Annotated in this window: 56 protein-coding genes, 1 other RNA gene and 1 other annotated feature (1 of these 58 cut by a window edge); of the genes, 35 read left to right on the top strand and 22 right to left on the bottom strand. The window is 54.5% G+C overall.

The features are described 5' to 3' along the window. On the top strand, positions 1–495 hold the 3' portion of the coding sequence (gene cof, locus GEAM_RS13605) for an HMP-PP phosphatase (protein WP_034792367.1). Its footprint begins 327 nt before the window's first position; the window shows 495 of its 822 coding nt (coding positions 328–822); its start codon lies off the left edge, out of view; it ends in the stop codon at positions 493–495. 175 nt (positions 496–670) lie between these two features. Continuing rightward, entirely contained in the window at positions 671–1,777 is a 1,107-nt protein-coding gene (locus GEAM_RS13600) for an ElyC/SanA/YdcF family protein (RefSeq protein ID WP_034792365.1), read from the top strand. Positions 1,778–1,845: 68 nt separating this feature from the next. Here the strand turns inward: GEAM_RS13600 and GEAM_RS13595 are convergent, their stop codons facing one another. Continuing rightward, a complete protein-coding gene (locus tag GEAM_RS13595) occupies positions 1,846–2,889 on the bottom strand; it encodes a PLP-dependent cysteine synthase family protein (protein WP_034792364.1) in 1,044 nt (347 codons plus the stop codon). Positions 2,890–3,012: 123 nt separating this feature from the next. On the opposite strand from GEAM_RS13595, the gene GEAM_RS13590 reads away from it, so the two are divergent. The 5 genes from GEAM_RS13590 (at position 3,013) to amtB (ending at position 9,218) form a co-directional block, all read left to right on the top strand. Continuing rightward, positions 3,013–3,468 carry an Lrp/AsnC family transcriptional regulator gene (locus GEAM_RS13590; RefSeq protein WP_034792362.1) on the top strand — a complete coding sequence of 152 codons (456 nt, stop codon included), beginning with the start codon at positions 3,013–3,015 and terminating at the stop codon, positions 3,466–3,468. Between the two features lie 124 nt (positions 3,469–3,592). Further along, positions 3,593–5,410 carry a SmdA family multidrug ABC transporter permease/ATP-binding protein gene (locus GEAM_RS13585; protein ID WP_051899523.1) on the top strand — a complete coding sequence of 606 codons (1,818 nt, stop codon included), beginning with the start codon at positions 3,593–3,595 and terminating at the stop codon, positions 5,408–5,410. Next, complete coding sequence (locus GEAM_RS13580) at positions 5,403–7,187, top strand: SmdB family multidrug efflux ABC transporter permease/ATP-binding protein (RefSeq protein WP_034792360.1); 1,785 nt, start codon at positions 5,403–5,405, stop codon at positions 7,185–7,187. The genes GEAM_RS13585 and GEAM_RS13580 overlap by 8 nt, the downstream gene beginning before the upstream one ends. Positions 7,188–7,529: 342 nt before the next feature. Continuing rightward, positions 7,530–7,868: a P-II family nitrogen regulator gene (gene glnK / locus GEAM_RS13570; protein WP_009639071.1), complete on the top strand. Its 339-nt coding sequence runs from the start codon at positions 7,530–7,532 to the stop codon at positions 7,866–7,868. A 60-nt stretch (positions 7,869–7,928) separates the two neighbouring features. After that, positions 7,929–9,218, top strand: a complete 1,290-nt coding sequence (gene amtB / locus GEAM_RS13565; protein WP_034792354.1) for an ammonium transporter AmtB — start codon at positions 7,929–7,931, stop codon at positions 9,216–9,218. A 187-nt stretch (positions 9,219–9,405) separates the two neighbouring features. Here the strand turns inward: amtB and tesB are convergent, their stop codons facing one another. Next, positions 9,406–10,272 carry an acyl-CoA thioesterase II gene (tesB, locus tag GEAM_RS13560; protein ID WP_034792352.1) on the bottom strand — a complete coding sequence of 289 codons (867 nt, stop codon included), beginning with the start codon at positions 10,270–10,272 and terminating at the stop codon, positions 9,406–9,408. 253 nt (positions 10,273–10,525) lie between these two features. On the opposite strand from tesB, the gene GEAM_RS13555 reads away from it, so the two are divergent. Then, positions 10,526–11,113 carry a YbaY family lipoprotein gene (locus GEAM_RS13555; protein WP_034792350.1) on the top strand — a complete coding sequence of 196 codons (588 nt, stop codon included), beginning with the start codon at positions 10,526–10,528 and terminating at the stop codon, positions 11,111–11,113. Between the two features lie 87 nt (positions 11,114–11,200). Here the strand turns inward: GEAM_RS13555 and GEAM_RS13550 are convergent, their stop codons facing one another. After that, positions 11,201–11,509 (bottom strand): MGMT family protein, encoded by a 309-nt coding sequence (locus tag GEAM_RS13550; RefSeq protein ID WP_034792348.1) that lies wholly within the window; start codon positions 11,507–11,509, stop codon positions 11,201–11,203. A 194-nt stretch (positions 11,510–11,703) separates the two neighbouring features. Here GEAM_RS13550 and ffs point away from each other — a divergent pair. Then, an RNA gene (gene ffs, locus GEAM_RS22780) (signal recognition particle sRNA small type) lies at positions 11,704–11,800 on the top strand. Positions 11,801–11,939: 139 nt separating this feature from the next. On the opposite strand, the gene GEAM_RS13545 is transcribed toward ffs, so the two are convergent. The 3 genes from GEAM_RS13545 to GEAM_RS13535 form a co-directional block, all read right to left on the bottom strand. Further along, complete coding sequence (locus GEAM_RS13545) at positions 11,940–12,188, bottom strand: hypothetical protein (RefSeq protein ID WP_034792346.1); 249 nt, start codon at positions 12,186–12,188, stop codon at positions 11,940–11,942. Between the two features lie 187 nt (positions 12,189–12,375). Next, positions 12,376–13,725, bottom strand: a complete 1,350-nt coding sequence (locus GEAM_RS13540) for an NCS2 family permease (protein ID WP_034792344.1) — start codon at positions 13,723–13,725, stop codon at positions 12,376–12,378. A 68-nt stretch (positions 13,726–13,793) separates the two neighbouring features. After that, complete coding sequence (locus tag GEAM_RS13535) at positions 13,794–15,581, bottom strand: adenine deaminase (protein WP_034792342.1); 1,788 nt, start codon at positions 15,579–15,581, stop codon at positions 13,794–13,796. Between the two features lie 141 nt (positions 15,582–15,722). Here GEAM_RS13535 and GEAM_RS13530 point away from each other — a divergent pair, with 141 nt between their 5' ends. Further along, on the top strand, positions 15,723–16,670 hold the full coding sequence (locus GEAM_RS13530; RefSeq protein WP_034792340.1) for a LysR family transcriptional regulator: 948 nt from the start codon (positions 15,723–15,725) through the stop codon (positions 16,668–16,670). Positions 16,671–16,761: 91 nt separating this feature from the next. Here the strand turns inward: GEAM_RS13530 and GEAM_RS13525 are convergent, their stop codons facing one another. From GEAM_RS13525 to GEAM_RS13515, 3 genes are all read right to left on the bottom strand, one after another. Next, entirely contained in the window at positions 16,762–16,965 is a 204-nt protein-coding gene (locus tag GEAM_RS13525; RefSeq protein WP_034792706.1) for an HHA domain-containing protein, read from the bottom strand. A 54-nt stretch (positions 16,966–17,019) separates the two neighbouring features. Beyond that, complete coding sequence (gene tomB, locus GEAM_RS13520; RefSeq protein WP_034792338.1) at positions 17,020–17,388, bottom strand: Hha toxicity modulator TomB; 369 nt, start codon at positions 17,386–17,388, stop codon at positions 17,020–17,022. A 240-nt stretch (positions 17,389–17,628) separates the two neighbouring features. Further along, the gene (locus GEAM_RS13515; protein ID WP_034792336.1) at positions 17,629–17,982 is read right to left on the bottom strand and encodes a hypothetical protein; all 354 of its coding nucleotides are present in this window, start codon (positions 17,980–17,982) and stop codon (positions 17,629–17,631) included. 418 nt (positions 17,983–18,400) lie between these two features. Here GEAM_RS13515 and GEAM_RS13510 point away from each other — a divergent pair, with 418 nt between their 5' ends. From GEAM_RS13510 to GEAM_RS13500, 3 genes are read left to right on the top strand one after another with little or no spacing between them, the layout of a single operon-like run. Continuing rightward, a complete protein-coding gene (locus tag GEAM_RS13510) occupies positions 18,401–19,141 on the top strand; it encodes a metal ABC transporter ATP-binding protein (protein ID WP_034792703.1) in 741 nt (246 codons plus the stop codon). Continuing rightward, the gene (locus tag GEAM_RS13505) at positions 19,138–19,995 is read left to right on the top strand and encodes a metal ABC transporter permease (RefSeq protein ID WP_034792334.1); all 858 of its coding nucleotides are present in this window, start codon (positions 19,138–19,140) and stop codon (positions 19,993–19,995) included. The genes GEAM_RS13510 and GEAM_RS13505 overlap by 4 nt, the downstream gene beginning before the upstream one ends. Positions 19,996–20,020: 25 nt before the next feature. Then, on the top strand, positions 20,021–20,899 hold the full coding sequence (locus GEAM_RS13500) for a metal ABC transporter substrate-binding protein (RefSeq protein ID WP_034792332.1): 879 nt from the start codon (positions 20,021–20,023) through the stop codon (positions 20,897–20,899). 121 nt (positions 20,900–21,020) lie between these two features. Here the strand turns inward: GEAM_RS13500 and ykgO are convergent, their stop codons facing one another. From ykgO to GEAM_RS13485, 4 genes are all read right to left on the bottom strand, one after another. Further along, the gene (gene ykgO / locus GEAM_RS22775) at positions 21,021–21,161 is read right to left on the bottom strand and encodes a type B 50S ribosomal protein L36 (RefSeq protein ID WP_072009903.1); all 141 of its coding nucleotides are present in this window, start codon (positions 21,159–21,161) and stop codon (positions 21,021–21,023) included. 15 nt (positions 21,162–21,176) lie between these two features. Further along, positions 21,177–21,437, bottom strand: coding sequence for a type B 50S ribosomal protein L31 (locus GEAM_RS13495; protein ID WP_034792330.1), 261 nt, complete (start codon positions 21,435–21,437; stop codon positions 21,177–21,179). A gap of 121 nt (positions 21,438–21,558) precedes the next feature. Next, positions 21,559–24,714, bottom strand: a complete 3,156-nt coding sequence (gene acrB, locus GEAM_RS13490; protein ID WP_034792328.1) for a multidrug efflux RND transporter permease subunit AcrB — start codon at positions 24,712–24,714, stop codon at positions 21,559–21,561. A gap of 16 nt (positions 24,715–24,730) precedes the next feature. After that, positions 24,731–25,921 carry an efflux RND transporter periplasmic adaptor subunit gene (locus tag GEAM_RS13485; RefSeq protein WP_034792327.1) on the bottom strand — a complete coding sequence of 397 codons (1,191 nt, stop codon included), beginning with the start codon at positions 25,919–25,921 and terminating at the stop codon, positions 24,731–24,733. 141 nt (positions 25,922–26,062) lie between these two features. Here GEAM_RS13485 and acrR point away from each other — a divergent pair, with 141 nt between their 5' ends. Together acrR and mscK are read left to right on the top strand one after the other, a co-directional pair. After that, on the top strand, positions 26,063–26,710 hold the full coding sequence (acrR, locus tag GEAM_RS13480) for a multidrug efflux transporter transcriptional repressor AcrR (RefSeq protein ID WP_034792325.1): 648 nt from the start codon (positions 26,063–26,065) through the stop codon (positions 26,708–26,710). Between the two features lie 134 nt (positions 26,711–26,844). Further along, positions 26,845–30,246, top strand: a complete 3,402-nt coding sequence (mscK, locus tag GEAM_RS13475; RefSeq protein ID WP_034792323.1) for a mechanosensitive channel MscK — start codon at positions 26,845–26,847, stop codon at positions 30,244–30,246. A 64-nt stretch (positions 30,247–30,310) separates the two neighbouring features. Here the strand turns inward: mscK and rsmS are convergent, their stop codons facing one another. Together rsmS and priC are read right to left on the bottom strand one after the other, a co-directional pair. Beyond that, positions 30,311–30,484 (bottom strand): pleiotropic regulatory protein RsmS, encoded by a 174-nt coding sequence (rsmS, locus tag GEAM_RS22770; protein WP_072009902.1) that lies wholly within the window; start codon positions 30,482–30,484, stop codon positions 30,311–30,313. Positions 30,485–30,705: 221 nt separating this feature from the next. Beyond that, a complete protein-coding gene (gene priC, locus GEAM_RS13470; protein ID WP_034792321.1) occupies positions 30,706–31,242 on the bottom strand; it encodes a primosomal replication protein PriC in 537 nt (178 codons plus the stop codon). Between the two features lie 141 nt (positions 31,243–31,383). On the opposite strand from priC, the gene GEAM_RS13465 reads away from it, so the two are divergent. The 6 genes from GEAM_RS13465 (at position 31,384) to htpG (ending at position 37,551) form a co-directional block, all read left to right on the top strand. Continuing rightward, positions 31,384–31,761, top strand: coding sequence for a DUF454 family protein (locus GEAM_RS13465; RefSeq protein ID WP_034792319.1), 378 nt, complete (start codon positions 31,384–31,386; stop codon positions 31,759–31,761). A 172-nt stretch (positions 31,762–31,933) separates the two neighbouring features. After that, positions 31,934–32,485 carry an adenine phosphoribosyltransferase gene (gene apt / locus GEAM_RS13460; protein ID WP_034792317.1) on the top strand — a complete coding sequence of 184 codons (552 nt, stop codon included), beginning with the start codon at positions 31,934–31,936 and terminating at the stop codon, positions 32,483–32,485. A gap of 75 nt (positions 32,486–32,560) precedes the next feature. Continuing rightward, positions 32,561–34,507: a DNA polymerase III subunit gamma/tau gene (gene dnaX / locus GEAM_RS13455; protein WP_034792316.1), complete on the top strand. Its 1,947-nt coding sequence runs from the start codon at positions 32,561–32,563 to the stop codon at positions 34,505–34,507. Then, positions 33,834–33,898: a sequence feature (DnaX frameshifting element), on the top strand. (Overlaps the previous gene by 65 nt.) Positions 34,508–34,548: 41 nt before the next feature. Then, positions 34,549–34,878, top strand: a complete 330-nt coding sequence (locus GEAM_RS13450; RefSeq protein ID WP_034792701.1) for a YbaB/EbfC family nucleoid-associated protein — start codon at positions 34,549–34,551, stop codon at positions 34,876–34,878. Continuing rightward, on the top strand, positions 34,878–35,483 hold the full coding sequence (gene recR, locus GEAM_RS13445; RefSeq protein WP_034792315.1) for a recombination mediator RecR: 606 nt from the start codon (positions 34,878–34,880) through the stop codon (positions 35,481–35,483). Before GEAM_RS13450 ends, recR begins: the two co-directional genes overlap by 1 nt. Before the next feature lie 199 nt (positions 35,484–35,682). Continuing rightward, a complete protein-coding gene (gene htpG, locus GEAM_RS13440) occupies positions 35,683–37,551 on the top strand; it encodes a molecular chaperone HtpG (protein ID WP_034792699.1) in 1,869 nt (622 codons plus the stop codon). Positions 37,552–37,630: 79 nt separating this feature from the next. Here htpG and GEAM_RS13435 read toward each other — a convergent pair whose 3' ends face one another. Beyond that, positions 37,631–38,503 carry a LysR substrate-binding domain-containing protein gene (locus tag GEAM_RS13435; RefSeq protein ID WP_034792314.1) on the bottom strand — a complete coding sequence of 291 codons (873 nt, stop codon included), beginning with the start codon at positions 38,501–38,503 and terminating at the stop codon, positions 37,631–37,633. A gap of 264 nt (positions 38,504–38,767) precedes the next feature. Here GEAM_RS13435 and GEAM_RS13430 point away from each other — a divergent pair, with 264 nt between their 5' ends. The 7 genes from GEAM_RS13430 to GEAM_RS13400 all read left to right on the top strand — a co-directional run bounded on the left by GEAM_RS13430 (position 38,768) and on the right by GEAM_RS13400 (position 44,904). Next, complete coding sequence (locus GEAM_RS13430; RefSeq protein WP_034792312.1) at positions 38,768–39,439, top strand: hypothetical protein; 672 nt, start codon at positions 38,768–38,770, stop codon at positions 39,437–39,439. A gap of 14 nt (positions 39,440–39,453) precedes the next feature. Continuing rightward, positions 39,454–39,852, top strand: a complete 399-nt coding sequence (locus GEAM_RS13425) for an NUDIX hydrolase (protein ID WP_034792311.1) — start codon at positions 39,454–39,456, stop codon at positions 39,850–39,852. After that, the gene (locus GEAM_RS13420) at positions 39,852–40,733 is read left to right on the top strand and encodes a DUF6024 family protein (RefSeq protein ID WP_034792310.1); all 882 of its coding nucleotides are present in this window, start codon (positions 39,852–39,854) and stop codon (positions 40,731–40,733) included. Before GEAM_RS13425 ends, GEAM_RS13420 begins: the two co-directional genes overlap by 1 nt. Continuing rightward, positions 40,730–41,614 carry a DMT family transporter gene (locus GEAM_RS13415; protein ID WP_034792309.1) on the top strand — a complete coding sequence of 295 codons (885 nt, stop codon included), beginning with the start codon at positions 40,730–40,732 and terminating at the stop codon, positions 41,612–41,614. The genes GEAM_RS13420 and GEAM_RS13415 overlap by 4 nt, the downstream gene beginning before the upstream one ends. 103 nt (positions 41,615–41,717) lie before the next feature. After that, positions 41,718–42,362 carry an adenylate kinase gene (gene adk, locus GEAM_RS13410; protein WP_034792307.1) on the top strand — a complete coding sequence of 215 codons (645 nt, stop codon included), beginning with the start codon at positions 41,718–41,720 and terminating at the stop codon, positions 42,360–42,362. A 233-nt stretch (positions 42,363–42,595) separates the two neighbouring features. Then, on the top strand, positions 42,596–43,558 hold the full coding sequence (gene hemH, locus GEAM_RS13405) for a ferrochelatase (RefSeq protein WP_034792305.1): 963 nt from the start codon (positions 42,596–42,598) through the stop codon (positions 43,556–43,558). Positions 43,559–43,584: 26 nt separating this feature from the next. Next, entirely contained in the window at positions 43,585–44,904 is a 1,320-nt protein-coding gene (locus GEAM_RS13400; RefSeq protein ID WP_034792303.1) for an inosine/guanosine kinase, read from the top strand. Positions 44,905–44,965: 61 nt separating this feature from the next. On the opposite strand, the gene GEAM_RS13395 is transcribed toward GEAM_RS13400, so the two are convergent. Continuing rightward, complete coding sequence (locus tag GEAM_RS13395; protein WP_034792301.1) at positions 44,966–45,742, bottom strand: SDR family NAD(P)-dependent oxidoreductase; 777 nt, start codon at positions 45,740–45,742, stop codon at positions 44,966–44,968. A 200-nt stretch (positions 45,743–45,942) separates the two neighbouring features. On the opposite strand from GEAM_RS13395, the gene GEAM_RS13390 reads away from it, so the two are divergent. The 6 genes from GEAM_RS13390 (at position 45,943) to GEAM_RS13365 (ending at position 50,593) form a co-directional block, all read left to right on the top strand. Then, a complete protein-coding gene (locus GEAM_RS13390) occupies positions 45,943–46,869 on the top strand; it encodes a LysR substrate-binding domain-containing protein (RefSeq protein ID WP_034792299.1) in 927 nt (308 codons plus the stop codon). Positions 46,870–47,055: 186 nt separating this feature from the next. Further along, positions 47,056–47,400 (top strand): carboxymuconolactone decarboxylase family protein, encoded by a 345-nt coding sequence (locus tag GEAM_RS13385; RefSeq protein ID WP_034792297.1) that lies wholly within the window; start codon positions 47,056–47,058, stop codon positions 47,398–47,400. A gap of 50 nt (positions 47,401–47,450) precedes the next feature. After that, positions 47,451–48,131 carry a cupin domain-containing protein gene (locus GEAM_RS13380; RefSeq protein ID WP_034792295.1) on the top strand — a complete coding sequence of 227 codons (681 nt, stop codon included), beginning with the start codon at positions 47,451–47,453 and terminating at the stop codon, positions 48,129–48,131. Next, entirely contained in the window at positions 48,128–49,252 is a 1,125-nt protein-coding gene (locus GEAM_RS13375; protein ID WP_051899521.1) for a flavin monoamine oxidase family protein, read from the top strand. The genes GEAM_RS13380 and GEAM_RS13375 overlap by 4 nt, the downstream gene beginning before the upstream one ends. Continuing rightward, a complete protein-coding gene (locus tag GEAM_RS13370; protein WP_034792293.1) occupies positions 49,236–49,982 on the top strand; it encodes an SDR family oxidoreductase in 747 nt (248 codons plus the stop codon). Before GEAM_RS13375 ends, GEAM_RS13370 begins: the two co-directional genes overlap by 17 nt. A 113-nt stretch (positions 49,983–50,095) precedes the next feature. Further along, positions 50,096–50,593: a P-loop nucleotide/nucleoside kinase family protein gene (locus GEAM_RS13365; protein ID WP_034792291.1), complete on the top strand. Its 498-nt coding sequence runs from the start codon at positions 50,096–50,098 to the stop codon at positions 50,591–50,593. A gap of 52 nt (positions 50,594–50,645) precedes the next feature. Here GEAM_RS13365 and ybaL read toward each other — a convergent pair whose 3' ends face one another. The 5 genes from ybaL to GEAM_RS13340 form a co-directional block, all read right to left on the bottom strand. Further along, the gene (gene ybaL, locus GEAM_RS13360; RefSeq protein WP_034792289.1) at positions 50,646–52,337 is read right to left on the bottom strand and encodes a YbaL family putative K(+) efflux transporter; all 1,692 of its coding nucleotides are present in this window, start codon (positions 52,335–52,337) and stop codon (positions 50,646–50,648) included. Between the two features lie 230 nt (positions 52,338–52,567). After that, a complete protein-coding gene (locus GEAM_RS13355) occupies positions 52,568–53,785 on the bottom strand; it encodes an MFS transporter (protein WP_034792287.1) in 1,218 nt (405 codons plus the stop codon). A gap of 42 nt (positions 53,786–53,827) precedes the next feature. Then, complete coding sequence (gene ybaK, locus GEAM_RS13350) at positions 53,828–54,307, bottom strand: Cys-tRNA(Pro)/Cys-tRNA(Cys) deacylase YbaK (protein WP_034792286.1); 480 nt, start codon at positions 54,305–54,307, stop codon at positions 53,828–53,830. A gap of 479 nt (positions 54,308–54,786) precedes the next feature. Then, positions 54,787–55,596, bottom strand: a complete 810-nt coding sequence (locus GEAM_RS13345) for a TraB/GumN family protein (protein WP_034792283.1) — start codon at positions 55,594–55,596, stop codon at positions 54,787–54,789. 160 nt (positions 55,597–55,756) lie between these two features. Further along, positions 55,757–55,954 (bottom strand): cation transporter, encoded by a 198-nt coding sequence (locus tag GEAM_RS13340; RefSeq protein ID WP_034792282.1) that lies wholly within the window; start codon positions 55,952–55,954, stop codon positions 55,757–55,759. 89 nt (positions 55,955–56,043) lie between these two features. On the opposite strand from GEAM_RS13340, the gene cueR reads away from it, so the two are divergent. Beyond that, positions 56,044–56,422: Cu(I)-responsive transcriptional regulator (cueR, locus tag GEAM_RS13335; protein WP_034792281.1), on the top strand; the 379-nt coding region annotated here is incomplete at its 3' end.

Here is a 56,422-nt window from a genome sequence, read left to right as displayed (position 1 = left end):
TGGTTTACCGACCTCGACGACCCGCAGTTGCTGGTTCCCCACGAGTTCAGCGGCTTCCGCTATCAGCTGTGTAACTTTGCCGAGCTGCCAATTAGCGGCAACAGCAAAGTCTGTTTCTGCGCGCCGCACGACGTCCTGCTGCAACTGGTTCCGCAGCTGGAAAGCCACTTTGGCGGGCGGGTTGATTTATGTTTCTCGGCGGCAGATTGTCTGGACATCATGCCTGCCGGGAGCAACAAAGGCAGCGCGCTGGCTCTGCTCACCCAGCAACTGGGCATTGAAATGGCCGAGTGCATGGCCTTCGGCGATGCCATGAATGACCGCGAAATGCTGGAAAGCGTGGGCATGGGGCTGGTGATGGGCAACGCCCTGCCGGTGCTCAAGCAGCAGGCTCCGCACCTGCAAGTTATCGGACATTGCCAGCATCAGGCGGTGTCTCACTTTTTACAACATTGGCTGCATTCACCACACCTCACCTATTCCCCCGAATATTAAGGTTATTTCAGCCAGCCGGGCTATCTGTCCCGGCTTTTTTCTGCCTAGCGTGCATCTGTCACAAAACTGTCATATGACTTTCATATAGTTCGCCCATTCTCCGCCACGCGTCTTTTTCTTAATTCCGCTTTTATTTATAGTCCAGACAGGTAGTTAACCTTTTAAGGATAAAATAATGATCACTACTCCACGAGTGACCCGCGTTGCTCTTGCTTTAGCTTTTTTGATTTCTGCCAACGTGTCCGCCAGGGCCATTGATACCGTTCAGCCACAGGCTGATTACCACCAATATATTTCCGAACGCCAAACCGTTGATTTTCTGATCCAAGACGCCCTGACGGCGTTTAAATCTCCGGCGCGTATTTCTGACGCAGGCTTTACCGGCAAGCTGCCAACCAATATGGAGATTGTCGCCGACAGGCTGCAACAGGCCAGCAAACTGGAGCCTTACCGCGCCGATTTGCTGTTCAGCACCGCCAGCGCTTACATCTACAATAACAACGTGGATAAAGCCCTTGAGCTGTACAAACAGATTCTGGAGATTGCGCCGGACGACGTTGACGCCCACAGCTACATCGCGGCTTGGGATCGTTTCAAGGGCGACACCGCCGGAACCGACGCTCAGCTGGCAGAATTGCAGCAGCTGAATCCGGGGCGCGTGGATCAACTGAAGAAAGTGTTCACGGTAATTGACCACGTCACCACCATGCCGCTGCGCGACCATCTGCCTGCTGACGAAGCCAAATCCTTTACCGGGCCGACGGCGATTGTGACGCTGGGCTACGCGCTGGACCCGGATGGCTCAATGAATAAAATCCTGATTCAGCGTCTGGAGAAAACGCTGGAGCTGGCTAAACAGCTGCCTGACGCGATGATTGTGGTCACCGGCGGCGTGCCGCAGAACCATCAAACCGAAGGTAAATTGATGGCGCAGTGGCTGGTGGAGAAGGGCGTGGACAGCAAACGCATCTATCAGGACAACTTCGCCCGCTCGACGGTGGAAAACGCGCTGTTCAGCCGTTACGCCTTGGCCAAACATCGCATCAAGAATGCCGTGATTGTCAGCTCTGGCAGCCACGTGCGCCGCTCGCAGGCTCTGTTCACCATCGCCAGTTGGGAAACCGGCCCGCGTGACATTAAGTATGTTTCCGTGGCCGCCATCGACAAGCCGCTGGCTGAGATGCAAAGCGTTTCTCAGGGCGATAAGCAGGGGATTTACCGCGACGCGCTGAAAACCATGGGACTGTGGAGCTTCCGTAGCTATCCGTTGGAAGAGCGTTAACAGCCTGATATACCAGACGTTAATGCAAAAAAGGCGACCTCAGGTCGCCTTTTCACTTTTTAGCAGTCTTAGCGGATGCCCGCCAGCTGCGCGCTGTAGTGGCTGATATCGCCGATATTCGCCGCCACCCATTCCGGGTCGAAATAGGTATTCAGATAGCGCTCGCCGCTGTCGCACAACAGGGTGACGATGGAGCCGGTTTCGCCTTTCTCGCGCATCTGTTTCGCCAATTGCAGCGCGCCCCAGACGTTGGTGCCGGTTGAACCGCCGACTTTGCGACCCAGCACCACTTCCAGCCATTGCACGGTCGCCACGCTGGCGGCGTCGGGTACGCGCATCATGCTGTCGATGACGCTCGGAATGAAGGACGGTTCGGCGCGCGGTCGGCCAATGCCTTCAATCTTACTGCTGCACTGCGCGGTGACGCTCGGGTCGCGTTGCTGGTAATAGTCGTAGAAAACCGAGTTTTCTGGGTCAACCACTACCAGTTCGGTGTCGTAGCCCTGATAGCGAATGTAGCGGCCCAGCGTGGCGGAGGTGCCACCGGTCCCGGCGCTCATCACCAGATAACGCGGCACCGGATTAGGTTCCAGCGACATCTGGCGGAAGATGCTGTCGGCAATATTGTTGTTGCCGCGCCAGTCGGTGGCTCGCTCGGCATAGGTGAACTGATCCATATAGTGACCGTTCATTTCGCGCGCCAGCTGCTCGGAGGCGGCGTAGATCTGGCTGGAGTTTTCCACGAAGTGGCAGCGCCCGCCGTAGAACTCAATTTGCTGAATTTTACGCGGCGCGGTGCAGGATGGCATAACTGCGATAAAGGGTAGGCCGAGTAAACGTGCAAAATAGGCTTCGGAAATGGCAGTACTGCCTGAAGAGGCTTCAATGATCGGCGTATTTTCGCGGATCCAGCCGTTGCACAGCCCGTAAAGGAACAGCGAGCGGGCCAGACGGTGTTTCAGGCTGCCCGACGGATGGGTGCTTTCATCTTTCAGATAGAGCGCGATGCCGGGGAAATCGCTGAGGCTCAGACGCATTAAGTGAGTATCGGCTGAGCGCTGGAAGTCGGCGTCGATTTCTTTTATGGCGTGGTTTACCCAAGCATTAGTCATGATGAAGTCCGTCGGCAAAGAGATGTTGATTGCGCTTAGATTAACGCATTGTGCAGAGAAATAAGTTACTCTTTAGCCCATAAATGAAGACCTAAAGAGAATGATTTTCTCTCGGGAGGCGACTTGGTAGATAAAATAGACCGCAAGCTGCTGTCGATGCTGCAACAGGACTGCACACAATCCATCAATGTGTTGGCTGAGGCGGTGAACCTGACCACCACGCCTTGCTGGAAGCGTCTGAAGCGCCTCGAGGATGAGGGCATTATTCGTGGCCGGGTGGCGTTGCTCGACAACGAGAAGCTGGGGCTGGATCTCACGGCCTTCGTGCTGATAAAAACTCAGCACCACAGCAGCGATTGGTACCAACATTTTGTCGATCAAGTGGCAGCATTACCCGAAGTGTTGGGCTTTTATCGCATGGCCGGGGAGTACGACTATTTGCTGCAAGTGCAGGTGGCCGACATGAAAAGCTACGACAGCTTTTACAAACGTCTGGTAAACGGTGTGCCGGGATTGATCGACGTGACCTCGAGTTTCGCGATGGAGCGGATTAAATCCACCACCGAGCTGCCGCTGTAACCAGCTCTTGAGCTGGCAAGCCGTTAAGGCCAGCTCGAAAAAAGTTTCATCTGTCTGGCATGTTAAGGATGGTATTCTTGCCGCTGCTTGATAATAAAAATCTTAAGAATATGGATAAATCTGCGTGAGACTGTTTGCTCAACTGGGTTGGTATTTCCGCCGCGAGTGGCGACGTTACCTCGGGGCCGTTGCATTGCTGATCATTATCGCTATTTTGCAACTGCTGCCGCCGAAATTGGTCGGTATTGTTATTGATGGCGTGACCTCTAAACAGATGACTTCCGGCGTGTTATTCGCCTGGTTGGGTCTGATGCTGGGCACCGCCATTTTGGTCTACCTGCTGCGCTACGTCTGGCGCGTGCTGCTGTTCGGCGCCTCTTATCAGCTGGCGGTGGAGCTACGGCAGAACTTCTTCAAGCAGCTGAGTCGCCAACATCCGGCGTTTTATCTGCGCCATCGCACTGGCGACCTGATCGCGCGCGCCACCAATGACGTCGACCGCGTGGTGTTTGCCGCCGGTGAAGGGGTGCTGACGCTGGTGGACTCGCTGGTGATGGGGCTGGCGGTGTTGATCGTCATGGCGACCCAAATCAGCTGGGAGTTGACGCTGCTGTCGCTGGTGCCGATGCCTATTATGGCGATTGTTATCAAGCGCTACGGCGACCAGCTGCATCAGCGCTTTAAGACCGCGCAGGCCGCGTTCTCTTCCCTCAACGATCAGGCGCAAGAGAGCCTGACCAGTATTCGCATGATCAAAGCCTTCGGCCTTGAGAATCACCAATCTTCGCAGTTTGCCGACGTCGCTGCAGATACCGGCGTGAAGAACATGCACGTCGCGCGCGTGGATGCCCGTTTTGACCCGACGATCTATGTCGCCATCGGCATGGCTAACATGCTGGCGATTGGCGGCGGCAGCTGGATGGTGGTCAATGACCACCTGACGCTCGGCCAGCTCACCAGTTTCGTGATGTACCTTGGCCTGATGATTTGGCCAATGCTGGCGCTGGCGTGGATGTTCAACATCGTTGAGCGCGGAAGTGCCGCCTACAGCCGTATTCGCAGCCTGTTACAGGAAGCGCCGAGCGTGGTGGATGGCAAAACGCCTCTGCCTGCCGGGCGTGGCACGCTGGAGGTGAAGATTGATGATTTCCACTATCCAGAGAACAGCCAGCCTGCGCTGCAAGCCGTGGACTTTGTGCTCAAGCCGGGCCAGATGTTGGGGCTGTGTGGCCCGACGGGGTCGGGTAAAAGCACCTTGCTGGCGCTGATTCAGCGCCAGTTCGACATCACGCAGGGTGACATTCAGTTCCACGGCCTGCCACTGCCAGAAATCCAGTTGGACGACTGGCGCGGGCGCATGGCGGTGGTCAGCCAGACGCCTTTCTTATTCTCCGACACCGTGGCGCAGAACATCGCGCTCGGCCGCCCTGATGCCACCCAGCAGGAGATTGAAGAAGCCGCGCGGTTAGCCAGCGTCCATGAAGATATCCTGCGCCTGCCGCAGGGCTACGAAACGGAAGTCGGCGAGCGCGGCGTGATGCTCTCCGGCGGCCAGAAGCAGCGTATCTCCATTGCCCGCGCCTTGCTGCTTCAGGCTGAGATCCTGATTCTGGACGATGCGCTCTCCGCCGTCGATGGTCGCACCGAGCACCAAATTCTGCATAACTTGCGGACCTGGGGCAGCGACCGCACGGTGATCATCAGCGCCCATCGCCTGTCGGCGCTGGTGGATGCCAGCGAAATTCTGGTGTTCAGCAATGGCACCGTGGCCGAACGCGGCAACCACGAGCAGCTCTCCTCAAGGCTCGGCTGGTATCGCGATATGTATCGCTACCAGCAGTTAGAGGCCGCGCTGGACGACGTTCCGGCGGATGACCTTCCAGTGGATCAGCTTCCTGTGGATCAACAACCCCCGAGTTTGGTTGATATAAAACATGATTAAAATTCAGAAAAGCTGGCCGACGCTCAAAAGGCTATTGAGTTACGGCAAGCCTTACAGCAAACCCCTGTCGATAGCCGTGTTGATGCTGTGGGTGGCGGCGGGCGCGGAAGTGCTCGGGCCGATCCTCATCAGCTACTTTATTGATAATTATGTGGCGAAGGGCCAGTTGCCGCTGGGCATGGTCAGCCTGCTGGCGATAAGCTTTATCGTGCTGCAATTCCTCGCCGCCGGTCTGCACTACTATCAGGCGCTGCTGTTCAACCGCGCCGCGGTGGGCGTGGTACAGAAGCTGCGTACCGACGTGATGGACGCCGCGCTGCGCCAACCTCTCAGCGCTTTCGACACCCAGCCGGTGGGGCAGCTGATCTCCCGCGTCACCAACGACACCGAGGTGATCCGCGACCTGTACGTCACAATGGTATCCACCGTGCTGCGCAGCGTGGCGCTGATTGGTGCCATGCTGATTGCTATGTTTAGCCTCGACTGGCGGCTGGCGACCATCTCCGCCTGCATCTTCCCGGCGGTGTTCATCGTGATGGCTATCTATCAGGTGTACAGCACGCCGGTGGTGAGACGCGTTCGTAGCTATCTGGCTGATATTAATGACGGTTTTAACGAAGTCATTAACGGCATGGGCGTGATTCAACAGTTCCGCCAGCAGAAGCGTTTCGGGCAGCGGTTGACCAATGCCAGCCAGTCCCACTACGCGGCGCGTATGCAGACGCTGCGGCTGGAAGGCTTCCTGCTGCGCCCGCTGCTCAGCCTGTTTGCCTCGCTGATCCTCTGCGGCCTGCTGCTGTTATTTGGTTTCAGCGCCGAGGGGACGATTGGCGTCGGCGTGCTTTACGCCTTCATTAACTACCTCGGGCGTTTAAACGAGCCGTTAATTGCGCTGACCTCGCAGCAGTCTATCTATCAGCAAGCCGTGGTAGCCGGGGAGCGTATTTTTGATTTGATGGATCGCACCCAGCAGCAGTACGGCAGCGACGACAAGCCGCTGTGCAGCGGCGAGATTGATATTCGTAATGTCAGCTTCGCCTATCGCCCGGACAAATGGGTGCTGGAGAATATCTCCCTGCAAGTGCCGTCGCGCGGCTTTGCGGCGCTGGTCGGCCATACCGGCAGTGGTAAAAGCACCTTAGCCAACCTGCTGATGGGCTACTACCCGGTGAATCAGGGGGAGATCCGCGTGGACCGCCGCCCGCTGTCCGAGCTTTCCCACACTAGCCTGCGTAAAGGCATCGCCATGGTGCAACAGGACCCCGTAGTGCTGGCGGAGTCGGTTTTTGCCAACGTCACGTTGGGTCGCGATATCGATGAAGAACAGGTGTGGCACGCACTTGAAGTGGTGCAACTCGCGCCGCTGATCCGCGCAATGCCGGATGGCATCAACACCCGTCTCGGCGAGCAGGGGAATAATCTGTCTGTCGGACAGAAGCAGTTGCTGGCCATGGCGCGCGTTCTGGTGCAAGCGCCAGAAATTTTGATCCTTGACGAGGCAACCGCCAACATCGACTCCGGCACAGAACAGGCGATTCAGCGCGCGCTGCGGGCTATTCGCCAGCAGACCACGCTGGTGGTCATCGCCCACCGCCTTTCAACCATTGTTGATGCCGATAACATTCTGGTGCTGCATCGCGGTCAGGCAGTGGAGCAGGGTAACCATCTCCAACTGTTAGCCGAAAAAGGCCGTTATTATCAAATGTATCAGCTGCAGCTGGTGGGCGAGGAGCTCGCCTCTTCACAACACGAGCAGCCAGTAGCTGAAAATGGCTAAGCCTCTCGCGGTGACTTGACGCCCTCCGGTCGCCGCGCTTCTTTTCTCTCCTGTTTCCCAAGCCTTGCCCTTTGCCGTTGCACCATCTTCATGCAGCCTTTCTTTAGGTCAAATTTCCCTTGCACTGAAAAATAGCGTCGCGCACTTAAATAGTGCGCTAGGGGTTGGGCTATTTGCACCATTTTGAGCCTCGCCCCTGCAACGACTATTCCGAAATCCCGCCTTTAAGCCACAAAACGCCAGATCTCAGCTCTTAAACAACTCTGGCACAGCCTTTGCTTTATCCATTGCGTATCGGCGAGAGTCCTCTCGCGGCAGGCTCTTAATTCGAGGAGTGGCAACATGAAGCTGGTTACTGTGGTGATCAAACCTTTTAAGTTGGAAGACGTGCGTGAAGCACTGTCAGCTGTAGGAATTCAGGGCCTGACCGTGACGGAAGTCAAAGGGTTTGGCCGCCAGAAAGGACACGCAGAGTTATATCGCGGCGCGGAGTACAGCGTTAACTTCCTGCCAAAAGTAAAAATCGATATTGCGATCGCCGACGATCAGCTTGATGAAGTGATCGACGTGATTAGCAAAGCGGCCTACACCGGCAAGATCGGCGATGGCAAAATTTTTGTTGCTGAACTGCAACGCGTTATTCGCATCCGTACCGGCGAAACCGACGAAGCAGCACTGTAATTTCAGCCTTATTACTTTAAATCACAATTTGCAGTCTTTGAGAAACGGGGTGGGTTAACAATGAAAAAACTTCTCGCGATGATGGGGCTCGGTGCAACTGCCCTGTTGCCATCGATTGCCATGGCTGCTGCACCTGCGGTAGCTAACGGCGCAGATAACGCCTTCATGATGATCTGTACCGCGCTGGTACTGTTCATGACGGTTCCGGGCGTGGCGCTGTTTTACGGCGGCTTGCTGCGTTCCAAAAACGTCTTGTCTATGCTGACTCAGGTCATCGTGACCTTCGCGCTGGTTTGCGTACTGTGGATGCTTTATGGCTACAGCGTCGCGTTCAGCGAAGGTAACGCCGTGTTTGGTGGCTTCAGCAATGTGATGCTGAAAGGCATCGGCCTCGACTCTGTTACCGGCACCTTCTCACAGCTTATTCACGTTGCGTTCCAATGCTCCTTCGCCTGTATTACCGTGGCGCTGGTGGTTGGCGGACTGGCAGAGCGCGTTCGCTTCTCCGCGGTACTGATTTTCACCGTGATTTGGCTGACCTTCTCTTACCTGCCAATCGCACACATGGTTTGGGCGGGCGGTTTCTTGGCGGCTGACGGCGCGCTGGACTTCGCGGGCGGTACTGTTGTTCACATCAACGCCGCGGTTGCTGGCCTGGTGGGCGCATACATGGTGGGCAAACGTGCTGGTTTCGGCAAAGAAGCCTTCAAACCGCACAATCTGCCAATGGTCTTCACTGGCGCATCGATTCTGTATGTTGGCTGGTTCGGCTTCAACGCCGGTTCTGCTAGCGCAGCAAGCTCTATCGCAGCCTTGGCCTTCCTCAACACTGTTATGGCGACCGCGGGTGCAATCCTGTCTTGGACGCTGGTTGAGTGGATGGTGCGCGGCAAACCTTCACTGCTGGGCGCAAGCTCCGGTGCTATCGCGGGTCTGGTTGCTATCACCCCGGCTTGCGGTACCGTAGGCGTTGGCGGTGCATTGATTATCGGTCTGGTAGGCGGCGTTGCTGGCCTGTGGGGCGTGGTTACGCTGAAACACTGGCTCAACGTTGATGACACCTGTGACGTGTTCGGCGTTCACGGCGTGTGTGGCATCGTGGGCTGTATCCTGACTGGCGTGTTCTCCTCCAGCTCTCTGGGCGGCGTGGGTTATGCAGAAGGCGTGACCATGGGTCACCAAGTGTGGATCCAGTTGCTGAGCGTTGGCGTCACCCTGATTTGGTCTGGCGTCGTAGCCTTCATCGCTTACAAAGTGGCAGACGTGCTGGTTGGCCTGCGTGTTCCTGAAGAACAAGAGCGCGAAGGTCTGGACGTGAACAGCCACGGCGAAAACGCTTACAACCAATAATCGGTTAAGCGTCTGATTTCAAAGAGAGTAGTGCGCTAATTTCTGTTCAACAGAAATATAATAAAAAGCAAACACAACAAACTGTCCGGCGTGCTTAGAAACACTTAACGGATAATGATGAAAGCAAAAAGGGGCGATAGAGATATCGCCCCTTTTTTATGCATTTTCGAAGCAGTTGTAACCCGAGTTATGGGATTTCGCGCTGGCGAATCACCCCTTCCTGCACCGTGGTGGCAATCAGTACGCCTTCGCGAGTATAGAACTGGCCGCGCACAAAGCCGCGCGCGCCCGAGGCCGAAGAGCTTTCAACGGCATACAGCAACCAATCGTCCAGCTTGAACGGACGGTGGAACCACATGGAGTGGTCGATGGTCGCCACTTGCATGCCAGGCTCAAGGAAGCCGACGCCGTGCGGCTGAAGGGCCGTAGGCAGGAAGTTGAAGTCCGAGGCGTAACCCAGCAGATACTGATGCACGCGCAGATCATCGGGCATCTCGCCGTTGGCTTTGAACCACACCGCGCGGTGCGGCTCTTCTTTACTGCCTTTTAGCGGATTGTGGAACTTCACCGGGCGCATTTCGATGGGCTTCTGGCCGATGAACTTGTCGCGCACTTTCTCTGGGATCAGGTGCGCGAGACTCTTGGCGATATCCGATTCTGAAATCAACGACTCCGGCGGCGGCACGTCCGGCATGGTGTTCTGGTGCTCGAAGCCCTCTTCATGGCTCTGGAAAGAGGCGGTCATGTAGAAAATCGGCTTGCCGTGCTGAACTGCTTTTACGCGGCGGGCGCTGAAACTGTTGCCGTCGCGTAGGATTTCGACGTCATAAATGATTGGCTTACTGCTGTCGCCGGGGCGCAGAAAATAACTGTGGAAAGAGTGGATACCACGGTCGCTAGGCACGGTTTGCTTGGCGGCGTAAAGTGCCTGCCCAACCACCTGCCCGCCAAAGACCTGACGCAAGCCAAGATCTTCACTTTGGCCACGAAACAACCCTTCTTCGATTTTTTCCAGATCCAGCAGATCCAGTAATTTTTGTAGTGCCTGACTCATCGGTGGCCTCATGAAAGTTAGCCTTTTGCCGCCTCGGAAAACTCTGATAAATCAAGGTGCAGCATCAGGAAATGTGGGGTATCTCATTCATAATAGTGGATAAAAGCATGGCTCAGAAGCTGATTTTGGGCTGCGACAGGAAAAGGTCAGTTTTTTGTGCCATGATTAATGCGCAAGGTGGTTTAAGCCACTACTCATAGTCGGCGTTTATTTGAGCTTGTCGACAAGCGAATAATAAAAAGGAGAACGATCAATGAAACTTTGGCAGATTGTAGGTGGAACCGCGCTGTCTATCACACTGGCCGGTTGTGCATCGCACCCAGCACCAACACAGGAAGCGCCCGCGAATACGTCGGCGAGTCCATCAGGGCCAGCTATCACCGGGCCAAACGTGTCGGGTACGGTAAACATCTCACAGCGCGTGGCATTGCCACCTGATGCTGTGCTGACAGTTACCCTGTCTGATGCTTCTCTGGCTGATGCGCCTTCACGCGTTATCGCGCAGAAAGTGGCACGTACCGGTGGGAAACAGGCTCCATTTACCTTTATCCTGCCTTACAACCCGCAGGATGTCCCGCCTAACGCACGCGTAATTCTGAGTGCGGCGGTGACGGTGAATGGTCAGCTGACCTTCATTACGGATAGCATCAAAGAGGTGGTTAACCGTGGTCAGGGTACCAAAGCTGACTTGCAGTTAGTCCCAGTTGCCTCAGTGCCTGTGACAACCAAACCCAATGGATTAGGGCCAGAAAGCAACCCGAACCAGCCGGGTCTTGAAACCCCTCCGGGTGGACCAGGTGCGCCAGCACCCGCTCCGGCACCGACTCAGCCTAGCTATTAATTCTTAGCACATTAATTCTTAGCAAATTAAGAGTCAGTCGAGCAAAAGAAAAACACCGCCTAGGCGGTGTTTTTTTATGACCAGAATTCACCATTTCCAGCCATATTTCTGCAGATCAATCTGCCCGCCTTCGAACATAATGCCTTCTTCGAGCAGTGCCTGACGCTGGCGCTTAAAATCTTCCCCTTGCTGGGAAATTTCGCCGTGGCGATTAATCACCCGATGCCACGGCAGGGTGCTGCCCTCGGGCAATTTGCGCAGCACGCCGCCGACCTGTCTCGCCGCGCGCGGCGACCCGGCCAATTGGGCGACATTGCCATAAGTTGTCACTTGGCCGTAGGGGATGGCGGCGATGATCTGTAGGACGCGATGGCGAAAGTTATCTGTCTCCGACATGGTTGGCTCCTTGTGGGTTGCATTGCCATTATGCCGCAAACTGCTGCTGGATAAATGAGGTATCAGGCGTGGTTGTATAAGAAAACAACGGTCGTCGGCGGTTAACTTGCAATTGCCACGGCCATCACTGATAATGCCCACCGCTTCGATTATTCAGCAATGAGTCGCGAAGCCAACAACGACAATGGAGGCCCTGTTGGTTCTCCCGCAACACTAACTTGTTAACTCGGTCAGGTCCGGAAGGAAGCAGCCATGGCAGGTGTCGTGTGTGCCGGGATGTAGCTGGCAGGGCCTCCACCATTTCAGGGCTTCCGCGTTTTTCGCTCACTCCCTACTTAGTATTGATTCCCTAACTTTATTCACTTATCGCTAAATTATTGGCGGGTTTTGTCGTGCAAAAAAAAGCTGGGACTCAGCCCAGCTTTGGGTCTTAGCGTGCTTTATTGGCTTGAGCAATCACTGAACCGGCCAGCGTTTTGGCGACCTCGCTTGAGGAGGCGCTTTTTAAAGCTTTGGATGCAATAGCTTCCATCTCGGCACCGGTTTGGTTTTTAGAGCTGGCCTGTGAAAGCACTGAGCCTGCCAGACTTTTTTCAAGGCTACTGGCTTTGGAATTATTGAGGGTTTCGGCCGCGAGGCGGGCGACGCTTTCTGAGGATTGTTTTTCGTTACGTGTCATGTTTATCACCTATCCATGTGGTAAATAATCAAAGATGTAGTATTCCATATATCTATTGATGGCTATATATGGTGTTTCATCTTAGGGCGATATGTTGAATTTCTACAACAGTATTTTGGTTTTTGTGCTTTTTATAGGCATAAAAAAGGGCACGATGAACGTGCCCTGATGAAGAAGTATGGCGTTGCTAGTGGTGAACTAAGGTCGCGAAGTAGTACGCCAAAGGGACAGCCAGAATATACAGGCCAATCGGCACCTCGCGCGCTTTCCCCGCCACCACTTTAATGATCACATAGAACAGCAGACCACCGGCGATACCCGTGCCGAAGCTGTTTGAAATCAGGGTGATCATCACCATCATCAAGACCGGCAGGCCATCGGTGAAGTTGCCCAAATCGACTTTGCGCAGGCCGCTGAACATATTCAAACCAATCAGAATTAACGCCGGTGCCGTGGCCTCTTTCGGGATCATCAGCGCAATTGGCGTAAACAGCAGCATCAGCAGGAACATCAAGGCCGCCGCCAGCGCGGTCAAGCCTGTTTTGCCTCCGGCTTCGGCTGCCGCTGAGGACTCAATGAGCGCCGTCGCGGCTGGGATACCGACAATCGGCCCGAGCGCCGCTGCAATAGAGTCAACCACGAACGGACGGTTGATATTCGGCATGTTGCCTTGCTCGTCGAGCAGCCCGGCCTCGCCGCCAACCGCCAGCGTGGTGCCCATGGTGGAGAAGAACTCGGATGCGAAGAAGATAAACAGGAAAGGCAGGAAGGCGATGTTAATCGCGCCCAGCAAATCGACTTTACCCAGCAGCGGCCCGACAGAGTGCGGCAGGGAGAACCACTGCTGCGGCAGATGAGTGACGCCAAAAGGAATGCCAATCAGCGTGGCAAACAGAATGGCCCACAGCAGCGCGCCGGGGACTTTGCGCGCCTGAAGGGCGACAGCAACCAGCAGGCCGAGCAGGGCGATAATGGCACCAGGCGCGGTGAAGTCACCCAAGCCTAAGGCGTTGGTTTTTGCCGACGCAGCGACCAGACCGGCATTGCGAAAGCCTAGCAAAGCCACAAAGATACCAATCGACGCCGTTAAGCCCAGCTTGATGGATTGCGGAACGGAGCGAGTGACCACTTCGCGCAGGCCGAGCACCGTCATTACGAAGAACAGGATACCTGACCAGCAGGCGATACCCAGCGCGATGGGCCAGCTGATGCCGTCACCGGCCAGCGTAATGCCGACTAACACTGAACCGCCTATGCCCGGCCCGACCATAAACGGCAGGTTGGCGTAGAACGCCATCAGCAGGCTTCCCAGCACAAAAACGATGATCACGCCGGTGGTGGCCGCGCCTTTATCAATGCCGCCCGCCGCCAGCAGGCTTGGGATGACAATCAATAAATAGGCGGCGGCTAAGAAGCCGGTAATGCCCGCCAGACACTCGGTTTTCACTCGGGTGCCGCGCTGGTGTAGTTTAAAACGACGCTGCAACCAGCTTTCTTCGGCTGGCGCAGTGGCGTGCTTAACAGAACTGTCACTCATGTTGAAAATCCCCTGAAACTTTATGTTTTTTATGATGTTGTGGTTGCTATCACTTTGTTGCAGTACGGCTAAATCTGGTCTTCCCATATTTCGAGGATCGGGTCGACTATTTCTCTTAACCCGCCGTCGGTCAATCCTAAATCAGTCAGGTGCGGACCGGCATTGCAGGCCAAACAGGTGCCTTCGATGGCTTTGAAGACGCGATAAGGCGGCTCCCAGTCGGCAACTTTAGAACTCAGGTCACGCAGGTTTTTAAACTGCGCCGCCAACTCTTCTGCCGGTAAATCTGAAAGCATGCCGGCAATTGGCATGGCCACGTGGGCCAGAAGTTGTTCATTTTGGCTCAGCGCCATGCCGCCGCCGCTGGCAATCAGCTGATTGGCGGCCAGCACCATATCCGCAGGGTTTCTGCCCAGTACCACTAGATTGTGGGAGTCGTGGGAGTAAGAGGTGGCAATGGCTCCGCGCAGCTCGCCCCAGCCTTCCAGCAGGGCTATGCGCGGCGTAGCGTCATGGCGGCCGTGGCGGTGTTTGACCCAAATCAGGCTGAAGCCGTCAGGGATTTGCACTTGGCCGTCGCGCACGTTAACCACCACTTCACTCCACTGGGTGAAGCGCGCGCCTTTGATATTTCTCAGGCGAGCCTTGCCATTTTTCAGGCCGGGAATGCGCAGCACAAAGTCGTCTGCCGACAGACTGGAGATCTGCATGGTGTCGCGCGGGGGCGTCACTCCGGCGGCTTTCTTCGGACTGAACAGCAGCTTGCCGTCTTGCGCCACTTTCTGCCCATTGACGTAAACGGCTAAAGGATTGAGCGACTCCAGCGAGTCGAACACAATCATGTCCGCCGTGCGCCCGGCGGCAATCAGCCCAAGATCGGCGCGCTGCATGCGGATCGCCGCGTTGAAGGTCGCCATGCGCAGCACGTCTTCAGCCGCTAATCCGTGGGATATCAGCAGTTTAATCAGGGCAATCAGGCCGCCTTTTTCCAACAGAAAATCGGGTGGGACGTCATCGGTACACAGCGTGATTTGCGAAGAGAGGTGCGGCAGGGTTTTAAGCGCTGCGACAATCTCCGGCAATAAATAGGGGTGTGAGCCGCGAATTTGCAGCGTCAGGCCAGCTCGCAGCTTCTCCAGCGCATCTTCCGCGGAGGTTAACTCATGGTCAGAGGTGATGCCCGCTGCCAGATAGGCTTGCAGCCCGGCACCTTTCAAGCCGCGCGCGTGGCCTTCAATCAGTTTGCCGCTGCTCAGGCCAGCTTCGAGGATCTCAATCATGCGTTCGCTGGCGTTGAGCACGCCATGCATATCCATGACTTCCGCCACACCCGCGACTTCCGGCCAGCTCAGCATGGTTTGCATTTCACGCCCTTTGAAATCGGCCCCGGACATTTCCAAGCCCGGAGTGGAAGGCACGCTGGACGGCGCGGCGCAAATCACCCGCAAAGGCAGGTCGCGGCTGGATTCGACGGCATAACGCACGCCGTCTACCCCGAGCACGTTGGCTAATTCATGCGGATCCCAGAAAACCGTGGTGGTGCCTTGGGCAACCACGATCTCGGCGTAACGCTCTGGCGGCAGGTGGGAGCTTTCGATATGCACGTGAGTGTCGATAAAGCCGGGGGAGAGCAGCGCTCCGGCGAGATCCTCAACGTTTTCGGTCTGCAAAAACTCGCCGCAGGGATGCACGCTGGCGATCATCGTGCCGACTAACCCGACGTCGGCGTCGCGGATCTCTCCCGTCACCATGTCGATGACGCGCGCATTGCGCAGTAAGCGGTCGAAAGGAATTTTGCCTAATGCGGCCTGTACGGCGCGCTGGCGCAGGGCGATCGCGGGAGAAGAAACGGTCATAGAAGTGTCCAATATCGGGAAGTCATCCCGCTAATGTAGGCAGCGCGAAAGGCTTTGGACAGATGATTTATTTTATCGGGTTATAAGATGGGGTTATGCTGGGCAAACGTTTACTTTCTTTCGACTGGAACACGGGAAACTATGTCTGAACCTTGGCGTCGATTGCCTGCGCTATCCCTCAAACAGATACAATATTTTGTCACTCTGGCACAGCTGCGCAGCTTTACGGAAACCGCGAATCGCTTGGCTATCAGCCAGCCCGCGTTGAGCAGCGCGCTGCGCCAAATTGAGTCAGTATTAGGTGGGAAGCTGGTAAATCGCACCGCGCAGGCGGTGACGCTCACCGAGGAAGGCATCGCTATTTTGCCTCACGCCCAGCGTCTGCTGAATGCCGCGCACAGCGCCTTTGACGATATGCAGCAGATTATGGAGCAGGGCGGTGACGGCACGCTGAGAATTGGGCTGGTGCCTTCGGTCAGCACCTTACTTTTTCCGGCGGTGCCTCAGCTGCTTTCCGAACACTTTCCGAATATGCGCGTCGAGTTTCACGATTTAACTAATGACGCCCTGCTGGTGGAGTTGGAAAACGGTTCTCTGGATTTTGGTATCGGTGCCACCGACAGCACGGTACCGGACAGCCTGACGGTCTATCCGCTGCTGGAAGACCCCTTTGTGGTAGTGATGCGCAAGGATGATCTATTAGCAGAAACACACAATCTGCCGTGGCGGCAGTTGGCAAAACGACCGATAGCGCTGTTTCTGAAAGGCAACGTCAGCCGCTTGGTGGCGTCGCTGATTGAAAGCCATAAATTGAATCTCAGCATCAATTATCGCGTGGATTTTCAGGAGACGCTTTACGGGTTGGTTCGCTCACGCTTGGCACTGGCTATATTGCCGGAGTTATATACCGCAACGCTTAACGATGACCAATTAACGGTGGTTCATTTACAGCAACCGACCTTAAGCAGAACCGTGGCGATGATGCGTAAACCTGCTCCACTGCGTTCGGCGCAAACAGAACAGTGTTTTCAATTTCTATTACAGGCTTTTTTAGAAAGGATTAAGAAAGGAAATAAAGAGTTTCAATAATTGGAACTGATAAAGGAAGTGAATGTTTTGTCTGAATAATAACCATAGGGCCGCAGTTAATTACGGCCCTATGAAGCCATGTATGGAAACGTTACCGGACGAATTTCCAGACGGCGACAGGAACTTTGTCGTAAAGCTTATTCATTGTTAATTCTGCCAGGCGATGGTCGGCCGCAGAGTAAAACAACTCCAGTTCATCGTCGGAAAGTTCGTACTTATTTTTCTCAATAACGCGTTCAAGGGTGTCAATAGTGGTGCATTTTCTCAAACGCATCAAATAGTCGATTTTGTTCATCATGACCTTTTCATTATTTATCTAAATTACTGCTGGTGTTGGTTAAAGTATTACTTAAGTTTTCATCAGGGTACAGACATACTCGCCTGAGAACATTCTGAATAATCGCTTTTTGGTCTTTTGCCATTGACGTAGGTCAGAATCGTTTATTCCGTAATTACTGAAGAGGGTGTAGGTGTCGTCCAGATATTCCTCAACCAAATCGGTAAGAGGAGAATCATCAGGATATTTAATTTTAAAGCTCATCACAAAAGAGGCGATGTGCTCGATCAGTTCGTTAAGTTGCAGGTTTACCGCGGAAGTAGGATCGTTGACCCAACCGTGGTGGCTATCCCCCAGCGTAGCTATCCCTTCATCATACAGACTTTCATTCAGGAACCGCAGCTGCGCTATATCGTGTCGCTTAGGCGAGTACTCATCCATATCATCCCCTCCGTAATGGCTTATTCGGTGTTGACAACACTCTGTGAGTAAACAACAAAACTTGATGGTTTACGGGTACTTCACTGACAACTAAACACTATGAACTAAACCTAAAATACCGATGAGATTTAGCGATAATAAACACTTTCTTCAATAACCGTGGGGAATCGGATTAATTCCAAACATTACGTTTTAAATATAATTCATTTTGGCAATTATGCATCAATGCATTACTTAAAATTACAGTTCTTCAGCTGACGTCGATCGCTGCGTATCAATAATATCAAATTCAAGCCCGTGGCTTTTAACTTTAAATGATACCCGCTCAGTGGTGTACTCGTCGGCGTTAATGTCAAGGCAGCCGTTGAAGATAGTCCACTTGAAACCATAACTCATTGAATACTGATCATCACCGATAGCTGTGATAGAGATAATCTTCAAAGAGCCGGAGGTATATTGAGAATTTTCGGAGTAATAACTCAAATCCCCAACTAAATCTGTTTCTAATTGTGAAAGATTAGGCTCAATTGCCTTTTGCAAATACTCCGCCGAAACTTTGTTCCCATCGATTTCATAAGGGATTAGTTTTTTCATCTTTGTTCCCCAAGTGAAATACTCTTCTTACTATTATCGCATATTTTCAGTCACTTTGCCTGAGCCGCGGCGAAATTCTTGCGCAAAAGCCTGTGGTTATCCCCATGATTTCTCAGTTATTTATGAATGATTAATATTTAATTACCTTTTCCTTACAGTTAACGCCAGCCTGCGATTAATAAAAAACATTGAAGATTTCGCCTTCTATTTATTGCTAGCAGCAAAAGCTAGCAAGACACGAAAGATTACAACTTTGTATCTTGAATATTCGCTTAGCTTGTGATGTTATATTGTAACACCTCTGAGGTTTATCCATGAACAAGACGCTGTTTACACTCTCCGCCGCGACCCGATGCGGGGCTGCTGCCATTTTACTGGCCCTACTTTGGGGCGGTATTTATTGGGCTATTTCGTTGCCATGATTTCTGTCTCTCAACTTAGAGTCGGCTATGACCGACGCGCCGTCGCCATGCCGATTGATGGCAATTTTAGCGAAGGCTCCCTCACCGCCGTCATTGGCGCCAATGGTGCAGGGAAATCGACCTTTCTTAAAACGCTGGCCGGTTTACAGCCTGCGATTTCTGGCACCTTATCCTTTAATACGGCAGGCAAGCCCACTTCGCGGCCGCGTTTAGCTTATTTACCGCAGCAGGCCGAGTTGGATCGCGCCTTCCCAATCAGCGTGTTTGATCTGGTGGCGATGGGCTGCTGGCCGCAAAGTGGGTTGTTTGGCGGCATTAACCGCCGCTCCGGTGAGCTTGTCGAGCAGGCGCTGGAAACCGTGGGAATGACTTCGAAGGCCCATTTACTGGTAGGCGAACTGTCTGGCGGCCAGCTGCAACGCACCTTATTTGCCCGATTGCTGATCCAACAAGCTCCGCTGATCATGCTGGATGAGCCTTTTACCGGTATCGACAGTCAAACCACCGAGCTGCTGTTGAAGGTGATTGGCCAGTGGCATCAGGAAGGACGTACGGTGATTGCCGTGCTGCACGATATTTCCATGGTTGCGCGGCACTTCCCGCACGTTTTATACCTCAGCGCACAGCGTAATATTTGGGGGACCACCGACCACGTGTTGGGCCATTTCCCTAATCCGACTCACGCCTGCGTCTCCAACGACACCTTTACCCTTGCCGCTGGGGTCACCGCTTCATGATGTTATTCCACATAATTGCCGACCCTTTTATTGAATTTGGTTTTATGCGCCGCGCGCTGATTGCCTGTCTGGCGCTCTCTATTAGCGCCACGCCGCTGGGCGTGTTCCTGCTGCTGCGTCGAATGAGTCTGGTGGGCGACGCCTTATCCCACGCGGTTTTACCCGGCGCGGCAATCGGCTATTTGATTTCCGGCATGTCACTGGTCGCCATGGGCGTCGGCGGGTTTATTGCGGGTCTGGCGGTTGCCATGCTGTCAGGCTTGGTGAGCCGCCGGACGCAGTTAAAAGAGGATGCCAGCTTTGCCGGTTTCTATTTGGGATCGCTCGCCTTGGGCGTCACGCTGGTCTCGCTGCGCGGTTCGAGCGTGGATCTTCTGCACGTGCTGTTTGGCTCGATTTTGGCGATTGATTCTCCGTCAATCATCATGGTCGGCATCATCACCTCGGTTTCAGTCATCGTGCTGGCGGCGGTCTATCGCGCGCTGGTGATTGAGTCCTTCGACTCGCTGTTCTTGCGCGTCAGCGCGGGGAAATGGCTGGCGGCAATTCACGGCATCTTTTTGGCGCTGGTAGTAGTCAATCTGGTCGCAGGGTTCCAGATCCTCGGCACGCTGATGTCCGTCGGCCTGATGATGCTGCCCGCCGCGAGTGCGCGCTTCTGGGCGCGGGACCTGCCGCACACCATTTTAAGCGCCATGGTGATTGGCGTAATCAGCAGCATTGTTGGCCTTGAGTGGTCATATTACGCCTCGCTGCCAGCTGGCCCGGCCATCGTGCTTAGCGCCAGCGCCATATTCTTTATTTCAGTCTTATTTGGAACGCGCGGCGGCATGTTAACCGCCTCGCGCCGTTAAGCAGTACCACAAGAAAGGAGAAATGATGAAACGTTTACCTGTTGCTCTGGCAGTAGCTGCCCTGCTGTCGAGCCCACTGGCAATGGCGAAAACCGTCACCGCCGTGGCCAGTTTTTCAATTTTAGGGGATATCGTTCACCAAGTTGGTGGCGACCACGTCAAAGTAAATAGTCTGGTCGGCCCGGATGGTGACCCGCACAGCTTCGAACCTTCGCCGCAAGACAGTAAAGAGATCAATGCTTCTGACGTGGTATTCGTCAGCGGCTTGGGTCTGGAAGGTTGGATCGACCGTTTGGTGTCAGCTTCAGGTTATAAAGGCAAAGTGGTGACCGCCTCCGAAGGTGTTAAGTCCAGCCAGATGGTTGACGATGGCAAAGAGATCACTGACCCGCACGCCTGGAACAGCATGGCGAACGGCGTGATTTATGCCACCAACGTGATGAATGCTCTGATTGCCGCTGATCCTGAAGATGCCGACTATTTCCGTAAACGCGGCGGTGCCTACATCGAGCAGCTGAAAAAGCTGGATGAGTGGGCGAAAACTGAGTTCGCCAGCATTCCGCAGGAGAAGCGCAAGGTTCTGACTAGCCACGACGCATTCGGCTATTTTGGCCGTGAATATAACGTCACCTTTATGGCACCGGTAGGCTTCTCAACCGAAGCTGAAGCCAGCGCCAGCGGCGTTGCCTCGCTGATTAAGCAGATCAAAGAAGAGAAGGTGAAAACCTACTTTATCGAGAACCAAACCGATCCTCGCTTAGTGAAGCAAATTGCCGCAGCGACCGGGGCTCAGGCCGGTGGCGAGCTTTACCCAGAGGCGTTGTCTGGTCCTAAAGGCCCGGCGACCACCTATGAGAAAGCCTTTAAGCACAACGTTGAGACTATCGTCGCCAGCATGAAGTAAGCACTAACCCTTTCCGCCGTTGATGCGGAAAGGGATTCATCATTTCTGTAAAAAAGAAAAAGCCCCGTCCGGGCAAGCGGCGGGGCTTTTTTATTAAGGTGTTGGCGTAAGTAATCGCCTTTTAGCGTTTCTTCTTCTTACCTTGAACTGCTTTAAATCGCGGATTTGTTTTGCAAATCACATAAACCCGGCCTTTGCGACGCACCACGCGACAGTCTGGATGGCGGTTTTTCGCCGAGCGAAGTGAACTTAAAACCTGCATGACGGACTCCTAAGTTTATGACTTCTTTTTGCCAAGGAAGCTGCCAAAACGCTGGTTGAAGCGCGCGGTGCTGCCTTCTTTGGAGAAGTCTTTCTGCTTACCGGTGTAGTACGGGTGAGATTGCGAAGAGACTTCAATCGTGATGTAAGGGAAGGTGGTGCCTTCCAGTTCAATGGTGCGATCGGTCTTGATGGTTGATCCCACTTTGAAATATTCATCGGCGCTGGTGTCGTGGAACACCACGGTGCGATAGGCAGGATGGATGCCTGGCTTCATAATAACCTCAAATGTTATGTTATACTATAACAAATAGTATGCGCCAGTTACTGCTTGGGTTCAAGTCTTGAAATAAAAAAAGGCCGCTATTCGCGGCCTTTTCAATTTGCTTCACACTGGATTAGTGTTTCGGTTGCTGCTCTACAGGATGGCTGTGTTCAAGATCCTCATTCTTCTTACTAAAGCGGCGGCGGACCACCACGAAGAACACTGGAACAAAGAAGATAGCCAACAGCGTTGCGGTGATCATCCCGCCCATTACGCCAGTACCTACGGCGTTCTGAGAACCGGAACCTGCGCCGCTACTGATAACCAGTGGCATAACACCGAGGATGAATGCCAGTGATGTCATCAGAATCGGACGCAAACGCATACGAACTGCTTCGAGAGTCGACTCAACCAGACCTTTGCCTTCCTTGTCCATCAAGTCTTTGGCGAATTCCACAATCAAGATGGCGTTCTTCGCCGATAGCCCGATGGTGGTCAACAGACCTACCTGGAAGTAAACGTCATTGCTCAGACCACGCATCGTTGCTGCGATCAACGCACCAACCACGCCCAGCGGAACAACCAGCATGACCGAGAATGGAATTGACCAGCTCTCATACAGTGCTGCCAGACAGAGGAATACCACAATCAGCGAGATAGCATACAGGGCAGGGGCCTGGTTACCTGACAAGCGTTCCTGATAAGAAAGGCCTGTCCAGTCAAAGCCGATACCATTTGGCAGCTTCGATGCTAAAGATTCCATCATTGCCATGGCATCACCACTACTCTTGCCCGGTGCCGGTTGACCAAGGATTTCCATCGATGGCAGACCGTTATAGCGTTCAAGGCGAGGTGAACCGTATTCCCACTTCATGGTAGAGAAGGCAGAGAACGGCACCATCTGACCTGAACTACCACGGACATACAGGTTGTTGATGTCTGATGGCAGCATGCGGTATTTGTTTTCCGCCTGCACGTACACTTTCTTCACGCGGCCACGGTCGATGAAGTCATTGACGTAACTACCGCCGATTGACGCACCCAAAGTGGTGTTGATGTCAGACAGTGAAACGCCCAGCGCTGATGCTTTCTCTTGGTCGATTTCCACTTTGAACTGCGGCGTATCTTCCAGACCGTTAGGACGAACCTGCGTCAGCAAGTCAGGGTGTTGTGCCACCATGCCGAGCAGTTGGTTACGCGCCTGAGTCAGTTTGTCGTGACCCAAGTTAGCCTGGTCAATCAACTCGAAGTCGAAGCCGCTGGCTGTACCCAATTCCACGATAGCTGGCAAGTTGAACGCGAACACCAAACCGTCTTTGATTTGGCTGAAAGCACCCATTGCGCGAGCCGCAATCGCCGGAACTTTGTTTTCAGCGCCGCTACGCTCAGCCCAATCTTTCAGACTGATAAACGCAATACCGGTGTTCTGGCCACGACCTGCGAAACCAAAGCCGTTTACGGTAAACACAGATTCAACGTTGGCTTTCTCTTTAGTCAGATAATAATTACTGACTTCATCCAACACCTTCTGAGTACGTTCCTGAGTTGCACCCGCCGGTAGCTGGGCCATGGTCAGGAATACACCTTGGTCTTCTTCTGGTAAGAACGAGGTCGGCAGGCGGATAAACAGGAATGCCATGCCTACGACGATCAGCAGATACAGAAGCAAGTAACGACCGGTGCTGCGCAGAATGTTGCCTACGCTGTCGGTGTAGTGGTGCGTACTTTGTTCGAATTTCTTGTTAAACCAGCCGAAGAAGCCTTTTTTCTCGCCGTGGTCACCCTTAGCGATAGGTTTCAGCATGGTCGCACAAAGTGCCGGAGTCAGGATCATCGCCACCAGCACTGACAGCACCATCGCGGAAACAATGGTGATGGAGAACTGACGGTAGATAACGCCGGTTGAGCCACCGAAGAACGCCATCGGGATAAATACCGCTGACAGAACCATGGCAATACCGACCAGTGCGCCCTGAATCTGCTCCATCGATCGTTTGGTGGCTTCTTTCGGCGGCAGGCCCTCTTCGACCATGACACGCTCGACGTTCTCTACCACCACGATGGCGTCATCCACCAAGAGCCCTATCGCAAGCACCATACCGAACATTGTTAGGGTGTTTATCGAATAACCAAACGCGGACAAAATAGCAAAAGTACCTAACAGTACGACCGGCACGGCTATCGTTGGGATAAGCGTTGCGCGGAAGTTTTGCAGGAACAGGTACATTACCAAGAAGACCAAAACGATGGCTTCAAACAGGGTTTTGCCTACTTCTTGAATCGAAATCTTAACGAATGGCGTGGTGTCGTATGGATAAACCACTTTCAAGCCAGCAGGGAAGAACGATTGCAGTTTGCCAAGCGTTTCTTTTACTGAGGATGCGGTATCCAGGGCGTTAGCACCTGTTGCCAATTTAATCCCCAGACCTGCCGCCGGTTGGCCGTTGAAGCGTGCAACAACGTCGTAGTTTTCACCACCCAACTGGATTTTAGCCACGTCTTTCAGGCGAACCTGAGAGCCATCTGGATTCACTTTCAGAATGATTTTGCCGAACTCATCCGCAGACTTCAGACGGGTCTGAGCAACGATTGATGAGTTAAGCTGCTGGCCCGGAACCGGTGGAGTACCACCCAACTGGCCTGCTGCAATCTGGTTGTTCTGTACTTTAATGGCGTTGATAACATCAACCGGCGTGAGCTGGAAGTTGTTGAGCTTGTTCGGGTCCATCCAGATACGCATCGCGTACTGAGCACCAAACAGCTGAACGTCACCTACACCCGCAGTACGGCTGATAGGGTCTTTGATGTTTGAACCAACGTAGTCGGCGATATCATCCTGAGACATGGTGCCGTCAGTGGAGATAAAGCCTGCAACCATCAAGAAGCTACTACTTGATTTTTCAACCGAAATACCTTGCTGCTGAACTTCTTGCGGCAGCAACGGCGTCGCTAGCTGCAATTTGTTCTGCACCTGTACCTGTGCAATATCTGCATCAGTACCGGAAGCAAAGGTCAGGGTTATCTGAACCGTACCTGATGAATCACTGGTCGACGACATGTACATCATGTTGTCGATACCGTTCATATTTTGTTCGATAACCTGAGTTACGGTGTCCTGAACCGTTTGTGCATCAGCACCTGGATAAGTAGCCGTCAACTGTATCGCTGGCGGCGCAACGGTTGGATACTGTGCGATAGGGAGCGAGATTATCGCTAATCCCCCCGCCAACATGATGATGATGGCGATAACCCACGCAAATATCGGGCGATCTATAAAAAACTTAGCCATGAATTACCGGCTCCTATTAAGACTTCGGCGCTGTATCAGATGCAGCCTGTTTCTTAGCGTCTGCGTTTTGATCGACTTCCTGCGCATTAACCTGCACGCCTGGTTTGATTTTTTGTAATCCGGTCACAATCACTTTGTCACCCGATTTCAGACCCTCGGTAACAACCCATTTGTCGCCGATCGCTTGCGTCGTGGTAACAGTGCGCAGTTCAACTTTGTTGTCTGCACCCACCACCATGGCAGTGGCGTCACCACGTGGGTTACGGGTGATCCCTTGCTGTGGAACCAATAATGCGTTGTTGTTTACACCTTCATCCAGACGGGCGCGAACGAACATACCCGGCAGCAATGCGTCATCTGGGTTCGGGAACACGGCACGTAAGGTAATGGAGCCGGTGGTTTCATCAACGGTAACATCAGAGAATTCCAATGTACCCGCTTGCTTATATTCACTACCGTTATCTAACAGCAGCTTAACTTGCGCTTTGCCATTAGCTTGCTTCAGAGAGCCATCAGCCAGTTCCTGTTTCAGACGCAGGAAGTCATTGCTTGATTGGGTCACGTCGACATAGATAGGGTCGAGTTGTTGCACCGTCGCCAACGCGTCCGCCTGACCGTTAGTCACCAGAGCGCCTTCGGTTACAGCAGACTTACCAATACGACCGGAAATCGGAGAGGTGACTTTGGTGTAAGCAAGGTTGATACGCGCAGATTCAACCGCTGCTTTCGCTGCAACCACGGCCGCATCGGCCTGTGCTGCGGTAGAGAAGGCAGTATCGTAATCTTGTTTACTGACGTAGTTGGTGCCTAACAGCGGCTTGTAACGGTTAACCGTAACGCGAGCAACTTGAGCACTGGCTTGCGCTTTAACTAAATCGCCTTTTGCACTGTCGTACGCAGCCTGATAAGTCGCAGGATCAATCTGATACAAGGACATGCCGGCTTTAATGTCACTGCCTTCCACGAAGTTGCGCTTCAGGATAATGCCGGTGACTTGGGGACGGACTTCTGCAATGCGGAAGGAGGCTGTACGACCAGGAAGCTCAGTGGTCACATTCATGGCTTCAGTTTTCAGTGTCACTACACCGACTTCTGGAGCTTTTGGCGCGCCTTGTTGAGCTTCTTTATCATTACATCCTGTAAGTGCTAAGCTTCCGGAAAGCATCAGAACTACCGCCAGAGGCGTTAACCCTCTGTTTCTGTTCATAAATAAACCTCAAGTGTCCGATTTCAAATTGTTCAATGGATCACAAGCTTTTAAACCCATTGCTGCGCTTTTAATATGTGCATGCTATGTTACATACATTCCCGAATGTATGTAAATCAAACGCCCCCAAAAGCTGACGCCATGGCACGAAAAACCAAATTACAGGCCCTTGAAACTCGACAACAGATTTTAGATGCTGCTGTTCAGGAGTTCTCTGCCCGTGGCGTTGCTTCAACTTCGCTGACTGATATTGCTAATGCCGCTGGAGTAACTCGGGGCGCAATCTACTGGCATTTCAAGAATAAGGTTGAATTGTTTAATGGAGTCTGGGAAGAGTGTGAGTCCCAGATGCACTCGCTCGAATTAGAGTATCAGACAAAGTTTCCCAATAATCCACTGCGGGTTTTACGTGAGATACTGATTTATTTCTTACGTGCCACAGTAAACAATCCCCGTCGTAGAGCTTTGATGGAGATAATATTTCACAAATGTGAATTTGTTGGGGAGATGACGTCAGTTCATGAAGCGCGAAAGGCGCTTTATCTTGAAGGCTACAGCAAGATAGAACGTATTCTTCAACGCTGCATTGATGCCGACGAATTACCCCGCAATTTACACCCTCGTCAGGCAGCGATTATTCTCCGCGCTTATATCACTGGGTTAATGGAGAATTGGCTGTTCGTCCCCGAAAGCTTTGATTTAGAAGGGCAGGCGGCTCAACTCATTGATACCTATATTGAAATGCTTAGGTTCTGCCCCAGCCTGTTACTGCCAAAATCAGAGGCTTAACACGCCCCCTTCCTTATGTGAGTTTTTTGTCATTTTGTGACGTATTCTGACACGCTTTTCCGACTTCATAACTCTGTGTCACCTGTTAGTGTAGTGTTAATATCAATCTCTCTTTTTCCATACAATGTGCATCCATGTTTAAGCGATCCTCTGCGTTGCCAACCTCGCCTGCTTTATTTCTATTTCCGCTGACTTTTTTGCGCGCCCTGACATTTACATTACTGGTGTCTTTGGTGCTTTCATTTATTACCTACGCTAATGCGGCTGTTAATAATGATCTGCCTACTCGTTCTGAAGTCCAGAATCAGTTTGATGCGCTGAGTAAGCAAAAAAGCCTGACGCCGGTCGAGAAACTTTCGCAGCAGGATTTAGTTCACACGCTGGAATATTTAGACGCCCTTGAGCGTGTGAAGCAGGACGCGGCACAGCTGCGTCAGCAGGTCACCGACGCGCCGGTTAAACTGCGCACCGCGTCGGATGGTCTGGATAAGCTGAAAAACGGGGGCAACGACGGCGTCACCAAAGAGTCTCTGGCGACGCTCTCCCTGCGCCAGCTGGAAAATCGCCTGAATGACACCCTCGACGATTTGCAATCCTCGCAGGAGGATTTGTCGACCTTCAACACCCAGCTTATCTCGCTGCAAACCCAGCCTGAGCGGGTGCAGGGCGCGATGTACAACTACTCGCTGGCTATCCAGAAAGTGCGTAACCAGCTCAACGGCATGGCGCCGGGGCAGCAGGATCTGCGCGCCACCCAGCAGACCATGTTGGTGACCGAGCAGGCCCTGCTCAACGCGCAGATTGATTACCAGCGCAAAAGTCTGGAAGCCAACACCACGCTGCAAGATTTGCTGCAAAAACAGCGCGATTTCACCAACGCGCACATCAACCAGCTGGAGCGCGTGGCGCAAATGCTGCAAGAGGTGGTGAATGGCAAACGCCTGACCCTCTCCGAGCGCACCGCCAAAGAGGCGCAAACGCCGGATGACACCTCGAACATTCAAAATGACCCGCTGGTGGCCCAAGAGCTGGGGATTAACCGCACTCTGAGCCAGCGGCTGATTGCCGCCACTGAAGAGGGCAACCAACTGGTTCAAAAGAACATTACGGTCAAAAACTGGCTCGACCGTTCTTCGCAGGCCGAGCATGATTTGAAAGAACAAATCAGCGTGCTGAAGGGCAGCCTGCTGCTGTCGCGCATTCTTTACCAGCAGCAGCAAAATACCATTCCGCCGTCGGGCCTGATGACCGACATGAGCGCCAAGATAGCCGATTTGCGCCTTGAGCAGTTCACCATCAACCAGCAGCGCGACGCCTTATTCCAAGGCGACAGCTACATTCAGGGCGTGGTGGATAACAGCAAAGAGAAGATTAATGACGACATCAGCGACGCGCTGGATCAGATTGTCGACATGCGCCGCGAGCTGCTGGATCAGCTCAACAAGCAGCTAGGAAATCAGCTCTCGTTGGCGATCAATCTGCAAATTAACCAGCAGCAGCTACTGAGCATCAATGAGTCCTTAACTCAGACGCTGACCCAGCAGATCTTCTGGGTGAGCAGCAACAAGCCGATGAACTGGGACTTCATCAAAACCCTGCCGAGCGAGGTCAAAAGCCAACTTAGCGAGTTGCGAATCAAGATGCCGCTGGGCGAGCTGATGATGGGAGGGTTACATTCGCTGCCGGTCAACGTGCCGCTGCTGGTGGTCATTCTGGTGCTGCTGCTCCGCCGCCGCGCCTTGCAAAGGCATCTCGACAAGCTCAATAGCGACGTCGGCCAGCTTAAGCGCGACACCCAACTGCACACGCCGCGCGCCTTGATGATCATCATGCTGAGCACGCTGCCGGGCGTGCTGCTGACCCTCGGTATCGGCTATTGGTTCTCGCAGTGCGATATCGAACTCAGCGACTTCCTTTGGGCGCTCTCCCAGCGTCTGGCGGTCTTTATGCTGGTGATGGGCTTCTGCTTCCGCCTGCTAAAACCCAATGGCGTCAGCGAAAAGCACTTCAACACTTCGCCAGCCCAATGTGCCCACTACCGGCGCTCAGTCGTTCGGCTGGTGCTGGTGATGCTGCCACTGATTTTCTGGTCGGTGCGCGGTGAGAAAGCGCCGCTGGGACTGGTGGATGACATCATCGGTCAGGTGGTGATCCTCTTGACCTTAATCGCGCTGGCGGTGCTGGTATTCCCGATTTTCCGCGACAGCTGGCGTGAAAAGAACACCCACAGCGTGCGGCTGGTGATTGTGGCGGCGATTGCGATTGCGCCGCTGTTGCTGGTCGGGCTGATGGTCGCGGGCTACTTCTATACCACGCTGCGGCTGGCCGGGCGCTGGATAGACAGCTTCTATTTACTGATTCTGTGGAACATCACCTACCTCAGCGCGCTGCGCGGTTTGAGCGTTGCCGCCCGCCGTCTGGCCTATCGCCGTGCCTTAGCGCGCCGCCAAAGCATTAACGCCAAAGAGGGCGCGGAGGGGAGCGAGCCGGTGGAAGAGACGCCATTGGGCCTGGACCAAATCAACCAGCAGTCGCTACGTTTGACCACCATGGTGCTGTTCTTCATTTTCGCCAGCGTGTTCTACTGGATCTGGTCCGATTTACTGACCGTCATCTCCTATCTCGACAGCATTTCGCTGTGGCATTACTCGAGCAATGTCGCGGGCAGCGTGGTGCAGCAGACTGTCACCCTTGGCAATCTGTTACTGGCCTTCGTGGCGGTGATTGTGGCCTATGTGCTGACTCGCAACCTGCCGGGCCTGCTGGAAGTGGTGGTGCTCTCGCGGCTACAGCTGCGGCAAGGCACCTCCTACGCCATCACCACCATCATGACTTACTCGATTACGGTGATTGGCACGGTGACCGCACTCGGCTCGCTCGGCGTGTCGTGGGATAAACTCCAGTGGCTGGTTGCCGCGCTGTCGGTCGGCTTAGGCTTTGGTTTACAAGAGATTTTCGCCAACTTCGTTTCCGGTTTGATCATCCTGTTTGAACGCCCGGTACGTATCGGCGACACGGTCACCATCGGCACTTTCTCAGGCACGGTTAGCCGTATTCGTATCCGCGCCACCACCATCATCGACTTTGACCGCAAAGAGGTGATCATCCCCAACAAAGCCTTCGTGACCGAAAGGCTGATCAACTGGTCGCTGTCCGACACCGTTACTCGCATCATCATTAAAGTCGGCGTGGCCTATGGATCCGATCTGGATAAAGTGAAAGAGATCTTGCTGCAAGCCGCCCATGAAAGCTCACGCGTCATGAGCGATCCGGTGCCGCACGTCTACTTCCTCAACTTCGGTGCCAGCACCTTAGATCACGAACTGCGGGTCTATGTCCGTGAATTAGGGGATCGCAGCTACACGGTGGACGAGCTCAACCGCACCATCGACAGACTGTGCCGCGAGAACGATATCAACATCGCCTTCAACCAGTTGGAAGTGTATCTACACGATAAAAATGGGGGAGAAGAGGTGCAGGAAGTGAAGCGGGAGCTGCGTCAGCCGGGTGAACCTTTGCCGCCAGAGGGGATTTAAAGCGGGTTTATAGGGAATGTGCTGAAGACATTCCCTGTTTTATCCAGCCAGCAACTGACCGAAATTATAAATAGCTAACAGACAGCGTATTCAAGCTGCCTTTAAGCTTTTCCTGATAATCGCGTTTGACGATCTCTAGCGCGGCGAGCGCGGTTTCAGGTGCAATTTCATTGCACTCAAGTAAGTAGATCAGATCAACGGCGAGTTGTAGCTCGGGTGGCGCATTTTCGACAGACATGGGAGCCAACGTTCAGTGTATTGTGCGATGTAAATAAAGATCCGCTTTTGTTCAAATGACAGTTTTACGCGGATCCGAAGTCAACCTGAAGCAGGTAGGCCGTGGCTCAGTTGAGCAGCAGCCAGCACCTTTTGAGAACATCAATCATTCAGGTATGGAAACTGATTATAGATAATAAATGTCTCCGCCTGCCTGCACATTTCAAAAAATGTGATAAACATTCAAAAACCTTTTTCCTGCCTTTCAATTTGCCGCTCAATTTTGGCTAATGCCTGCCTGCAGCGCATCAATCGACCTTCCAGCGCGGCCAGCTCTTTCTGCACTCGCTGCTGGTCGCTGAAAGTGGCGAGCTGCCCAAGGGTGCTCTCGCGGTCTTCAATCATGGCGATTAAACGGCGCTCAAACTGCTGGGTTTCTGCCAGCCGGGTGTAGTTATCGTGGCTTTTGCGCTCCGGCGTTTGGTGAGTTTTGCGCAGCGCCTGCGTCGCCAGTTCACGCTGCAACGCGGTAATTTGCGAAATCAGCCGCTCGGCGATAAACGCCACCTGCGCCTGACGCTTCTCCGCCACCACTTGATGCAGTTGGCCGAGATTAACCCTGACTTCGGCGAGATAATCGCGCAGCCGGGTGCCTTTGGTGGCGAACAGCGTCACGTCGAAACGCGCCTGCTGGGCCGAAACGTGGCCGACAGGTTCAATTTCGTGCGCTAGCGCCTCTATTTGTTGGCTCAGGGCGTGCAATATTTGTTCAGTGCTCACAGGGGTTCTCCGCGTTGGACCTGATTAGCTTACCCTGAAGCGCAACAGATACAAGGCACGCGGCGTTTGGCAGGGGCAGGGCAGTTGTTTACACTGACGAGATAGCGACATCAATAACATAGACAAGTCGACAAGGATTGTATGAAACGTGTTTTGTTGATCATTCTGGGATGGGTCTCCGTGGTGCTGGCCACCCTCGGCGTGGTGCTGCCTTTATTACCTACGACGCCATTTCTGCTGCTGGCGGCATGGTGCTTTGCCCGCTCTTCGCCGCGTTTTCACTACTGGCTGCTCTATCGCTCGTGGTTTGGCAGCTACCTGCGCCACTGGCAGGAGCATCGCGCACTGCCGCCCGGCGCGAAGGGCAAGGCGGTGCTGGTGATCCTCATTACTTTCGCCGTTTCTCTCTATTTTGTCCCCCTGTGGTGGGTACGCGTTTTACTGCTTTGCATCATGCTTGGGCTGCTTATCATGATGTGGCGCTTACCAGTGGTTGACCTAAAGCAACAAAAAAGGTGATCATGTCCGGCTGCGGGTTGCTTTTTAAAGCGGCTTTGCATAGATTTGGGCATCTCGCGCACCCTCGGTGCGCGCCAATTTCCTTCCTTAAACAGCCAAACACTTTTGTAAGGCAAGAGCCATTTACTGGTTCGCGTTTAAGTATGAACAGCAGTTTTATCAGGCACTTATTATGACAGCTACCGCACAGCAGCTAGAGTTTATCAAAAATAGCATCAAATCCATTCAAGACTACCCGAAGCCGGGCATCCTGTTCCGCGACGTCACCAGCCTGCTGGAAGACCCGGCAGCCTATGCCGCCAGCATCCAATTGTTGGCTGACCGCTATCGTGACTCCGGCGTCACCAAAGTGGTGGGTACCGAAGCGCGTGGTTTCTTGTTTGGTGCTCCGGTGGCCTTGGCTCTGGGTGTAGGTTTTGTGCCTGTGCGTAAACCGGGCAAACTGCCGCGCGAAACGCTGAGCGAAAGCTATGAGCTGGAATACGGCACTGACAGTCTGGAAATCCACGCTGACTCTATCAAGCCGGGCGAGAAGATTTTGGTTATCGATGACCTGCTGGCAACCGGCGGCACCATCGAAGCTACCGTGAAACTGATCCGCCGCTTGGGTGGTGAAGTAACTGACGCAGCATTCATCATTAATCTGTTCGATCTCGGCGGTGCAGAGCGCCTGAACAAGATGAATATCAACTGCTACAGCCTGGTCGACTTCCCAGGCCATTGATTGACACAAGCCTCGCCTGCCCAGGCGAGGCTGTGATAGCATGACCCTCCCGACCACTCGACATCTCCGGTATTAATGAGCTATCAGGTTCTGGCCCGTAAGTGGCGCCCTCAAACTTTCGCCGACGTCGTCGGACAGGAACATGTGCTGACCGCGCTGGCTAACGGCCTGTCGCTCGGACGCATCCATCACGCTTATCTGTTTTCCGGCACCCGCGGTGTTGGCAAGACCACCATTGCGCGCCTGTTAGCGAAAGGGCTGAACTGTGAAACCGGTATTACCTCTACGCCGTGCGGCGTGTGTGATAACTGCCGCGAAATCGAACAGGGCCGTTTTGTTGATCTGATTGAAATCGATGCCGCGTCCCGTACCAAAGTAGAAGACACCCGCGAACTGCTGGACAACGTGCAATATGCGCCAGCGCGCGGCCGCTTCAAAGTTTACCTGATTGACGAAGTCCACATGCTCTCGCGTCACAGCTTTAATGCGCTGTTGAAAACGCTGGAAGAGCCGCCTTCGCACGTCAAATTCTTGCTGGCGACGACAGATCCACAGAAGTTGCCGGTGACCATTCTCTCCCGCTGCCTGCAATTCCATCTGAAGGCGCTGGATGTTGAACAAATTCGTAAGCAGCTCGACGTGGTACTGACCGCCGAGCAGATCAGCAGCGAGCCGCGCGCTCTGCAACTGCTGGCCCGCGCGGCCGACGGCAGTATGCGTGACGGCCTGAGCCTGACTGACCAAGCCATCGCCATGGGGCAGGGTGCGGTAACCACCGAAACCGTGGCGCAGATGCTTGGCACGCTGGATGACGAGCAGCCGCTGGCCGTGCTCGAAGCGCTGGTGAGCGCCGACGGTGCGCAGATGATGGCACAGGTTGAGCATGCTGCTTCTCGCGGCGTCGACTGGGAAAACCTGCTGGTGGAAACGCTGGCGCTGCTGCATCGCATCGCCATGGTGCAGCTGTTACCCACGGTGCTCGACAACCATTACGCCGCCATTGAACAACGCCTGCGCGAGCTGGCGCGGGTTATTCCGCCAGCCGATGTGCAACTCTATTACCAAACGCTGCTGATTGGCCGCAAAGAGCTGGCCTACGCGCCGGACAAGCGCATGGGGGTCGAGATGACCCTGCTACGCGCTTTGGCTTTCCACCCTAAAGTGGTGATTGCTGAACCTGTGGTCCAGCAGCCGGTCGCCCGAGCGCCAGCGCCTTCTGCTGCGCCAGAGGCCCAGCCGCAGAGCAGACCTGCTCAGCAAGAAGCACCGCCGCCGCAAGGCGCGCCGCAGCCGGGTATCTCAGATACCACGGCGCAACTGTTACAGGCCCGAACACAACTACTCAGGCAGCAGGGGAGTACCACCCCAAAAAAAGCTGAGCCGGCAGCGCCAGGAAAAGCGCGGCCGGCAAACTCAGCGCTGGAGCGTTTGGCTTCGGTGACTGAGCGTGTGCAAACGCAGGCCAGCGCCAGAAAAGAGAAAGAACCTGAGCAGCCCGTAAAAGAAGAAGCGTATCGCTGGAAAGCCCTGACTGAGCCAGAAGAGGCACCCGAGCCGGTAGCGACGCCCAAGGCGCTGCGTACTGCGCTGGAGCATGAGAAGTCGCCGGAACTGGCCGCGCGTCTGGCGGTCGAAGCCACAGAGCGCGATAGCTGGGCGGCTGAAATCAACCAGATGGTAATGCCAAAACTGGTGCAGCAGCTGGCCCTGAACGCGTGGTGCGAAAAGGTAGAAGCCGGGAAAATCACTCTGCATCTGCGCCCTTCGCAGCGCCATTTGAATTCCCCTTCGGCACAGAAAGTGCTGACGGAAGCACTATCGACACTCCACCAGACGCCGGTTGAACTCACCGTGCTAGAAGATGATAATCTGGCGGTCAAAACGCCTCTGGAGTGGCGACAAGCCATATACGAAGAGAAGCTGGCGCAGGCGCGCCAGTCGATTATTGCGGATAACAACATTCAAACTCTGCGCCGTTTCTTCGACGCCGAGCTGGATGAAGAGAGTATTCGCCCTGTTTAAACGCCGCAAATCCCCGCGGCCCGACGCAAAGAGAGATGATTATGTTTGGAAAAGGCGGCATTGGTAACCTGATGAAACAGGCCCAGCAAATGCAGGAAAAAATGCAGCAGGTACAGGCAGAAATCGCCCAGTTAGAAGTGACCGGCGAATCTGGCGCGGGCATGGTTAAAGTCACCATTAACGGCGCGCACAACTGCCGTCGTGTGGAAATCGATCCAAGCCTGCTGGAAGACGACAAAGACATGCTGGAAGACCTGATCGCTGCTGCTTTCAACGATGCGGCTCGTCGCGTTGAAGAAACTCAGAAAGAGAAAATGGCTTCTGTATCCGGCGGCATGCAATTGCCACCAGGCTTTAAGATGCCATTCTGATGCAAACCAGCCCACTCCTTGAATCATTAATGGAGGCGTTGCGCTGCCTGCCGGGCGTTGGCCCGAAATCAGCGCAGCGCATGGCATTCCAACTGTTGCAGCGCGATCGCAGCGGTGGAATGCGGCTGGCGCAGTCGTTAACGCGTGCGATGTCTGAAATCGGCCACTGTGCTGATTGCCGCACTTTTACCGAGCAGGATATCTGCACCATTTGCGCCAACCCACGGCGCAAAGAAAACGGTCAGATTTGCGTGGTAGAAAGCCCGGCGGACATCCATGCTATAGAACAAACCGGTCAGTTCTCCGGCCGCTATTTTGTGCTGATGGGCCACCTGTCTCCGATGGACGGCATTGGCCCGGATGACATTGGTTTGGATCGTTTAGAGCAGCGTCTGGAAAGCGAAAGCATGAAAGAGGTGATTCTGGCGACCAACCCGACGGTCGAAGGTGAGGCGACGGCTAACTACATCGCCGAGATGTGCGGCCAGTACGGCGTGCTGGCGAGCCGCATTGCCCACGGCGTGCCGATGGGCGGTGAGCTGGAGATGGTAGATGGCACCACGCTGTCGCACTCTCTGGCTGGGCGCGCACCTTTCAAATTCTGATCTGGTAATTGCCGCCACGCGCGCGATTTCACGCGTGGCGGTTCAGTTTTAAGCCAAACTCTCTCTTTTCCCTTGAATTATCCTCCTGATAACCCCATCTACTCCTCAGCGTTTTATTTTGGCCAATGTGCCGCCTATAAGGCTGGGCTTGCCAGCATAATGACAATTCAAATAGCGTAACTGAGGTAATTTGATGAGTATGAAAGGACAAGAAACCCGCGGCTTCCAGTCTGAAGTTAAGCAGCTGCTGCATCTGATGATCCACTCCTTATATTCCAACAAAGAGATTTTCCTGCGTGAGCTGATCTCCAACGCCTCAGATGCCGCCGACAAACTGCGTTTCCGCGCGCTTTCCAAGCCTGAACTCTATGAAGGTGATGGCGAACTGCATGTGCGTTTGGCGTTCGACAAAGAGAAACGCACTCTGACTCTGAGCGACAACGGCATCGGGATGACCCGTGACGAAGTGATCGACAACCTCGGCACTATCGCTAAATCCGGCACCAAAGCCTTCCTGCAATCCGTCGGTTCCGAGCAGGCGAAAGACAGCCAGCTGATCGGCCAGTTCGGTGTAGGCTTCTACTCCGCGTTTATCGTGGCCGACAAAGTGACCGTGCGTACCCGCGCTGCTGGCGCGAGCAAAGATGAAGGTGTGTTCTGGGAATCTGCTGGCGAAGGCGAGTACACCTTGGCCGACATCGAGAAAGCCGAGCGCGGCACTGAAATCACCCTGCACCTGCGCGAAGATCAGGACGAATTCCTCGACGATTGGCGCGTACGCTCGATTATCAGCAAATATTCCGACCATATCGCCTTGCCGGTTGAAGTCGAAACCCGCAATGAAGAAGATGACACCGTGACCTGGGAGCAAATCAACAAGGCGCAGGCCCTGTGGACCCGTGGCAAAGCGGAAGTCACCGACGAAGAGTACACCGAATTCTACAAACACATCTCTCATGATTTCAGCGACCCGCTGAGCTGGAGCCACAACCGCGTTGAAGGTAAGCAGGAATACACCAGCCTGCTGTACATCCCTTCACAAGCGCCTTGGGACATGTGGAACCGCGACCACAAACACGGCTTGAAGCTGTACGTGCAGCGCGTGTTCATTATGGACGAAGCCGAGCAGTTCATGCCGAACTACCTGCGTTTCGTGCGTGGTCTGATAGATTCCAACGACCTGCCGTTGAACGTCTCGCGTGAAATCCTGCAAGACAGCCGCATCACCCAGAACCTGCGCAGCGCGCTGACCAAACGCGTATTGCAGATGCTGGAGAAACTGGCGAAAGACGACAACGAGAAGTACCTGCAATTCTGGCAACAGTTCGGTCTGGTGCTGAAAGAAGGCCCGGCAGAAGATGGCGCCAACAAAGAAGCCATTGCCAAGCTGCTGCGCTTCGCCAGCACCCGCAACGACAGCTCCAGCCAGACTCTCTCTCTGGAAGAGTACGTTGCCAAGATGGTGGAAGGTCAGGACAAAATTTACTACATCACCGCCGACAGCTATGCCGCCGCGAAGAGCAGCCCGCACCTTGAGCTGTTCCGCAAGAAAGGCATTGAAGTCCTGCTGCTGTCTGACCGCATCGACGAATGGATGATGAGCTATCTGACTGAGTTTGATGGCAAAGTCTTCCAATCAGTCAGCAAGGCCGACGACACGCTGGACAAGCTGGCTGACGAAGAGAGCGAAGAGCAGAAAGAAGCTGAGAAGGCGCTGGAACCGTTCGTTGAGCGCGTGAAAACCCTGCTGGGCGACCGCGTGAAAGAAGTGCGTCTGACTCACCGTCTGACCGACACTCCGGCGATTGTCACCACCGGTGCTGACGAAATGACCACTCAGATGGCGAAACTGTTTGCCGCTGCTGGTCAGGAAGCGCCAGAAGTGAAATACATCTTCGAGCTGAACCCAGACCACGCGCTGGTAAAACGTGCTTCCGACGTGGCCGACGACGCGCAGTTCAGCGAGTGGGTTGAACTGCTGCTGGATCAGGCGCTGTTCGCCGAGCGCGGCACGCTGGAAGATCCAAACCTGTTTATCCGGCGTATGAACCAACTGCTGCAAGCATAAGGTTCAGGTTTCACGTAATAGTAGAAAAGCCCTGTCATTGCGACAGGGCTTTTTTTGCTTATTGAGGAAGGAGAGCGGATCAGCCTCTGCTGGCTTCTTCCAGCAACCAGCCGCGAAATGCGGTTATCTCCGGCTCATGGCTGCGATCGCTTTTCACCAGCATATAGGTGGCGCGATCCACCTCGGCGAAGCCCAGTGGTGCGATCACCGTGCCATCCTGTAGCTCCTTCTTCACCAAGATCTGCGGCGTCATGATGATCCCCAGCCCGTTTTTTGCCGCCTGAATTGCCAGCGTCAAATTGTCGAAATGCTTGCCCGCAATAAAATCGCCTTTGGCATTAGTCTTCTTGGCCCACTCCTGCCAAGCGTTAATTTTGGTGTCGGCGTGCAGCAATGGCAGGGTGGAAAAATCGGTCTGATAAGTAAAACGGTGGCGAAAATTCGGCGAACAGACCGGACCAATATAATCGACGGTGATCAGTGTTGACTCAATATCGCTGGTCAGCTGGTTCTCATTACTCTTAATAAGAATATCTGTCCGCTGTTCATGAACTTGCTGAACATCCGTATGGGTTTGGAAAGTCAGGACAATATTTTCATGGCGCTCCGAAAAACGGCTAATACGCGGAATAAGCCATTGTGCTAAAAAACTTGGCGCACAGGAGATAATTAAATTATTTTCCTGCCGGGCTTTAATTTCACGGCAGGTATTTTCTATTTCGACAAATACCTGATCGCAGCATTTCTTTAATTTCTCACCGTCGCGGGTTAAATAGACCCGGCCCGCCGCGCGTTTGAATAACGGCGTACCCAGCCAGCCCTCTAAATTCTTAATTTGATGACTCACCGCGCTGTGAGTCACGTTCAGCGATTCCGCCGCCAGACTGAAGCTTTCAAAGGTCGCAGCCTGCTTGAAATAGTGCAGGGCGCGCAGGGAAGGCAGGTTTGCCATATCAACACCTTGTTAGAAAAATTCAACTCAACTGTCTGTTTATATCATTTTCTTGTGCCGAAAAAACCCATTAGTCTCAACCTCGTTCCGAAGCACATCTCTCTAACAGGCGCTGTAATTCTACTGAAGAAAATTCAGTAAGTGCGCCAGTCTGCGCCTTGCGCGCTGGTTAAGTCTGTATAAAAAATAAGGATGACTATGAACAACTCACTTTCTGGTACAACGACTTCAACAGCAAATTCGACTCCACGAACGCAGTTAGTTATGTTCACAGGTGGCCGCGATAGCACGCTGGCCGCATGTTATTTAATGTTACAGGGTATCCCTGTGCATCTTTACTCGGCTAACAGCGGCTGCTCCCTGCATCGCGGCATTCTCGCCCACCGTGTCGACGAACTGCGTAATCGCTTTGGCGATTTAGTGGTGGAACACACCGTCGAGGATATCAGCGGGACTTTCCGCTCTATTGCCATCGAAAATATCGAAAGTGATATTTTGCGTCACCGTAAAAACCTGGTGTTACTCGGCGAGAAATTAGCGATCCACGCTCACTTGGTGGATTTCTGCCGCCGCAACGATATTAGCGTGATTAACGACGGTATTACCCATTACCAACAAGAATTCCCCGAGCAGCGTCTGGTCGCCAAAGAGTTTTTGGTCAACCTGATGAATGAATACGACATTCAATACCATTCGCCAATTTATGAATTTGCCCAATCTTCTGATGACGTTAAATACCGCCTACTGCAATTGGGTATTTCCACTAAGTCGCTGGAAGGCGTGAGTATTTTCGGTGACAGCTTCTCGACGCCAAATGACGAAACCATTCTGGCTTACCTGAATGAGAAAACGCCGCTGGCCCGCAACATCATTAAATTCCTCTCCGGCGAAACCCTGAGTTTGGGGTTAAAAACGGCGACTCACGCTGCGGCGTAATGAAGGACAACCCGATGAAAACTATCATCAAATGTTCGGCAGTGATCATCCGTGACCGCGCGTTATTACTAACGCGCAAGCGCGGAACCGACATCTTTATCTCTCCCGGCGGCAAGCCGCTGACCGGAGAAGACCACATCAGCTGTTTGCGTCGCGAGTTAAAAGAAGAGCTTAACGTCGACACGGCCAAAATCACGCCACTGGGCTTATTCCACGGCGTGGCGGAGTTCGAAAAAGTGGCGATTGAAAATCATGTTTATCAGGTGGAAGTGGTGGGGCAGCCCGTCGCCAGCGCGGAGATCGCTGAGATCGCCTGGGTGAATTACCGCAAGCCGCCTTGCGAAGTGGGAGTGGGATCCGTGTTTCGCGACAATGTCCTGCCGTTACTGTACCAGCGTGAGTTGATCGACTGATGGACCCTTCATCTCTCTCTCCCGCCTTGCAGCAACAGCACGGTGACCACTATTACAGGGAAGTAAACCGGCTGCGGGAAGTGCTGCGCGACAAGCTGACGACGGTCTATCGTCTTGGCGATTATGACATTTTTCTGGTGCAGTCGGTGCGCGTGGGCTTAGCGATGCTCTCCCATTTGCTGCATAAACATAAAATGTCGCTGAATCTGGCCGCGCATCACCACTATCAGCCCATTGAACTGCTGTTTTCCAAACCGGTGCCGATTGACGCGCCGGGCCAAAACAGCGGCATTAATATGGTCACCCACGTTAATCCTTACACCGGGGCTATCAACGACCTTGATGGTTTGAACCATAAAACCGTGGTCGACGGGTCGCACAGTTTCGCCACCGGTCTGCATGACGAATTGGTGAATAACAGCTCGATTTTCCTCGCGCCGCTGCATAAACACGCGTCGGTGGCGGTGGGCTTGACGCTGATTGCCGTGCGCCCCGAGCACTACAGCTGCTTGTTCCGTAGCGAGCTGCGCCTGTTCGAAGGGTCGACCGTCTCTCAGCGGCCTTTGCAGGAAGCCATTGCCGCGATGGAAGCACCGGACTGGCAGCCTTACAACGTGGCGAGCGTCGAGAAAATCGACCTGCCGCTGGCTAACGGCCTGCGTCTGACTTCCCTCAGCGCGTCCGGCTTGCCTTTTGCCTGCTTCCCGGTGGCTACCCTGTCGGATGACCAGCTGCATAAGGTCAAGCAGATCAACGGCAGCTATTTCGAGCACACCCATACTTTGCGTATTTCCCGCTGGGCGCGGGGCAATCGCTTGCAGCAAGTGGATAGCACCGGCAGTGTTATCGACGATTTAGCCCGACTTTGGAGTCAAAAATGAGTAAATCTACCCCGGTTAACGGCAACCTGATCGGTATTCTCGGCGGCATTATCCTGAGTACCGATTCCGTGTTTATCCGACTCATGAGTATTGATAATTCATGGATGATTGTGATGCTGCGCGGCCTGTTTATGTGGGGGCTGGTGGTGCTGGTTTACCTGCTGTGGCCGAAAAGCCGCTCGGTGCTCGGTGTGCCGTGGATCACTCGCCAAAACGCCTTGTCGACGCTGTTTTTCTGTATCGCGTCGGCCTGCTTCGTCAATGCCTTAAATCGCGGCAGCATCGCTACCGTGCTGGTGATCATCTCCTCAACACCGTTCGTCTCGGCGATAATTTCGCGCCTGTTCTTCGGCACTAAAATCGATAAATCGCTGCTGATGGCGGCTATCGCGGGCATGCTCGGCGTGGCAATCGTCATGACCGGTCGCGCGACGGGCTATGACCCATTAGCCAACTATTTCGCGCTGGCGACGGCGGTCTCTATGGCGCTGGCCTTTATCTTTGCTTCAAAAGTGGAAAACGGCACCGTTGGCCTGCCTTCCATTGGCGGCGTGCTGGCCTCGGTATGCGTGGTGGGCTTCACCGGCGGCGGCGTGCTGCATGCTGTTCCGCTGCTCAGTGGTTCGCAGTGGCTGTGGCTGTTTGTTGAAGGCGCGGTGATTATGCCGCTGGCGATGGGGCTGATTTCTCTCTCCACGCGCTTTGTTTCTCCGGTCAACGCAGGACTATTTTTACTGCTCGAAACGGCCCTCGCGCCGCTGTGGATTTTCCTGTTCCTCGGCGAAGCGCCAACGCTGCAAGCCGTTGTTGGCGGGTGCATTATTGTCTTTGCGGTTATCTCCCAGACCTTGCGAATTAAACGCCAAGAGGCGCTGGCTTAACCTTGATTGCGCGCAGCCTGTTCCTTGAGGAAGGGCGTGCAGAATGATATGGTTGGTCGTTTTGTACGTTTTAATAAAAATTACATGCAAGGGGATTTACGCAATGCGTATCATTCTGCTGGGCGCTCCGGGCGCTGGTAAAGGAACTCAGGCGCAATTCATCATGGAGAAATATGGCATTCCGCAGATTTCTACTGGTGACATGTTGCGCGCAGCTGTTAAAGCTGGAAGCGAGCTCGGCAAGAAAGCAAAAGAAATCATGGACGCCGGTAAACTGGTGACCGACGAATTAGTGATTGCACTGGTTAAAGAGCGCATTCAGCAGGAAGACTGCCGCAATGGTTTCTTGCTCGACGGCTTCCCACGCACCATCCCTCAGGCTGATGCCATGAAAGACGCTGGGATCAAAGTGGACTACGTGCTGGAATTCGACGTACCTGACGAACTGATCGTTGATCGTATCGTAGGTCGCCGCGTTCATCCGGGTTCAGGCCGCGTTTATCACATCAAATTCAATCCACCAAAAGTGGAAGGCAAGGATGATGTGACCGGCGAAGAGTTGATCACCCGTAAGGACGATCAGGAAGAGACCGTGCGTAAGCGTCTGGTTGAATATCACGACCTGACCGAGCCATTGGTGTCTTACTACAGCAAAGAAGCTGAAGCGGGCAACACCCAATACGTTCGTATCGACGGTACGCAGAAAGTGGACGAAGTTCGCCAAGAGCTGGCTTCTATCCTCGGTTAATACCGCTGTTATCGTAAATAATAAAAGCGACCAAAGCGACTTCGGTCGCTTTTATCATTTCTGCTCCCCGCACTTTTATTCATTAAATGAATGCTATTGATTACTTCTGCCATTAGCTGTTATCGGTTCCGCTCCCCGTCTTTTTGGTTACAATGTGCAAAGTTAAGTCGAAGCGCTGCTTTTGGCTTCCAGTCACCCAGGCCCAAGAGCCGTAATAATTTAGGAAATTCAGCATGATGCAGACGAAATTCGGTGTGTTACTGGTCAATCTCGGTACGCCCGAAGCACCAACGCCGCAGGCCGTAAAAAAGTATCTGGCTGAGTTTTTAGGTGATCCACGGGTTGTTGATACTAATCGTTTGATTTGGCTGCCGATCCTTTACGGCGTGATCCTGCCTCTGCGATCTCCGCGCGTTTCCAAACTGTACAAAGGCGTGTGGATGGAAGAGGGCTCGCCGCTGATGGTGTTTAGCCGCCGCCAACAAAAGGCACTGGCCGAACGCCTGCCGGGCACTCCGGTAGAGCTGGCGATGAGCTACGGCAAGCCAAGCATGGAAGATGCCATCGACAAACTGCTGGAGCAGGGCGTCACCAAGATGGTGGTTCTGCCGCTTTACCCGCAATACTCCTGCTCCACCAGCGCCGCGGTGTTTGACGGCGTCGCGCGGGTGTTAAAAGAGAAGCGCCGCCTGCCTTCCCTGAGCTTTATCCGCGATTACGCCGAGCATCCGGCCTATATTTCCGCGCTGAAAACCACCGTGCTGCGCTCCTTTGCCGAGCACGGCGAGCCTGACCGGTTAATCCTCTCCTTCCACGGTATTCCGAAGCGTTTTGTTGCTTTGGGCGACGACTACGAACAGCGTTGCCGCGACACCACGCAGGCGCTGACTCAGGCACTGGGCCTGCCGACCGGCAAAATTATGCTGACCTTCCAGTCGCGCTTTGGCCGTGAGCCTTGGCTGACGCCTTACACTGATGAAACGCTGAAAGGCCTGCCGGAGCAGGGCGTGAAGAACATTCACATCATGTGCCCGGGCTTTGCGGCAGACTGTCTGGAGACGCTGGAAGAGATTAAAGAAGAGAACCGTGAGATCTTTATGCACGCAGGCGGCGAGCAATTCCATTATATTGACGCCCTCAACGACCAGCCTGAGCATATCGATCTGCTTCAGCAGTTAGTGACTCAACATTTTTAACGTTTTTTGATCCACAGAGAGCATCAATGAAATTTCCTGGTAAACGTAAGTCCAAACACTATTTCCCAGTCAGCGCGCGTGATCCTTTACTGCGTGATTCAATGTTGCAGAGCATGATGCCTGACAGCGAAGTAGGGGCTTCTTATATCGTCGGTATCGATCAGACGATGGTAGATATTGAAGCGCGCGTAGACGAAGACTTCGTTGCCCGTTATGGCCTGAAGGCCGGCGAGTCCAGCGTTATCGACGATGCGACCGCCGAGGCGTTGTATCAGGAATTAATGAGTCAGGCGCTGATCACCCATCAGTTTGCCGGTGGCACCATCGGCAACACCTTGCACAACTACTCGGTGCTGGCCGATGACCGCTCCGTGCTGCTCGGCGTGATGTGCAGCCACGTACAGATTGGCAGCTACGCTTATCGCTACCTGTGCAACACCTCGAGCCGCGTGGATCTGAACTATCTGCAAGGCGTTGATGGCGCAATTGGCCGCTGCTTTACCCTGATCAGCGACAGCGGCGAGCGCACCTTTGCGATTAGCCCTGGGCATATGAACAATTTGCATCAGGAAAGCGTGCCGGAAGACGTGATTGCCGGTGCCTCGGCGCTGGTTCTGACTTCTTACCTGCTGCGCAGTAGCGAAGGCGAACCGATGCCAGAAGCCACGATGCAGGCTATCGCCTATGCCAAGAAGTATCAGGTGCCTGTAGTGCTGACCTTGGGCACTCAGTTCGTGATTGCTGAGAACCCGCAGGCGTGGCGCGACTTCATTGCAGAAAATGTCTCTATTTTGGCGATGAACGAAGATGAAGGTTTTGCGCTGACGGGAATGAAAGACCCATTGATGGCGGCCGATAAGGCACTTGAGTGGGTTGATCTGGTGCTCTGCACGGCAGGTCCGAACGGCCTGTTTATGGCCAGCTACACCGAAGAAGAGTACAAACGCGCCACCAACCATCCGCTGTTGCCGGGGGCGATTGCCGAGTTCAACCAGTATGAATTCAGCCGCGCCATGCGCCGCGACAGCTGCCAGAACCCGCTGAAAATTTACTCCCACATCGCGCCATACATGGGCGGGCCGGAGAAGATCATGAACACCAACGGTGCTGGAGACGGCGCGCTGTCAGCCCTGTTGCACGATATCGCCGCCAACGGTTTCCACCGCACCAGTGTGCCAAACTCCAGCAAGCACGCCCGCGACTATCTGACCTACTCCTCACTGTCTCAGGTCTGTAAATACGCCAACCGCGTAAGCTATCAAGTCCTCAACCAGCACTCCCCGCGCCTAACGCGTGGCCTGCCGGAGCGCGAAGATAGCCTCGAAGAGTCGTATTGGGAACGTTGATCCGAAGCAAACGTTAGCAGACTAAAAACGCGGCACTCGCCGCGTTTTTGCTTGCAAGCTATTAAGCGTTGCGGCCCGCCATAACGCCGCCGTCGATGTCCCAGATGGCGCCGGTGACCCACGTCGTTTTGTCGGACAGCAAGAAGGCCACGGTGTCGGCAATGTCACGCGGCGTGCCGACGCGGCCAATAGGGTGGAAGCTGTCGAAGCTGTTCATCACGCCGCCCACGTCCTCTTTCGGAATAAAGCCTTCATAGATTGGCGTGTGTACCACGGCCGGCGAGACGGCGTTCACGCGAATACCGCTCTGGCCGAGTTCCAGCGCCAGATTTTTAGTCAAGGCGTGCAGGCCCGCTTTTGCCATCGAGTAGGCCGAGGATGGCGTCGCGCCGATAGCCTGCTGCGCCCACATTGAGCCGATGTTCACAATTGAGCCTTTGATGCCCGCCGCCACCATGTTTCTTGCCACGTCGCGAGTGATGAAGAAGGTCGCGCGGTTGATGTTCATATACATGTCATAGTCGGCTTCTTCGTTTTCGACGAAGGCTTTCGGGAAGAACACCCCTGCGGCATTGACTAACAGGCTGATATCGCGATGGTCGCGGTTAATTTCCGCCATCACGTGCTTCATACCGGCTTCTTTCATCAGGTCGGCGACGATAATCGACACTGGGCCAAGGGATGACAGGGCTTGGCGCGCTTCTTCTGCTTTGGCCTGACGATTGCCCACCAGCACCACGCTGCCGCCGTTTTCTAACACAATGCGCGCCGTTTCCAGACCCATGCCGCTGGTGCCGCCGACGACTAACAGTTTTTTTCCCGCAAATGATGCTGACATATTGACCTCGAATTCTTATTTATCAATCAGTTATTAACAAGGCATCTGTCACATTCAGCTGCCCGACGATGAATCCAGATTGCCACGGGGCGAGCAGGCTGACGAATCAGAAGATGTTGCCTTATGACAAAGAAAATCTATGTCGCAAGCCATTTTCTGAGCTAGGATGAAGACATGACAAACCAGCAGGTGATTTTGCGATGCGCTCCTTAAACAGACTTAAATGGCTGCACGCCTTTGAAGCGGCGGCCCGACATGGCAGCTTTACCGGCGCGGCGGAAGAGCTGGGCGTGACGCCCGCGGCGGTGGGGCAGTTGGTGCGTTCGCTCGAGGAGTGGGTAGGGCATCCGCTGCTGACCCGCACCCGTTCCGGCAAAAAGCGTCTGATGGTGGTGACCGAGGCGCAAGACGCGCTGAAAGAGATCACCGACGGGTTGGATAAGCTCGAAAGCGGCCTGAAGAAGCTGCGCGGACGCCGCGCGCGCTCGGTGATTGTGGTTACCGCGTCGCAGGTGCTGGTGATGAACTGGCTGATGTCGCGCCTGAACCTGTTTGCCGAACACCATGAGGATATCGACCTGCGCCTCGACGTCTCGGATAAGCATATCGATTTGGCTCACGGCGAGGCGGATATCGGCATTCGCTGCGGGCCGGGCAACTGGCCGGGGCTGCACGCGACTTGGATCATGGATGAAGAGGCGGTGGTGGTGTGCAGCCCGCTGATTTTGAAAGCCGGGCAGGAAGCCGACTGCGATTGGCTGAATAAACAAAAGCTTATTTATGATGATACCCCGCATCCGGGTGCCAATATGCCCTCGTGGAGCGGCGTGCTGGACACCATCGGCTATGGCCATGTGAGCCAGAACAGCCTGCATATTAACTCTACCTCGGCGGTAATTCTGGCAGCGCTCGGCGGGCGCGGCGTGGCTATCGTGCGCCGCGCCCTGGTGCAGCAATCCATTGATAGCGGCCAGCTGCTCCAGCTCTATCCGTCATTTAAATGGCCGCTGACGTGGTCTTATTACATGGTGCGGTCGGAGCACGCGCTGAGTCGCCCCGAAGTGCAGATTTTCCATGACTGGATGCTGGAATATCAGCACTCACTAAGCTCAAACACCCCCGCCTAACTCTCTCTTTAAAGGATGGCTAAGCCACGGCTGGCTATCCTCCGCTCTCAGCTTTTCCGGCAAGATAGTTTTTCTTTGCCATAAGGCAAGTTTATCTCATTTGTTTAACACTCTTAACATTTCAATAATGCCTGCGACGAAAGGGGCGTGATGGGTCACGTCGCCTGATTGAAGAAGAGATTTTCTATGTTGCTGAACTGGAATGAACATCGCGATGAGCTGCTGGGGAAAGTGAATGAGTTCGCCAAGCTGACACCGGAATTTATGCGCGGGCTGGTCAAGATGGATGCGGGCGCTTCCGCGACTGGCCATTTGGACCCGAAAATCCATGAACTGATTGCGCTGGCGGTGGCGGTGACCACCCGCTGCGACGGCTGTATCTCCGTTCATGTTAAAGCTGCCGCCAAACACGGCGCGACGCGCGAAGAGATTGCCGAAGCGCTGGCCGTGGCGATTTCCCTCAATACCGGCGCGGCGCTGACCTACACCGCCCACGTGCTGGACGCCTTCGACTCACTGCCAAAAGCATAATTTTTCCGGCGCTTAGCTGCGCCGGCCTGCTCTCTTATCGGAAACGCATCATGTTAGTCAATCACGACCTCTCCCTGCGCGCGCTGGTCACGGCGGATGAATATGAGTGGGTAAGCTCGCCGCAGTCCGGCGTTCACCGCGTCATGCTAGACCGCGTTGGCGCAGAACAGGCGCGGGCCACCAGCATTGTTCGCTATGACGCTGGCTCAGATTTCCCCGCACATTCGCACCCTGACGGCGAGGAAATTTTGGTGCTGGAAGGCGTGTTTTCCGAAGGGGAGCAGCACTATCCGGCGGGCTGGTATCTGCGTAATCCGCCGGATTCTTCCCATCAGCCTTCCAGCAAATCGGGCGCGACGATTTTCGTCAAACTGCGGCAGATGGCCGCCGAGGATACCCAGCGAGTGCGCATCAACACGCTGGAAGCCAGCCGCTGGAAGCAACGGCAGGGCCGTGAGATTTGCCCGCTGTACCAGAGTGCGCATGAGCTGGTGCGGCTGGAAAGCTTAGCCGCCGGAGAGCCGATTTTTAGCGGTGGGCTGGTGGCCGGAGCCGAGCTGTTGGTGCTGGGCGGAGAGATAACAGAGGCCGCGGGCAACTATCCCACGGGCAGTTGGCTGCGGCTCCCTGCTGGGACTTTTACTGAACTGGTGTCCGGCAAGGCCGGGGCGCTGCTCTATATCAAAACCGGTCATTTGGCCGGGCAGAAAACATCGGCGGTGACGCAATGAAACAGGTGCAAGTTGCCATTGTCGGCGGCGGGCTGAGCGGCCTTTATGCCGCCGCGCTTCTGGAGCAGGCGGGCGTGGATTATCTGCTGATTGAAGGGCGCGAGCAGGCCGGTGGGCGCATTCAGTCGCTGCACGCCGGGGATGAAACTCAGCGTTTTGATCTCGGGGCTACATGGGTCTGGCCAGCCTTTCAGACCCAGTTGGCGCAGCTTTTACAACAGCTCGATATTGAGCTTATTGCGCAAGAGGAGCAGGGCGACATGTTGCTGGAGCGCGGCCTGCACCAGCCTATTTCGCGACATCCCGGTTACGTTTCGTCCCCGCCGTCCATGCGCGTTGTGGGAGGAATGCGGCGGCTGATAGAAAAACTTCAGCACAGGCTCAATCCGGCCAAGCTGCTGTTCAGTCACCTTGTCACGCAAATAGCGGCGAATGCCGAAGGGGTACAGCTGACGGCTCAAACGCCACTCGGAGAAAGCCTGTCGGTTCACGCCGAGCAGGTGTTTCTGGCACTGCCACCGGCCTTGGCAGAGGGGATTAACTTCAGCCCCGGGCTGCCGGAGGCCGTCGCCCGAGAGTGGGCCAATACCGGCACTTGGATGGCGCCGCACGCCAAATATGTGGCGGTTTACTCCCAACCTTTTTGGCGGCAGCAAGGGCTGTCAGGCGAAGCACGCAGCGCCGTCGGCCCTATGGCGGAGATCCACGATGCCTCGGCGTCAGGGCAGGCTGCGGCACTGTTCGGCTTTCTGGGAATGCCGGCGAAAACGCGCTGGACCACCAGCGAAAGCAATCTGAAAGATCTCTGCCGCGCTCAGCTGGTCAGGCTGTTTGGCGAGCAGGCGGCGCATCCGGTTGCTGAGTTTTTCAAAGACTGGGCCGAGGATCCGCTGACCGCCACCGCGAGCGATCTGACCGTGGAACCGGGTCATTCGATCCCTCAGGCTTTTATCCGCGAGGGCGTCTGGCAGGGGAGGTTACAGGGCATCGCCAGCGAGTGGTCGGCGGCCTTTCCGGGTTATATCGCCGGGGCAATAGACGCCGCGACGCGGGGCTTCACGACTTTCACCACGCAATCAAACCAACCCACTCAGGGAGCACAGTATGAGATTGAAAAATAAACGCGTTTTGATCACCGGCGGCACCAGCGGCATTGGCTTAGCTACGGCCAAATTGATGCTGCGCGAAGGGGCGCGGGTGGCGATCACCGGGCGCGATGCCGAGAAGTTGCAACAGATTAAACAACAGCTGGCAGGGGATGTGTTGGCGATTCGGGCCGACGTGCTTGTTCCTGAGGATCTACGGCGTATCCATGACCAAGTTTCCGCTGAGTTTGGCGGGCTGGATGCGTTTTTTGCCAACGCCGGTGTGGCCTTCGGCTCGCCGCTGGCAAGTACCAGCGAGGCGCGTTATGACGAGTTGATGGATATCAACGTCAAGGGCGTGTTCTTATCCATGCAGGCGATTTCGCCTCTGTTGCAGCCGGGCGCGTCGGTTATCCTCAACACCTCGTGGCTGAATCAGGTCGGCACGCCGGGCCTGTCTCTGCTTTCGGCCTCCAAAGCGGCGGTGCGATCGCTGGCGCGGACGTGGTCGGCGGAGCTACTCGAGCGCAAAATCCGCGTCAACGCCGTCAGTCCGGGGGCGATGAATACGCCTATCCACGGGCGTAGCGGCGGCACAGAGGCTGAAGTCGATGCTGGCAAACAGCGCATTGCGGCGCGAATTCCCCTCGGGCACTTGGGGGACGCCGAAGATATCGCCAACGCGGTGGTGTTCCTCGCCAGCGATGAATCTCGCTACATGCTGGGGGCTGAAGTGGTGGTCGACGGCGGCTTCTCGCAGATTTAACCCCTGATTTAACGCAATAAGGCCAGCCCTCGAGCTGGCCTTAATTTTCAGCCCCTTCACCCCGCCGCGTGCTACTCTTTTGATTCATTTACCCGCAGCAAAGCGAGGAAAGCATGTCCCAGACCGCCAAGGAAACTCCCACTCTTCATCTGCTCTGCGGCAAAATTGCCTCGGGCAAATCTACGTTGTCTGCTCGACTTGCTGCTCGCCCGTTAACCGTGATTATTAGCGAAGACCAGTGGCTGGCGCGGCTTTACGCCGAGGAGATGCATAGCGTGGCGGACTACGTGCGCTGCTCGGCCAAGCTGCGAGAAGCTATGGCGCCGCATCTGATTGCCTTGCTGCAAGCCGGCATGTCGGTAGTGCTCGACTTCCCGGCCAATACGCTGGCAAATCGCCAATGGATGAAGGGGATTGTCGAGGCGTCCGGGGCTCACAACCAGTTGCACTATCTCGACGTGCCCGACGAGGTGTGTAAAGCCCGTCTCCGCGCCCGCAATCAGGCCGGAGAGCACGACTTCGCCGCCACCGACCAGCAGTTTGATTTCATCACCAGCCACTTTGTCCCGCCGACTGAAGACGAAGGTTTTCAGGTGGTGGTTTACCGCTGAGTGAAATAAAAAAGCCTCCCCAATGGGAGGCTTTTTGCTAGCAGAGAAGGCGTTAAATCGGGCAGTAAGGCCGCTTTTCGTCTTCGTTCATCACGTCGACGTGCAGCATGTTCAACATACTGTTGGCGATCTCGCGTTCACCCATCACCACTTCGTTTGCGCCGCGCTCCATGATGTAACGCACTTCGTCGTCATAGTGCGCGCGGGCGATGATTTCGATATTCGGGCGTTTGGTTCGCGCCGAGGCGACAATCTCACCGGCTTCGTAACCATTGGGAATGGTCACTAGCAGCCAGCGGGCGCAGTCCAGACGGGCCAAATCCATCACTTCCTGATTGGCGGCGTTACCCAATACCGTGCTGATGCCTTGCTCGCGCAGGGCTTCGACCCGTGGCCGGGAGTTCTCAATTACCACCAGTGGAATACCCGCAGCCTGAAGCTTCTCGCCCAGCAGGCTACCCACGCGACCATAGCCCACCAGCAGGGCGTGATTGCACAGGTCGAAGGGGATCTGCTTCTCGTCTTCGACGGCTTCTTCCACGCTCTGATCGTCGATGGTTTCGGTCTTCGCCAGATATTTCTCCAGCAACGTGAACAGCAGCGGGTTGAGCATAATCGACAGAATTGCGCCCGCCAGCACCAGATTGCGGCCGTGCTCTGACAGCATGCCCAGCGTGATGCCCAGACCGGCGAGGATAAAGGCGAACTCACCAATCTGCGCCAGACTGACGGAAATCGTCAGCGCGGTGCGCCGCGAGTGGCCGAAGGTTTTCACCAGCAGGAAGGCCGCGATGGATTTACCAAAGACGATAATACCCAGCGTCGCCAGCACCGCCAGAGGCTCGCGGATGATGATCAGCGGGTCGAACAGCATGCCGACGGAGACAAAGAACAGCACCGCGAAGGCATCGCGCAGCGGCAGGGTGTCGTGCGCCGCGCGTTGGCTCAGTTCGGACTCGTTTAGCACCATGCCCGCGAAGAACGCGCCGAGCGCAAAGGAGACGTCGAACAGTTCCACCGCGCCATAAGCAATCCCCAGCGCCAGCGCCAGAACCGCCAGTGTGAACAGCTCTCGCGAGCCGGTACTGGCGGTGCGGGCGAGGATCCACGGCACCAGACGGCGGCCAACCACCATCATCAGCACCATAAAGGCGATCACTTTGCCGATGGTTATCGCCAGTTCCATACCCAGCGCGCCAAAGCTTGAATGCTCACTCTCCATCATGCTGCTAAATGCGGGCAGCAAGACCAGCGTCAGCACCATCACCAAGTCTTCGACTATCAACCAGCCAATGGCGATTTGCCCGCGCTGGCTGTCAATCAGTTGCCTCTCTTCCAGCGCGCGCAGCAGCACCACGGTACTGGCGGTGGAAAGACAGAGGCCGAAGACCAGACCGGCGGCTAAATCCCAGTCCAACAGGCGTGATAGTCCGATGCCGAGCAGCGTCGCCACTGCGATTTGTAGCACCGCGCCGGGAATAGCGATGGATTTTACTGCCAATAAGTCTTTGAGAGAGAAGTGTAAACCTACGCCGAACATCAGAAGGATGACGCCAATTTCCGCCAGCTCAGGAGCAAGAGAAGTATCGGCGACAAAGCCCGGAGTAAAAGGGCCAGCAAGCACGCCAGCGGCAAGATAGCCGACAAGAGGGGAAATTTTAAGGCGATTGGCGAGCATCCCGAACAGGAAGGCCAGTACCAAACCGCCGACGATGGTGGTTATCAAGGGCGTAGAGTTGTGCATCCATACTCCTTCTAGTTATGCGTCAGTGCAAAGTGTAAGAGAGTGTTAATGATTTTATGGCATATCGGCGGCCGATGTGTAAGAAAATGTGCCTTGAATGTCAAAAAATAACGATTTTGATGTAAATCAGGATGAAAGTGACATTTCACAGGGTTTTGGACAGCGATGTTTCAGTGGGCAAGGTGAGTGTGCTGCCGATAACGGAGTATCGGCAGCAGAAAGGCAGAAGTTTAGGACTGCTTTTGTTCAATATTCGGTAAGAATGCGGTGAGAATCCCCAATAGTGGCAGGAAGGCGCAAATCTGATACACCAGTTCGATACTGGTTCGGTCGGCAACGTAGCCCAGCACCGCAGCGCCAAGGCCGCCCATGCCGAAGGCCAAACCAAAGAACAGGCCGGACACCATGCCGACTTTACCCGGAATCAACTCCTGCGCAAACACCAAAATCGCCGAGAACGCCGAGGCCAACACCACGCCGATGATCACGCTGAGAATGCTGGTCCACATCAGGTTGGCGTGAGGCAGCAGCAGGGTGAAGGGCGCAACGCCGAGAATCGAAGCCCAGATCACGTATTTACGCCCAATCTTATCGCCAATCGGCCCGCCAATGATGGTGCCCGCCGCCACGGCAAACAGGAACACGAACAGGTGGATCTGCGCGCTTTGAATTGACACGCCAAATTTGTGGATCAAATAGAAGGTGTAGTAGCTGCTCAGGCTGGTCAGGTAGAAGTATTTGGAGAACACCAGCACCAGCAGAATACCCATCGACATCGCCACCGTGCGGCGCGGCAGCACGGTGATATTGCCCGCCACGGGGCCGCGCTTCTTGATGATCTGCTGCTGTTGGCGATACCACTTACTGATTTGCAGCAGCACCACGATACCCAGCAGGGCCGCCAGTGAGAACCAAGCGACATTGCCTTTACCATAAGGCGCGATGATCAGCGCAGCCAGCAATGGCCCGAGCGAGCTTCCCAAGTTGCCACCCACCTGAAACACCGACTGTGCCAAACCGTGACGGCCACCGGAGGCCATACGCGCCACGCGAGAGGACTCTGGGTGGAAGACCGATGAGCCAGTACCGACCAGCGCGGCGGCTAACAGCACCAGCGGGAAGGTCTGCGCCACGGCGAGCAGCAGCAGGCCGGAGAGGGTAAAGCCCATACCAATCGGCAGCGAGTAAGGCTGCGGATGCTTATCCGTGTAATAACCGATAATAGGTTGCAGCAGCGAGGCAGTTATCTGATAAGTCAGGGTTATCATGCCTATCTGGGTAAAGCTGAGTGAGAACTCGTTTTGCAGCAGCGGGTAAATCGCCAAAATCAGCGACTGGATCATGTCATTGAGCAGGTGGGAAACGCTGATTGCGCCGAGTATCCCGAAGGCCGTGCGCTTGGCGGCGCTGGCTACGGGTTGGGTAGGGAGGTCGGTACGGTCGGTCATCTCTATCTAAGCCTTTATTCTTGTAGTAAGTAGCGGAAGGGGTCAGTCAACTTTAGCGATGTCGGCAAATTTTCCGCGCAGCAGGGTACAAAGATCGCCCGCAGCCAGTTCAATATCAAGCCCGCGTTTACCTCCAGAGACAAAAATGGTGGCAAAGTTTTGCGCCGGGCTATCGATGACCGTGGGCAGCAGCTTTTTCTGCCCCAGAGGGCTGATTCCGCCGACCAGATATCCGGTGACGCGCTGGGCAATTTGCGGGTCAGCCATATCGGCCTTCTTCGCGCCAAGGGCTTTGGCGACTTTCTTGAGGTCTAACAGCGAGGCGACCGGCGTGACGGCCACAGCGAGGTTTTTTGCGTCACCGTTGAGCGAAACCAACAGGGTTTTGTAGACCTGATTAGCATCCAGCCCGAGCTTCTGCACGGCTTCGTCGCCGAAATGAGTTTCATCGCTGCTGTGTTCATAAGGGTGGAGAGTAAAAGCCACCTTGTTTTTTTCCAATAATTTGACTGCTGGCGTCATAACCTTCCCCGACAAAAGATCCCAATAAAAAAAGTCACCGGGTCTATAGGGGCAAAATAGCCTCAGACGTTCACGATGACTTAATTAGCGGAAAAATAATAACTCTGCTCAATCTTTTGATTGTAAAGCATAAAGCGTATTTCTTGAACGAATGTTAAATATTAGTCTAGCGAATGTCTGTTGCCAAGACCCAATACAGATTGCTAACCTACTACCGCCAGTGTTCTGTCCCGCAAGAGACAAATGCTGAAGCTATAACTAATAAAATGAAATTCCTCTTTGACTGGCCAATAGAAATATTGGCCACTTTTTTGATCCTCTTCATCCTTCAAGCCAGCTCTGCGTTGGCTTCCTTCGCTCGCCCTAGTCACTTACTTGTGTAAGCTCCTAGGGACTCGCTCAGTTGCCGCCTTGATCTGACTCGAATGATTTTGAGGATCTCGAGTTTTGGTTTTGTTCTGGTTCAGGCACAACCCAAATCAGCGCCGATCCGCTGTCAGCATATCCGGCAGGTTGCCTTCACCATAAAGATGCAGCGCGCCGACGGCGACCACGTATTTGCCGGGTGGTAGGGCGTTGAGCTGTTGCTTCCAGCGCAGGTTGCGTTGATTCATCAGCACGTCGTACAGGTCATTGCTGAAGGTGTTGGGCAGCGGCTCCATGCTTTGGCTGGGTTGTGATTCCAGCCACCAGCTGATCATGGTTTGCAGCAGCCGCGCGTTGGTGTGCCAGTGAGTCAGGGTATCTTCCAGCAGCGAGCGGCCGTCGTCCGGCAGTTGCTGAAGCAGGGTGAGCTGCTCCTGCGGGCCTTCCAGCTCGATGATCTTCTTCTGCTCGCGCCGCGCTGCTTTTAACAGCTGATAATCAATGCCGTATTCGCCGCGCAGCCCGAGGCGCTGGGCCTGACCGGCTTGCAGCATCAGCGCGACTTGCCAACAAGGCAGGTGATTCAGACTATAGATTGATGTCCCCAACTCCTCGCAAAGGCTCTCCACCTGCAAATATTGTTGCTCGCTCAGGCGTTCGCTAAGAGGCGACAGATCTTCCGCGATGCCGAAAGGCGACTCTGCCTCGCTGATATCAGCTTCGACAATCAGCGCATCGGCTTGTGACAAGCGTTTCAGCAAGATATCCGGCAGTGGCTGCATATTCATGGTGCCCATGTGGATGCTGCCCACCAGATGCAAATGTCGGTCGCCGGGAAGCTGGATATCCATCGCCGGATAGTGATATTCCGCGGGAGAAAGCAGACCGAGCCAGCGGGCAAGCTGGTAAAAGATATGGCCCATATGGCGTTGTCTCCTTGCAAGGGTGAAGGGGCATGCTAGCGCGTCGCTGGCTTAGCGAACAGGGGGAAAGTCTTGATTTTCGGGGGGAAGACGAATTAAAAGCATGAAAAGTCACGTTTATCGCCGCGGGCAGAGTTGCCAGCGGCGATGGCGTAAGGCCTTAAGCGACGGTCGCCTGATAGCCCGCTTCTTCGACAGCGTCGATCAGCTCTTGGGTTGGCGCAGAGCCTTCAACCACGGCTTTGTTCAACTCAACGTCCACTTTGGTGGTGCCTGACACGGCTTCCAGTGCTTTGCGCGTAGACGCCACGCAGTGTCCGCAGGTCAAACCTTCAAGGTTTAAAACGGTAGTCGTCATATTGTGTTCCTCTGGATACTGTTGGTTGGCCTTTAATCGATTCAGGGGTAGGATAAACCTTCCAGCAAGGTGAAGGTCAAGAGGGCAAAATGAATATCAGCGATGTGGCAAAGAAAACCGGTTTGACCAGCAAAGCGATTCGCTTCTACGAAGAGAAGGGGCTGGTGACGGCGCCGATGCGCAGTGATAACGGCTATCGTACCTACGCACAAAAGCATATTGAGGAGCTTACATTGCTGCGTCAGGCGCGGCAGGTGGGCTTCACCTTAGATGAGTGTCAGGAGTTGGTAGCGCTTTTCCACAACCCCGACCGCCACAGCGCCGATGTGAAGGCGCGGACTCTCGAGAAAGCAGCAGAAATAGGCCGCCATATTGAAGAGTTAACCGAGATGCGCCAGCGGCTGCTGGCGATGGCAGAGTCCTGTCCGGGCGATGAAGGGGCGGCGTGCCCAATCATCGACAATCTCT

Origin of the sequence: Ewingella americana ATCC 33852 (assembly GCF_000735345.1) — a bacterium.
Lineage (GTDB): Bacteria > Pseudomonadota > Gammaproteobacteria > Enterobacterales > Enterobacteriaceae > Ewingella > Ewingella americana.
Note: the sequence above shows the minus strand (reverse complement) of the source record. Positions and strands in the feature narration are given on the sequence as shown.

Bases quoted from the DNA above. Each gene is read 5' to 3' on its own strand.
- GEAM_RS13495 (WP_034792330.1), bottom strand. From the start codon at position 21,437: ATGAAGCCAGGCATCCATCCTGCCTATCGCACCGTGGTGTTCCACGAC.
- GEAM_RS13340 (WP_034792282.1), bottom strand. From the start codon at position 55,954: ATGACGACTACCGTTTTAAACCTTGAAGGTTTGACCTGCGGACACTGC.
- tesB (WP_034792352.1), bottom strand. From the start codon at position 10,272: ATGAGTCAGGCACTACAAAAATTACTGGATCTGCTGGATCTGGAAAAA.
- GEAM_RS13485 (WP_034792327.1), bottom strand. From the start codon at position 25,921: ATGAACAGAAACAGAGGGTTAACGCCTCTGGCGGTAGTTCTGATGCTT.
- ybaL (WP_034792289.1), bottom strand. From the start codon at position 52,337: ATGCACAACTCTACGCCCTTGATAACCACCATCGTCGGCGGTTTGGTA.
- GEAM_RS13535 (WP_034792342.1), bottom strand. From the start codon at position 15,581: ATGACCGTTTCTTCTCCCGCGATCGCCCTGCGCCAGCGCGCCGTACAG.
- mscK (WP_034792323.1), top strand. From the start codon at position 26,845: ATGTTTAAGCGATCCTCTGCGTTGCCAACCTCGCCTGCTTTATTTCTA.
- GEAM_RS13400 (WP_034792303.1), top strand. From the start codon at position 43,585: ATGAAATTTCCTGGTAAACGTAAGTCCAAACACTATTTCCCAGTCAGC.
- GEAM_RS13450 (WP_034792701.1), top strand. From the start codon at position 34,549: ATGTTTGGAAAAGGCGGCATTGGTAACCTGATGAAACAGGCCCAGCAA.
- acrR (WP_034792325.1), top strand. From the start codon at position 26,063: ATGGCACGAAAAACCAAATTACAGGCCCTTGAAACTCGACAACAGATT.
- GEAM_RS13465 (WP_034792319.1), top strand. From the start codon at position 31,384: ATGAAACGTGTTTTGTTGATCATTCTGGGATGGGTCTCCGTGGTGCTG.
- GEAM_RS13390 (WP_034792299.1), top strand. From the start codon at position 45,943: ATGCGCTCCTTAAACAGACTTAAATGGCTGCACGCCTTTGAAGCGGCG.
- GEAM_RS13595 (WP_034792364.1), bottom strand. From the start codon at position 2,889: ATGACTAATGCTTGGGTAAACCACGCCATAAAAGAAATCGACGCCGAC.
- GEAM_RS13510 (WP_034792703.1), top strand. From the start codon at position 18,401: ATGATTTCTGTCTCTCAACTTAGAGTCGGCTATGACCGACGCGCCGTC.
- GEAM_RS13525 (WP_034792706.1), bottom strand. From the start codon at position 16,965: ATGAACAAAATCGACTATTTGATGCGTTTGAGAAAATGCACCACTATT.
- amtB (WP_034792354.1), top strand. From the start codon at position 7,929: ATGAAAAAACTTCTCGCGATGATGGGGCTCGGTGCAACTGCCCTGTTG.
- ybaK (WP_034792286.1), bottom strand. From the start codon at position 54,307: ATGACGCCAGCAGTCAAATTATTGGAAAAAAACAAGGTGGCTTTTACT.
- rsmS (WP_072009902.1), bottom strand. From the start codon at position 30,484: ATGTCTGTCGAAAATGCGCCACCCGAGCTACAACTCGCCGTTGATCTG.
- GEAM_RS13555 (WP_034792350.1), top strand. From the start codon at position 10,526: ATGAAACTTTGGCAGATTGTAGGTGGAACCGCGCTGTCTATCACACTG.
- glnK (WP_009639071.1), top strand. From the start codon at position 7,530: ATGAAGCTGGTTACTGTGGTGATCAAACCTTTTAAGTTGGAAGACGTG.
- GEAM_RS13430 (WP_034792312.1), top strand. From the start codon at position 38,768: ATGTTCACAGGTGGCCGCGATAGCACGCTGGCCGCATGTTATTTAATG.
- GEAM_RS13420 (WP_034792310.1), top strand. From the start codon at position 39,852: ATGGACCCTTCATCTCTCTCTCCCGCCTTGCAGCAACAGCACGGTGAC.
- GEAM_RS13415 (WP_034792309.1), top strand. From the start codon at position 40,730: ATGAGTAAATCTACCCCGGTTAACGGCAACCTGATCGGTATTCTCGGC.
- GEAM_RS13370 (WP_034792293.1), top strand. From the start codon at position 49,236: ATGAGATTGAAAAATAAACGCGTTTTGATCACCGGCGGCACCAGCGGC.
- GEAM_RS13380 (WP_034792295.1), top strand. From the start codon at position 47,451: ATGTTAGTCAATCACGACCTCTCCCTGCGCGCGCTGGTCACGGCGGAT.
- GEAM_RS13550 (WP_034792348.1), bottom strand. From the start codon at position 11,509: ATGTCGGAGACAGATAACTTTCGCCATCGCGTCCTACAGATCATCGCC.
- GEAM_RS13580 (WP_034792360.1), top strand. From the start codon at position 5,403: ATGATTAAAATTCAGAAAAGCTGGCCGACGCTCAAAAGGCTATTGAGT.
- GEAM_RS13395 (WP_034792301.1), bottom strand. From the start codon at position 45,742: ATGTCAGCATCATTTGCGGGAAAAAAACTGTTAGTCGTCGGCGGCACC.
- GEAM_RS13515 (WP_034792336.1), bottom strand. From the start codon at position 17,982: ATGAAAAAACTAATCCCTTATGAAATCGATGGGAACAAAGTTTCGGCG.
- recR (WP_034792315.1), top strand. From the start codon at position 34,878: ATGCAAACCAGCCCACTCCTTGAATCATTAATGGAGGCGTTGCGCTGC.
- htpG (WP_034792699.1), top strand. From the start codon at position 35,683: ATGAAAGGACAAGAAACCCGCGGCTTCCAGTCTGAAGTTAAGCAGCTG.
- GEAM_RS13505 (WP_034792334.1), top strand. From the start codon at position 19,138: ATGATGTTATTCCACATAATTGCCGACCCTTTTATTGAATTTGGTTTT.
- tomB (WP_034792338.1), bottom strand. From the start codon at position 17,388: ATGGATGAGTACTCGCCTAAGCGACACGATATAGCGCAGCTGCGGTTC.
- dnaX (WP_034792316.1), top strand. From the start codon at position 32,561: ATGAGCTATCAGGTTCTGGCCCGTAAGTGGCGCCCTCAAACTTTCGCC.
- acrB (WP_034792328.1), bottom strand. From the start codon at position 24,714: ATGGCTAAGTTTTTTATAGATCGCCCGATATTTGCGTGGGTTATCGCC.
- GEAM_RS13540 (WP_034792344.1), bottom strand. From the start codon at position 13,725: ATGAGTGACAGTTCTGTTAAGCACGCCACTGCGCCAGCCGAAGAAAGC.
- GEAM_RS13530 (WP_034792340.1), top strand. From the start codon at position 15,723: ATGTCTGAACCTTGGCGTCGATTGCCTGCGCTATCCCTCAAACAGATA.
- hemH (WP_034792305.1), top strand. From the start codon at position 42,596: ATGATGCAGACGAAATTCGGTGTGTTACTGGTCAATCTCGGTACGCCC.
- GEAM_RS13375 (WP_051899521.1), top strand. From the start codon at position 48,128: ATGAAACAGGTGCAAGTTGCCATTGTCGGCGGCGGGCTGAGCGGCCTT.
- apt (WP_034792317.1), top strand. From the start codon at position 31,934: ATGACAGCTACCGCACAGCAGCTAGAGTTTATCAAAAATAGCATCAAA.
- GEAM_RS13385 (WP_034792297.1), top strand. From the start codon at position 47,056: ATGTTGCTGAACTGGAATGAACATCGCGATGAGCTGCTGGGGAAAGTG.
- GEAM_RS13500 (WP_034792332.1), top strand. From the start codon at position 20,021: ATGAAACGTTTACCTGTTGCTCTGGCAGTAGCTGCCCTGCTGTCGAGC.
- ykgO (WP_072009903.1), bottom strand. From the start codon at position 21,161: ATGCAGGTTTTAAGTTCACTTCGCTCGGCGAAAAACCGCCATCCAGAC.
- GEAM_RS13545 (WP_034792346.1), bottom strand. From the start codon at position 12,188: ATGACACGTAACGAAAAACAATCCTCAGAAAGCGTCGCCCGCCTCGCG.
- GEAM_RS13345 (WP_034792283.1), bottom strand. From the start codon at position 55,596: ATGGGCCATATCTTTTACCAGCTTGCCCGCTGGCTCGGTCTGCTTTCT.
- GEAM_RS13435 (WP_034792314.1), bottom strand. From the start codon at position 38,503: ATGGCAAACCTGCCTTCCCTGCGCGCCCTGCACTATTTCAAGCAGGCT.
- adk (WP_034792307.1), top strand. From the start codon at position 41,718: ATGCGTATCATTCTGCTGGGCGCTCCGGGCGCTGGTAAAGGAACTCAG.
- GEAM_RS13600 (WP_034792365.1), top strand. From the start codon at position 671: ATGATCACTACTCCACGAGTGACCCGCGTTGCTCTTGCTTTAGCTTTT.
- GEAM_RS13425 (WP_034792311.1), top strand. From the start codon at position 39,454: ATGAAAACTATCATCAAATGTTCGGCAGTGATCATCCGTGACCGCGCG.
- GEAM_RS13355 (WP_034792287.1), bottom strand. From the start codon at position 53,785: ATGACCGACCGTACCGACCTCCCTACCCAACCCGTAGCCAGCGCCGCC.
- GEAM_RS13365 (WP_034792291.1), top strand. From the start codon at position 50,096: ATGTCCCAGACCGCCAAGGAAACTCCCACTCTTCATCTGCTCTGCGGC.